The organism is Serratia sp. LTN-2, assembly GCF_059740205.1.
The window spans coordinates 116,813-160,766 of record NZ_JCAXDO010000011.1 but is presented as its reverse complement, the minus strand read 5'-3'; the positions used below and the strand labels follow the sequence as shown (position 1 = coordinate 160,766).

Annotated in this window: 40 protein-coding genes and 1 other RNA gene; 25 read left to right on the top strand and 16 right to left on the bottom strand. The window is 58.5% G+C overall.

Features of this window, described 5'->3' with window-relative positions:
- Window positions 1-223: 223 nt before the first annotated feature.
- Window positions 224-355, bottom strand: coding sequence for a hypothetical protein (locus AC6BYQ_RS19955; protein WP_255427997.1), 132 nt, complete (start codon window positions 353-355; stop codon window positions 224-226).
- A gap of 232 nt (window positions 356-587) precedes the next feature.
- On the opposite strand from AC6BYQ_RS19955, the gene AC6BYQ_RS19950 reads away from it, so the two are divergent.
- The 15 genes from AC6BYQ_RS19950 (at window position 588) to AC6BYQ_RS19880 (ending at window position 15,995) form a co-directional block, all read left to right on the top strand.
- Complete coding sequence (locus tag AC6BYQ_RS19950) at window positions 588-1,004, top strand: DUF2502 domain-containing protein (RefSeq protein ID WP_019456028.1); 417 nt, start codon at window positions 588-590, stop codon at window positions 1,002-1,004.
- Window positions 1,005-1,183: 179 nt separating this feature from the next.
- Window positions 1,184-2,191 carry a vitamin B12 ABC transporter permease BtuC gene (btuC, locus tag AC6BYQ_RS19945; RefSeq protein ID WP_498057411.1) on the top strand — a complete coding sequence of 336 codons (1,008 nt, stop codon included), beginning with the start codon at window positions 1,184-1,186 and terminating at the stop codon, window positions 2,189-2,191.
- Window positions 2,192-2,234: 43 nt separating this feature from the next.
- The gene (locus AC6BYQ_RS19940; protein ID WP_198636460.1) at window positions 2,235-2,786 is read left to right on the top strand and encodes a glutathione peroxidase; all 552 of its coding nucleotides are present in this window, start codon (window positions 2,235-2,237) and stop codon (window positions 2,784-2,786) included.
- A gap of 5 nt (window positions 2,787-2,791) precedes the next feature.
- Entirely contained in the window at window positions 2,792-3,547 is a 756-nt protein-coding gene (gene btuD, locus AC6BYQ_RS19935; protein WP_019456025.1) for a vitamin B12 ABC transporter ATP-binding protein BtuD, read from the top strand.
- A 401-nt stretch (window positions 3,548-3,948) separates the two neighbouring features.
- Complete coding sequence (gene arnB, locus AC6BYQ_RS19930) at window positions 3,949-5,103, top strand: UDP-4-amino-4-deoxy-L-arabinose aminotransferase (protein ID WP_498057410.1); 1,155 nt, start codon at window positions 3,949-3,951, stop codon at window positions 5,101-5,103.
- Window positions 5,090-6,070 carry an undecaprenyl-phosphate 4-deoxy-4-formamido-L-arabinose transferase gene (gene arnC / locus AC6BYQ_RS19925; RefSeq protein ID WP_019456023.1) on the top strand — a complete coding sequence of 327 codons (981 nt, stop codon included), beginning with the start codon at window positions 5,090-5,092 and terminating at the stop codon, window positions 6,068-6,070. Before arnB ends, arnC begins: the two co-directional genes overlap by 14 nt.
- On the top strand, window positions 6,070-8,052 hold the full coding sequence (arnA, locus tag AC6BYQ_RS19920) for a bifunctional UDP-4-amino-4-deoxy-L-arabinose formyltransferase/UDP-glucuronic acid oxidase ArnA (RefSeq protein ID WP_063919614.1): 1,983 nt from the start codon (window positions 6,070-6,072) through the stop codon (window positions 8,050-8,052). Before arnC ends, arnA begins: the two co-directional genes overlap by 1 nt.
- Entirely contained in the window at window positions 8,049-8,954 is a 906-nt protein-coding gene (gene arnD / locus AC6BYQ_RS19915) for a 4-deoxy-4-formamido-L-arabinose-phosphoundecaprenol deformylase (RefSeq protein ID WP_019456021.1), read from the top strand. Before arnA ends, arnD begins: the two co-directional genes overlap by 4 nt.
- Entirely contained in the window at window positions 8,951-10,615 is a 1,665-nt protein-coding gene (gene arnT, locus AC6BYQ_RS19910; protein WP_019456020.1) for a lipid IV(A) 4-amino-4-deoxy-L-arabinosyltransferase, read from the top strand. The genes arnD and arnT overlap by 4 nt, the downstream gene beginning before the upstream one ends.
- On the top strand, window positions 10,612-10,956 hold the full coding sequence (gene arnE, locus AC6BYQ_RS19905) for a 4-amino-4-deoxy-L-arabinose-phosphoundecaprenol flippase subunit ArnE (protein ID WP_154746125.1): 345 nt from the start codon (window positions 10,612-10,614) through the stop codon (window positions 10,954-10,956). The genes arnT and arnE overlap by 4 nt, the downstream gene beginning before the upstream one ends.
- Complete coding sequence (arnF, locus tag AC6BYQ_RS19900; RefSeq protein WP_019456018.1) at window positions 10,953-11,345, top strand: 4-amino-4-deoxy-L-arabinose-phosphoundecaprenol flippase subunit ArnF; 393 nt, start codon at window positions 10,953-10,955, stop codon at window positions 11,343-11,345. The genes arnE and arnF overlap by 4 nt, the downstream gene beginning before the upstream one ends.
- A 173-nt stretch (window positions 11,346-11,518) precedes the next feature.
- Window positions 11,519-11,983 (top strand): NlpC/P60 family protein, encoded by a 465-nt coding sequence (locus tag AC6BYQ_RS19895; protein ID WP_016927954.1) that lies wholly within the window; start codon window positions 11,519-11,521, stop codon window positions 11,981-11,983.
- A gap of 59 nt (window positions 11,984-12,042) precedes the next feature.
- On the top strand, window positions 12,043-13,056 hold the full coding sequence (lplA, locus tag AC6BYQ_RS19890; protein ID WP_498057409.1) for a lipoate--protein ligase: 1,014 nt from the start codon (window positions 12,043-12,045) through the stop codon (window positions 13,054-13,056).
- A gap of 514 nt (window positions 13,057-13,570) precedes the next feature.
- Window positions 13,571-14,302, top strand: coding sequence for an EAL domain-containing protein (locus tag AC6BYQ_RS19885; RefSeq protein WP_063919349.1), 732 nt, complete (start codon window positions 13,571-13,573; stop codon window positions 14,300-14,302).
- Window positions 14,303-14,552: 250 nt separating this feature from the next.
- Window positions 14,553-15,995 (top strand): protein adenylyltransferase SelO, encoded by a 1,443-nt coding sequence (locus AC6BYQ_RS19880; RefSeq protein ID WP_197667547.1) that lies wholly within the window; start codon window positions 14,553-14,555, stop codon window positions 15,993-15,995.
- A gap of 35 nt (window positions 15,996-16,030) precedes the next feature.
- On the opposite strand, the gene AC6BYQ_RS19875 is transcribed toward AC6BYQ_RS19880, so the two are convergent.
- From AC6BYQ_RS19875 to ppsR, 9 genes are all read right to left on the bottom strand, one after another.
- Entirely contained in the window at window positions 16,031-16,816 is a 786-nt protein-coding gene (locus AC6BYQ_RS19875) for a heme ABC transporter ATP-binding protein (protein ID WP_019456014.1), read from the bottom strand.
- Window positions 16,809-17,813 carry a FecCD family ABC transporter permease gene (locus tag AC6BYQ_RS19870; RefSeq protein WP_016927948.1) on the bottom strand — a complete coding sequence of 335 codons (1,005 nt, stop codon included), beginning with the start codon at window positions 17,811-17,813 and terminating at the stop codon, window positions 16,809-16,811. Before AC6BYQ_RS19870 ends, AC6BYQ_RS19875 begins: the two co-directional genes overlap by 8 nt.
- Entirely contained in the window at window positions 17,813-18,643 is an 831-nt protein-coding gene (locus tag AC6BYQ_RS19865) for a heme/hemin ABC transporter substrate-binding protein (RefSeq protein WP_498057408.1), read from the bottom strand. Before AC6BYQ_RS19865 ends, AC6BYQ_RS19870 begins: the two co-directional genes overlap by 1 nt.
- Window positions 18,640-19,677: a hemin-degrading factor gene (locus AC6BYQ_RS19860; protein WP_198636456.1), complete on the bottom strand. Its 1,038-nt coding sequence runs from the start codon at window positions 19,675-19,677 to the stop codon at window positions 18,640-18,642. Before AC6BYQ_RS19860 ends, AC6BYQ_RS19865 begins: the two co-directional genes overlap by 4 nt.
- 65 nt (window positions 19,678-19,742) lie before the next feature.
- A complete protein-coding gene (locus AC6BYQ_RS19855; RefSeq protein ID WP_498057407.1) occupies window positions 19,743-21,785 on the bottom strand; it encodes a TonB-dependent hemoglobin/transferrin/lactoferrin family receptor in 2,043 nt (680 codons plus the stop codon).
- Window positions 21,786-21,879: 94 nt separating this feature from the next.
- Window positions 21,880-22,062: a hemin uptake protein HemP gene (gene hemP, locus AC6BYQ_RS19850; RefSeq protein ID WP_154746131.1), complete on the bottom strand. Its 183-nt coding sequence runs from the start codon at window positions 22,060-22,062 to the stop codon at window positions 21,880-21,882.
- 171 nt (window positions 22,063-22,233) lie between these two features.
- On the bottom strand, window positions 22,234-22,719 hold the full coding sequence (locus AC6BYQ_RS19845; protein ID WP_019456010.1) for a glutathione peroxidase: 486 nt from the start codon (window positions 22,717-22,719) through the stop codon (window positions 22,234-22,236).
- 105 nt (window positions 22,720-22,824) lie between these two features.
- Window positions 22,825-23,871, bottom strand: a complete 1,047-nt coding sequence (locus AC6BYQ_RS19840) for a 3-deoxy-7-phosphoheptulonate synthase (protein ID WP_004931381.1) — start codon at window positions 23,869-23,871, stop codon at window positions 22,825-22,827.
- A gap of 197 nt (window positions 23,872-24,068) precedes the next feature.
- Window positions 24,069-24,929: a posphoenolpyruvate synthetase regulatory kinase/phosphorylase PpsR gene (gene ppsR / locus AC6BYQ_RS19835; protein WP_049239973.1), complete on the bottom strand. Its 861-nt coding sequence runs from the start codon at window positions 24,927-24,929 to the stop codon at window positions 24,069-24,071.
- A 458-nt stretch (window positions 24,930-25,387) separates the two neighbouring features.
- On the opposite strand from ppsR, the gene ppsA reads away from it, so the two are divergent.
- Window positions 25,388-27,766, top strand: a complete 2,379-nt coding sequence (ppsA, locus tag AC6BYQ_RS19830) for a phosphoenolpyruvate synthase (RefSeq protein ID WP_063919355.1) — start codon at window positions 25,388-25,390, stop codon at window positions 27,764-27,766.
- A gap of 109 nt (window positions 27,767-27,875) precedes the next feature.
- On the opposite strand, the gene rprA is transcribed toward ppsA, so the two are convergent.
- The 4 genes from rprA to AC6BYQ_RS19810 form a co-directional block, all read right to left on the bottom strand.
- Window positions 27,876-27,987, bottom strand: an RNA gene (gene rprA / locus AC6BYQ_RS19825) — antisense sRNA RprA.
- Window positions 27,988-28,242: 255 nt separating this feature from the next.
- Complete coding sequence (gene ydiK / locus AC6BYQ_RS19820) at window positions 28,243-29,343, bottom strand: AI-2E family transporter YdiK (protein ID WP_042784360.1); 1,101 nt, start codon at window positions 29,341-29,343, stop codon at window positions 28,243-28,245.
- A gap of 278 nt (window positions 29,344-29,621) precedes the next feature.
- Window positions 29,622-30,410 carry a HEPN domain-containing protein gene (locus AC6BYQ_RS19815; protein ID WP_498057406.1) on the bottom strand — a complete coding sequence of 263 codons (789 nt, stop codon included), beginning with the start codon at window positions 30,408-30,410 and terminating at the stop codon, window positions 29,622-29,624.
- A gap of 16 nt (window positions 30,411-30,426) precedes the next feature.
- On the bottom strand, window positions 30,427-31,629 hold the full coding sequence (locus AC6BYQ_RS19810) for a GmrSD restriction endonuclease domain-containing protein (protein ID WP_498057405.1): 1,203 nt from the start codon (window positions 31,627-31,629) through the stop codon (window positions 30,427-30,429).
- Window positions 31,630-32,174: 545 nt separating this feature from the next.
- Here AC6BYQ_RS19810 and ydiJ point away from each other — a divergent pair.
- Both ydiJ and menI read left to right on the top strand, forming a co-directional pair.
- A complete protein-coding gene (gene ydiJ, locus AC6BYQ_RS19805) occupies window positions 32,175-35,231 on the top strand; it encodes a D-2-hydroxyglutarate dehydrogenase YdiJ (RefSeq protein ID WP_498057404.1) in 3,057 nt (1,018 codons plus the stop codon).
- Window positions 35,228-35,644: a 1,4-dihydroxy-2-naphthoyl-CoA hydrolase gene (menI, locus tag AC6BYQ_RS19800; RefSeq protein ID WP_019456005.1), complete on the top strand. Its 417-nt coding sequence runs from the start codon at window positions 35,228-35,230 to the stop codon at window positions 35,642-35,644. Before ydiJ ends, menI begins: the two co-directional genes overlap by 4 nt.
- A gap of 45 nt (window positions 35,645-35,689) precedes the next feature.
- On the opposite strand, the gene AC6BYQ_RS19795 is transcribed toward menI, so the two are convergent.
- On the bottom strand, window positions 35,690-36,094 hold the full coding sequence (locus tag AC6BYQ_RS19795; RefSeq protein ID WP_019456004.1) for a hypothetical protein: 405 nt from the start codon (window positions 36,092-36,094) through the stop codon (window positions 35,690-35,692).
- Between the two features lie 527 nt (window positions 36,095-36,621).
- Here AC6BYQ_RS19795 and sufA point away from each other — a divergent pair.
- The 7 genes from sufA (at window position 36,622) to AC6BYQ_RS19760 (ending at window position 43,543) form a co-directional block, all read left to right on the top strand.
- Window positions 36,622-36,993, top strand: coding sequence for a Fe-S cluster assembly scaffold SufA (gene sufA, locus AC6BYQ_RS19790; RefSeq protein WP_019456003.1), 372 nt, complete (start codon window positions 36,622-36,624; stop codon window positions 36,991-36,993).
- Between the two features lie 14 nt (window positions 36,994-37,007).
- Window positions 37,008-38,504 (top strand): Fe-S cluster assembly protein SufB, encoded by a 1,497-nt coding sequence (gene sufB / locus AC6BYQ_RS19785; protein WP_025159702.1) that lies wholly within the window; start codon window positions 37,008-37,010, stop codon window positions 38,502-38,504.
- A gap of 43 nt (window positions 38,505-38,547) precedes the next feature.
- The gene (sufC, locus tag AC6BYQ_RS19780; RefSeq protein WP_004931365.1) at window positions 38,548-39,294 is read left to right on the top strand and encodes a Fe-S cluster assembly ATPase SufC; all 747 of its coding nucleotides are present in this window, start codon (window positions 38,548-38,550) and stop codon (window positions 39,292-39,294) included.
- The gene (gene sufD, locus AC6BYQ_RS19775) at window positions 39,269-40,555 is read left to right on the top strand and encodes a Fe-S cluster assembly protein SufD (protein ID WP_019456001.1); all 1,287 of its coding nucleotides are present in this window, start codon (window positions 39,269-39,271) and stop codon (window positions 40,553-40,555) included. The genes sufC and sufD overlap by 26 nt, the downstream gene beginning before the upstream one ends.
- Window positions 40,552-41,778 (top strand): cysteine desulfurase SufS, encoded by a 1,227-nt coding sequence (gene sufS / locus AC6BYQ_RS19770; RefSeq protein ID WP_074054362.1) that lies wholly within the window; start codon window positions 40,552-40,554, stop codon window positions 41,776-41,778. Before sufD ends, sufS begins: the two co-directional genes overlap by 4 nt.
- Window positions 41,779-41,814: 36 nt before the next feature.
- A complete protein-coding gene (sufE, locus tag AC6BYQ_RS19765) occupies window positions 41,815-42,231 on the top strand; it encodes a cysteine desulfuration protein SufE (protein WP_498057402.1) in 417 nt (138 codons plus the stop codon).
- Window positions 42,232-42,529: 298 nt separating this feature from the next.
- Entirely contained in the window at window positions 42,530-43,543 is a 1,014-nt protein-coding gene (locus tag AC6BYQ_RS19760) for a L,D-transpeptidase family protein (RefSeq protein WP_498057401.1), read from the top strand.
- 140 nt (window positions 43,544-43,683) lie between these two features.
- On the opposite strand, the gene AC6BYQ_RS19755 is transcribed toward AC6BYQ_RS19760, so the two are convergent.
- Window positions 43,684-43,920 carry a major outer membrane lipoprotein gene (locus tag AC6BYQ_RS19755; RefSeq protein ID WP_004931354.1) on the bottom strand — a complete coding sequence of 79 codons (237 nt, stop codon included), beginning with the start codon at window positions 43,918-43,920 and terminating at the stop codon, window positions 43,684-43,686.
- Window positions 43,921-43,954 lie beyond the last annotated feature (34 nt).

The following is a 43,954-nucleotide window of genomic DNA, read 5'->3' as shown; positions in this document are numbered from 1 at the left end:
CCTGTTAGGGCGCGGCTGGTAACAGAGCCTTATAGGCGCATATGAAAAACCTCCGGCTATGCCGGAGGATATTTATTTTTGGGGCAAAATTCAGTTTATTCCTAATCGAGCAGGTAGAGATTAAATATATTTATTAAATCACCACGGCGAAAATTTATTTAATCTTAATTGCGGAATATTCTTATATCTTATTTTTTTTGAGTGGTGGTTTTATTTCTCTCGTTCAATAACGACCGTAATAATGGCCAGGGCCATCGCCGCGGTGACCACCGCCCCAGTGAGGGCCCCAGCAGCAGGCGCTGAGGGTTGAGGCCAGGGCCACCACGGCCAGCAGCATACCTATACGTTTAATCATCCTATTATCCTCCGGTGGGAATCCACTTAATTATAATTGTCGCGCGGCTTAAGCGGCGTCAGTTATTTGTTAAGCCTTGTCAGCGACTATGATAATTAAAGGCGGTGGCAAACAGTGTAGGGATTGTGTAAGGCCGTCGAAAACGATCTGAAAATAGGCATCGGTGAGATAGTCGCTAAATAAACGCACTGATATAACCACTGCAGCAAGAAAAATAGAGTGAGAAGGCAAAATGAAAAAGATCCTGTTGCTGGTGTGTTTCCCTCTGTTGCTGCCGCTGGCGGCGCAGGCCGATGTGTCCGTCGATATCAACGTACCGGGCGTTTCCCTGCATCTGGGGGATCAGGACCGCCGCGGTTACTACTGGGATGGCTACGACTGGCGTCCACCGCAATGGTGGCATGCGCATCAGGGGCGTGGCCTCGGCGAGCGCAATGCGCGTGGCTTGTACTGGGACGGTGGGCGTTGGCAACCTTCGCCACCGCGCGGGTATGAGCATCGCGAGCCGGCGCGCAGCGGCAATCCGTTCCACGGCGATCGCGATAATCGCGACCATGACCGGCGTCATGACGATCGCGGCGATCATGGTCGTGGCGATGACGGCCGCGGCCAGCCTTATCCGCAAGGCAACCCTGGCCCGCATCGTTAACCCCTGAGTTTATCGGCGGCTGGTTTTGCCATCATCGTTGCGATGACGGGCAGGGCCAGCCGCTGCTTTCCTGCGCCATCGCCAACGCAAGGCTTCCCCTTGCGGCGTTAACCCCCTAATATTCGACTCAGACGTCAATTATCCGGCCACGATAGCGGCCGGCAGGGAACCGCCGCGCCATGCCAACCAGCCGTACCTTCACCTTACTGTTGCAACACCAACGTTACCACGACAAACGCCAGGTCATGCTGTTGGCGTTGGGCGTGGCGGTGGCGTTGTTGTTCAGCCTGTGCGCCGGGGATCAATGGATATGGCCGTCGGCGTGGTTCAGCGATCGTGCGCAGCTGTTTGTCTGGCAACTGCGTTTGCCGCGCGCGCTGGCGGTGATGCTGGTTGGCGCCGCCCTGGCGGTAGCGGGTGCGGTGATGCAGGCGCTGTTTGAAAACCCACTGGCGGAACCGGGCCTGCTGGGCGTGGCGAACGGCGCCGGCGTAGCGCTGGTGCTGACGGTATTGTTGGGCCACGGTCTGCTGCCGGTGGCGCTGATGAGCGCCGCCGCGATAGCCGGCGCGCTGGCGATGACTTTCTTGCTGCTGTGGTTTGCTCGCCGGCGGCGCCTGACCAATGCGCGGCTGTTGCTGGTTGGCGTAGCGCTGGGCATCGTGTGCAGCGCGCTGATGACCTGGGCGGTCTATTTCAGCACCAGCCTCGATCTGCGGCAGCTGATGTACTGGATGATGGGCGGTTTCGGCGGTGTCGACTGGCGTCAAAAGTGGCTGGTGCTGGCGTTGTTGCCGGTGCTGCTGTGGCTGTGCGGCCAGGGCCGAGCGCTCAATCTGATGGCGCTGGGCGAAGTGCAGGCGCGGCAGCTCGGGCTGTCGCTGCATGTGTGGCGCAATCTGCTGGTGCTGGCGATCGGCTGGCTGGTCGGTGTCAGCGTGGCGCTTGCCGGCGTGATCGGCTTCGTCGGGCTGGTGATCCCGCATATTCTGCGGCTCACCGGCCTGACCGACCAACGCTATCTGCTGCCGGCCTGTGCGCTGGCGGGAGCCGGCGTATTGCTGGTGGCCGATGTGATCGCCCGCGTTGCGCTACTGGCGGCCGAGTTGCCGATCGGCGTGGTGACCGCCACGCTGGGGGCGCCGCTATTTATCTGGTTACTGACCCGGGCAAAAGGCGTAAGGTAGTTTTCTTCATTCACCTGCGATTAAAACTAAAGGATGACAACCGATGAGCAAGCCAATCTACAACCTGCCGTTACAAACCATCGAAAATCAGGCCACCACGTTGGGCGCCTATCAGGGCAAGGTGCTGCTGGTGGTCAACGTGGCCTCTGAGTGCGGCCTGACCAAGCAGTACGAAGGACTGGAAGCGCTGTACGAAACCTATCGCGATCGGGGCCTGGAAGTGCTGGGGTTCCCGTCCAATGAATTCCTGGGCCAGGAGCCGGGCAGCAACGAAGAGATCCTGGCGTTTTGCCGTGGCACCTTCGGCGTGCAATTCCCGATGTTCGCCAAGATTGAGGTGAACGGCGACCACCGCCATCCGCTGTATCAGGCGCTGATTGCCGCGCAGCCGGAGGCCACCGCCCCAGAGGGCAGCGAATTCCTGGCGCGGATGACCAGCAAAGGCCGCGCGCCGAAGCACGCCGGCGATATTCTGTGGAACTTCGAGAAATTCCTCGTCGCGCGCGACGGTACGGTGATCCAGCGCTTCTCGCCTGACACTACGCCGGAAGATCCGGCGCTGGTGGCGGCGGTGAAACAAGCGCTGGCGGGATAAGACGGATGCTGCAGCTCGTTGAGGTTGGCGTGGCGGGGCGCCTGGCGCCTTTTTCGGCACAGATTGACGGCGGGTTGCAGGTCCATCTGATCGGCCCGAACGGCGCGGGGAAGAGCACCCTGTTGGCGCGGGTGGCGGGCATGTTGCCGGGGCTGGGCGAGGTCCGCCTGAACGAACGCGCGCTGTCCGATTATTCGGGGAGCGAACTGGCATGCCGGCGCGGTTACCTCAGCCAGCAACAGCCGCCGGTGTCGCTGATGCCGGTATTTCAGTATTTGGCGTTGCATCGGCCCGCGGCAGCGCCGCAAACTGATGTGGAGCACGCCATCCTCTATCTGTGCCAGCGCCTGAAGCTGGCGGATAAGCTGTCGCGCATGCTGACGCAGCTTTCTGGCGGCGAATGGCAGCGGGTGCGGCTGGCGGCGGTGCTGTTGCAGGTGTGGCCCAGCGTCAATCCGCACAGTCGGCTGTTGCTGTTGGATGAACCGACCAACAGCCTGGACGTGGCACAGAAAGTTGCGCTGGATCGCCTGCTGCGGGAGTTTTGCCAGAGCGGGCGCAGCGCTCTGGTGTGCGCGCACGATCTGAATCATACCTTGCAGCAGGCCGATCGGGTTTGGTTGCTGCACGCCGGGCGGCTGGTGGCGCAGGGCGTGACGCGTGAGGTGATGGCGCCCGCACTGCTGTCGCAGATCTACGAAGTGGATTTCCACCTGCAATGGGTGGGAGAACAGCGTTGGATCATGACCAAAACGGCTTAGATTTCTCCGCCAGCGTTCCACAACATAAACGAAAACTAAACATAGTGAATATAAATAGCGGGGTAAGCATTGACCAATATTGTGCTGCCTCTCATTTTCTCGTCGATTTTCTTGAAAAACGTCGATGACGTGCTACGCTTGATTCGGCAAAAATAAAATAAGTAAATAATTATTTAAAAACATAATAAATTGATTTTAATAATGATTTTAAATTGATGATGGCGACACCCACCAATCAGTTAACCCACTGATGACAAGTCTCGTCTTAAGGTTTAGTTAAGCTTGCGGCCTTACATTGGCAGTTAATCCACGGAAACGATTCTTCTCTGGCGTTTAATATTCGTTAAACGAAAGGGATTTACAGTGTCATCAAAAGCAGTTCGATACGTTTGGGGTTAACTATGGATCAATTTTTGCCTTTCTCTCGCCCGGCCATCGGCGATGAAGAAATCGCCGCGGTAGAGAAAGTGTTGCGTTCAGGTTGGATCACCACCGGGCCGCAAAACCAGCAATTGGAAAGCGACTTCTGTTCCACCTTCGGTTGTAAGCACGCCATCGCCGTCAGTTCCGCCACCGCGGGCATGCACATCACGCTGATGGCGCTCGGCATCGGTCCCGGCGACGAAGTCATCACCCCCTCGCAAACCTGGGTTTCCACCCTCAACATGATCGAGCTGCTGGGCGCCACGCCGGTGATGATCGACGTTGACCGTGATACGCTGATGGTTAGCGCCGCCGATGTCGAGGCCGCCATCACCCCGAAAACCAAAGCGATCGTTCCGGTGCATTACGCTGGGGCTCCCCTGCAGATGGACGCGCTGCGCGCCGTGGCCGAACGCCACCGTCTGCCGTTGATCGAAGACGCCGCTCACGCGGTCGGTACGCGTTACAACGGCGAATGGGTCGGCGCACGCGGCACGGCGATTTTCTCGTTCCACGCGATTAAAAACGTGACCTGCGCCGAAGGCGGCCTGATCGCCACCGACGACGATGCGCTGGCGGATCGCCTGCGTTGCCTGAAATTCCACGGTCTGGCCGTCGATGCCTTCGACCGCCAACAGCTCGGCCGCAAACCGCAGGCCGAAGTGGTGGAGCCGGGTTACAAATACAACCTGTCCGACATTCACGCGGCGATCGCCGTGGTGCAACTGTCGCGCTTCGCTGAGCTGAACGCGCGCCGTAAAGCGCTGGCGCAGCGCTACCTGAAGGCGCTGGAAGGCTCGCCGTTCCAACCGTTGGGCGTGCCGGATTACCCGCATGATCACGCCTGGCACCTGTTTATGGTCCGCGTCGATCCAGAACGTTGCGGCATCGATCGCGACCAGCTGATGGAGCGCCTGAAAGAGGTTGGCGTCGGTACCGGGCTGCATTTCCGCGCCGCCCATACCCAGAAATTCTACCGTGAGCGTTACCCGCAGCTTTCTTTGCCGAACACCGAATGGAACTCGGCGCGGCTGTGCACCTTACCGCTATTCCCTGATATGACCGACGCCGATGTCGATCGCGTGGTCAATGCCTTGTCTTCTGTTGTGGAGTCTTTACGTGTCTCGCGTTGAACCGATTAAAAAAGTGTCGATAGTCATCCCGGTATACAACGAGCAGGAAAGTTTGCCGGCGTTGCTGGAGCGTACTACCGCCGCCTGTAAGCAGTTGTCTCAGCCTTATGAAATCATCCTCGTCGACGATGGCAGCAGCGACAACTCCGCTGACATGCTGACCGCAGCGGCGGAAAAGCCGGACAGCCACGTGATCGCCGTCCTGCTGAACCGCAACTATGGCCAGCACTCGGCCATTATGGCCGGTTTCAACCAGGTGACCGGCGATCTGGTGATTACGCTGGACGCCGATCTGCAGAACCCGCCGGAAGAGATCCCGCGCTTGGTCAGCGTGGCGGAAGAGGGCTATGACGTAGTGGGCACCGTGCGCGCCAACCGTCAGGACTCCTGGTTCCGCAAAAGCGCCTCGCGGGTGATCAACATGATGATTCAACGCGCCACCGGCAAGTCGATGGGGGACTACGGCTGCATGCTGCGCGCCTATCGTCGTCATATCGTGGAGGCGATGCTGCACTGTCATGAACGCAGCACCTTTATCCCTATTCTGGCGAACACCTTCGCCCGTCGCACCACCGAAATCGAAGTGCGCCACGCCGAGCGCGAGTTTGGCGATTCCAAATACAGCCTGATGAAGCTGATCAACCTGATGTACGACCTGATCACCTGCCTGACCACCACACCGCTGCGTTTGCTCAGCGTGGTCGGCAGCATCGTGGCGCTGTCCGGTTTCGTGCTGGCGCTGGTGCTGATTGCGCTGCGTCTGCTGCTGGGTCCTGAATGGGCCGCCGGCGGCGTGTTCACCCTCTTCGCCGTCCTGTTCACCTTTATCGGCGCCCAGTTTGTTGGCATGGGGCTACTGGGTGAATACATCGGCCGCATCTATACCGACGTGCGCGCACGTCCTCGCTATTTTGTTCAGAAAGTGGTCGGCGTACAGCAAGACCACAATACTCAGGAAGAAGAATGATGAAAGCTATTGTATTTGCTTACCATGATATTGGCTGCGCAGGTCTGAAAGCGCTGACTGAGGCGGGTTATGACGTGCAGGCCGTATTCACGCACACTGATGACCCTGGTGAGAACAACTTCTTCTCCTCCGTGGCCCGTTTGGGCGCCGAATTGGATCTGCCGGTCTACGCGCCGGAAGATGTGAACCACCCGCTGTGGGTTGATCGCATTCGCGAACTGCAGCCGGACGTGATCTTCTCGTTCTATTACCGTCACATGCTGAGCGACGAGATCCTGTCGCTGGCGCCGCTGGGCGGTTTCAACCTGCACGGTTCGCTGCTGCCGCGCTACCGTGGCCGTGCGCCGGTGAACTGGGCGTTGGTGAATGGCGAAACCGAAACCGGCGCCACGCTGCACAAGATGGTGAAGCGCCCGGATGCCGGCGACATCGTTGGTCAGCAGAAAGTGACCATCGCCGACAACGACACCGCGTTGACGCTGCACAAAAAAGTGCTGGAAGCCGCGCAGGCCGTATTGAAAGAGCAGCTGCCGAAGCTGAAGAACGGCACCGCCAGCTTCACCAAGCAGGATGAGTCCCAGGCCAGCTACTTCGGTCGCCGCACCGCGGCGGACGGCGAGATCCTGTGGCACAAATCCGCCAAAGAGATCAACAACCTGGTACGCGCCGTCACCGAACCGTACCCGGGGGCCTTCAGCTACCTCGGCCAGCGCAAGCTGATCGTCTGGCGCTCTCGCGTGCTGGATACCCAACACGATAAGCAACCGGGCACCGTGCTGAGCACCGCGCCGCTGGTCATCGCTTGTGGCGAAGGCGCGCTGGAGATCGTCGCCGGTCAGAACGAAAGCGGCCTGTATGTACAGGGCAGCCGCCTGGCGCAGGAAATGGGCATCGTCACCGACGTGCGTCTGGCCGCCAAGCCGAATGCCGTGATGAAGCGCCGCACCCGCGTGCTGATCCTCGGGGTCAACGGTTTCATCGGTAACCACCTGACCGAGCGCCTGCTGCGCGACGATCGTTATGACATCTACGGTCTGGACATCGGCTCTGATGCCATCAGCCGCTTCCTCGACAACCCGCGTTTCCACTTCGTGGAAGGCGACATCAGCATCCATTCCGAGTGGATCGAGTATCACATCAAGAAATGCGACGTGGTGCTGCCGCTGGTGGCGATCGCGACGCCGATCGAATACACCCGTAACCCGCTGCGCGTGTTCGAGCTGGACTTCGAAGAGAACCTGAAGATCGTTCGCGACTGTGTGAAATACAACAAGCGCATCATCTTCCCGTCCACTTCCGAAGTGTACGGCATGTGCGACGACAAAGAGTTCGATGAAGATCATTCGCGTCTGATCGTCGGGCCGATCAACAAACAGCGCTGGATCTACTCGGTTTCCAAACAGCTGCTGGATCGGGTGATCTGGGCCTACGGCGCCAAAGAAGGCCTGAAGTTCACGCTGTTCCGTCCGTTCAACTGGATGGGGCCGCGTCTGGATAACCTGGACGCCGCGCGCATCGGTTCTTCCCGCGCCATCACCCAGCTGATCCTCAACCTGGTGGAAGGTTCGCCGATCAAACTGATGGACGGCGGCGCGCAGAAACGTTGCTTCACCGACATCAACGACGGCATCGAAGCGCTGTTCCGCATCATCGAGAACCGCGACGGCCTGTGCGACGGCCAGATCGTCAACATCGGCAACCCGACCAACGAAGCGAGCATTCGCGAGCTGGCGGAAATGCTGTTGGAAAGCTTCAACAACCACCCGCTGCGCGACCGCTTCCCGCCGTTTGCCGGCTTCAAGGACGTGGAGAGCAGCAGCTACTACGGTAAAGGTTACCAGGACGTCGAGCACCGCACGCCGAGCATCAAGAACGCGCGCCGCCTGCTGGACTGGCAGCCGACCATCGAGATGAAGCAAACCGTCGCCGATACGCTGGACTACTTCCTGCGCACTACCGTTCAGGAAGGGAACGGTGCATGAAGAAAGTCGGTCTGCGGGTTGATGTAGATACCTTCAGCGGCACCCGTGAAGGGGTGCCGCAGTTGCTGGACCTGTTCGAAAAGTACGACATTCAGGCCAGCTTCTTCTTCAGCGTGGGACCGGACAACATGGGGCGCCATCTTTGGCGCCTTTTGCGTCCGAAATTTCTGTGGAAAATGCTGCGTTCGAATGCCGCCTCGCTGTACGGTCTGGACATTCTGCTGGCCGGCACCGCCTGGCCGGGGCGCAATATTTCGCGCGCGTTGGGGCCGTTGATGAAGCGCACCGCCGAAGCCGGTCATGAAGTCGGGCTGCACGCCTGGGATCACCAGGGCTGGCAGGCCAAGGTCGGCAAGTGGAGCGAGGCGCAGTTGACCGAACAGGTGCAATTGGGCGTCGACGCTCTGAGCGCCTGCACCGGTCGGCCGGTGAAATGCTCCGCCGTGGCGGGCTGGCGTGCCGATACGCGCGTGCTGGAGGTCAAGCAGCGCTTCGGCTTCCATTACAACAGCGATTGCCGCGGCACCCATCCGTTCCGCCCGGTGCTGAGCGACGGGCGTCACGGTACGGTGCAGATCCCGGTGACGTTGCCGACTTTCGACGAGGTGATCGGCAGCGAAGTGAGCATGGCCGACTTCAACGACTACATTCTGCGCGCCATCGAGAACGATAGCGGCGTACCGGTGTACACCATTCACACCGAAGTGGAAGGCATGTCGCAAGCGGCGATGTTCGAACAGTTATTGCAACGCGCACGGCAGCAGGGCATCGAATTCTGCCCGCTGAGCGCGCTGTTGCCGCAAGATTTGGCGTCACTGCCGTTGGGCCGCATCAAGCGCGCTCCTTTCCCCGGCCGCGAAGGTTGGCTGGGCTGTCAAACCGATGTGAAGGACGTTACATGAAGGCGCTAAAAGGATCCTGGGCCATTGTGCTGGCCGTTTTTTTTGCTCTGGTTTACCTGATCCCGCTGAACGGTCGCCTGCTGTGGCAGCCGGACGAGACGCGTTATGCCGAGATCAGCCGTGAGATGCTGCAGCGCGGCGATTGGGTGGTGCCGCATCTGCTGGGGCTGCGTTATTTCGAAAAGCCGGTAGCGGGTTACTGGTTCAATAACATCAGCCAATGGCTGTTCGGCGAAAACAACTTTGCGGTGCGCTTCGGCTCGGTGTTCAGCACCGGCATGACCGCATTGCTGGTGTTCGCGCTGGCGATGCTGATGTGGCGCAATGCGCGCCGCGCCAGCCTGGCGACGCTGATGTTCCTGTCGATGGTGCTGGTATTCAGCATTGGCACCTACAGCGTGCTCGATCCGATGATTTCGCTGTGGTTGGCGGCGGCGATGGTCAGCTACTATCTGACGCTGAAAGCCACCTCGGTCAAAGGCAAACTGGGCGCTTACGCGCTGCTGGGTCTGGCCTGCGGCATGGGCTTTATGACCAAGGGCTTCCTGGCGCTGGCGGTGCCGGTGATCGCGGTGATCCCGATCGTCATTCAGCAACGACGCATCAAGGATCTGCTGTTCTACGGCCCGGTGGCGATCGTAACCGCCACGCTGCTCAGCCTGCCGTGGGCACTGGCGATCGCGCAGCGTGAACCCGATTTCTGGAATTACTTCTTCTGGGTCGAGCACATTCAGCGTTTCGCCGAAGATAACGCTCAGCACAAGGCGCCGTTCTGGTATTACCTGCCGATCCTGCTGGCGGCGGTGCTGCCGTGGCTGGCGCTGCTGCCCGGTGCGCTGCTCAAAGGCTGGCGTGAGCGCGTGCAGCGCCCGGAGCTGTTCTTCCTGCTGAGCTGGGCGATGATGCCGTTGATCTTCTTCAGCATCGCCAAAGGCAAGCTGCCGACCTACATTCTGCCGTGCATGGCGCCGCTGGCGCTGCTGATGACCGCCTATGCGGAAGACTACGCCGCTACGCTGCGTACCAAGCTGTTTAAGGCCAACGCCTGGCTGAACGGCCTGTTCGGGCTGATCGGCATCGTGGCGCTGGTGGTGTTGATCTCCGGTTTGCTGCCGAAGGCGCATCTGTTTACCCCGCAGGAGTGGCCAAAAGTGGTTCTCGGCCTGATCGCCTTCGGCGGCTGGCTGCTGTTCGCGCTGGTCTCCGTACGCGATAACGGTCGCCAATGGCGTTGGGCGGCGGCTTGCCCGGTGCTGTTGTGTCTGGTGATCGGTTACGCGATTCCGCAGCAGGTGACCGACTCCAAACTGCCGCAGAACTTCGCGCGCGCCACGATGGCCGAGCTGGGCAACAGCCGTTATGTGCTGACCGACAGCGTCGGGGTGGCGGCCGGCCTGGCCTGGGAACTGAAGCGCAGCGACGTGCTGATGTACAGCCAGAAAGGCGAGGTGGCCTATGGTCTGGAGTATCCGGACGCCAAGGGGCACCTGATCAGCGACGCCGACTTCCCGCAGTGGCTGGCGCAGGCGCGCAAGCAGGGGAACGTGTCGCTGGTGCTGCAGCTGTCCCGCGGCGAAGCGTTGCCGCAGGAACTGCCTGCCGCAGACAAGGTGGATCGCATGAATCGTCTGGTGCTGATGTGGTATAAACAGCAACCATGATGGGTTTTCTGTTGGTGGTAGTGGTCAGTCTGCTCACCTGTGGTGGGCAGCTGTGCCAGAAGCAGGCGGCGCACTGTTGGGAACAGGCCGGCGAGGCGCGGCTGAAGCAGACGCTGCGCTGGCTGGCGCTGGCGGTGTTGTTGCTGGGGCTGGGCATGGCGGTGTGGCTCAATGTGCTGCAACGCCTGCCGCTTAGCCTGGCTTACCCGATGCTGAGCCTGAATTTCGTGATGGTGACGCTGGCGGCGCGTTGGCTGTTTCATGAGCCAACGACCCCGCGCCATTGGTGCGGCGTGGCGTCGATTATGTTGGGGATCCTGCTGATGAGCGTGCATTCATGAGGGGCTATGCCTGGGGCGCTGCCAGCGTGCTGCTGGTGACGCTGGCGCAGTTGCTGATGAAGTGGGGCATGGTGCAAATCCCGCTGATGTCGTTCGCCGACGTCTCGTTGGCGTTGATCGGCGACTACTGGCTGCCGTTGCTGGCGGTGGGCGGCGGCATCTTCGGTTATGCGCTGTCGATGCTGTGTTGGTTCTTTGCGCTGCGCCACCTGCCGTTAAACCGCGCTTATCCTCTGCTGAGCGTCAGCTACGCGCTGGTCTATCTGGCGGCGGTGATCCTGCCGTGGTTTAACGAATCCGCTACGCTGCTGAAAACGTTGGGCACGCTGTTTATTCTGTTCGGCGTCTGGCTAATTAACAGCAAATCCGAGACGAAATCGCCGGAATAGGGTCAAAACCGGCGATCCTGCTATTATCTCCCTCATGGCGCTTGCCTTTTTCCCCGCGCGGGAGATAAATTACGCCAAATAGCGCTCTCCTTACGTGATGCCGGCTTTGCCTCGCAGGCGGTGGTGGTGTGCCGATTGGCATAATGCGGCAGCGTGTTCAATGAAGGGATATTATGCGGATGCGTGTGTGGTTTTTATTAGCCAGTTTGATTCTCGCCGGTTGCAGCAGCCATGCGCCGCCGCCCAGCGGCCGCCTGGCGGATTCGATCGTGGTGGTGGCCCAGCTCAATGAGCAGCTGCGCCAGTGGTACGGCACACCTTACCGCTATGGCGGTCTGGATCGCGGCGGCGTGGATTGTTCCGGCTTCGTTTACCGCACGTTCCGCGATCGTTTCGACATGCAGCTGCCCCGTTCGACCGAAGAGCAAACCTCGCTGGGCACCAAGGTCTCGCGCGATGAGCTGATGCCGGGCGATCTGGTGTTTTTCAAGACCGGTGGTGGCGAGAACGGCCTGCACGTCGGCATCTACGATACCAACGACCAATTTATCCACGCTTCGACCAGCCGCGGGGTGATCCGTTCCTCGCTCGATAACGTCTACTGGAAGCGGGTGTACTGGCAGGCGCGACGCATTTAGCCTTAACCCGTTGATTTGGTGTATCATGGCGGCATCACGTGTTTTGAACGGTGCCTGCCATGAACAGCCTGCGTTTACTGATCTCCGACTCCTACGATCCCTGGTTCAACCTGGCGGTGGAAGAGTGCATCTTCCGCGAAATGACCACGCAAAAAATCCTCTTCCTGTGGCGCAACGCCGAAACGGTGGTGATTGGCCAGTCGCAGAATCCCTGGAAAGAGTGCAACACCCGACGCATGGAGCAGGACGGCATTCGGCTGGCGCGGCGAAGCAGCGGCGGCGGGGCGGTATTTCATGACCTGGGCAACACCTGCTTTACCTTTATGGCCGGCAAGCCGGGTTACGACAAAAGCGTCTCGACCAACATCATTCTGCAAGCGTTGCGGCAGTTGGGGGTTATCGCCGAAGCCTCGGGCCGCAACGACCTGGTAATGGAAACCGCCGACGGGCCGCGTAAAATCTCCGGTTCGGCCTATCGCGAAACGCAGGATCGCGGTTTCCATCACGGCACGCTGCTGCTGAACGCCGATCTGGAGCGGCTGGCGGACTATCTGAATCCGGATCCCAAAAAACTGCAGGCCAAGGGCATCGCCTCGGTGCGTTCGCGCGTCGCCAATCTGGCGGAGTTTTTGCCGGGCATCAGCCATGAGCAGGTGTGCGAGGCGATCGCGCAGGCCTTCTTCGCCCACTATGGCGAAACGGCCAAACCGGAGATCATTTCGCCGGATGCGCTGCCCGATCTGCCCGATTTTGCCGCGCAGTTCGCCAAACAGAGCAGTTGGGAATGGAATTTTGGCAAGGCGCCGGCATTCAGTCACCTGCTGAACGAACGCTTCGTCTGGGGCGGCGTGGACCTGTTCTTCGATGTGGAGAAGGGAGTCATTGTCCGCGCGCAGCTGTTCACCGACAGCTTGAATCCTGCTCCGCTGCAGCGGCTGGCGGAGGCGCTGGTGGGCTGCGCATACCGCAGCGAGCCGGTTTCCGCGTGCTGTGATCGTCTGATGGCGGACTATCCGCAACAGGCGGCCGAATTGAGCGAGCTGCGGCAATGGCTGAGCGAAACAATCCGTTGACTGGCAGGGTGGCGAGGATGAAGGGATGAGCGTGCTCATCCCTTTTTTTATCCCTGAATCCGGCGATGTGCCAGGGCGTAGCGTAGATTTTCTAAAAATCAAGGTGGGCACTTTTTTACGTTTTCAATGCGACGAATAACAGGTGGAATTGATGTGTTATTAAATTTAATCAGTCATCGTTAACGGCAGGAAAAATCGGCGTTACGGGTGAAAGATTATTTTACTTTATTTAAGATTTTTCTTAATTAAAACAAAGGAGATAAGTCAAATTCCTGCCGTTATCCATTCTACTTAAGCCAAATATCTTTTCGTTCAACGCGCGGGCCGAGAAAACAGGCATAAGTCAGGCTGCTTTTCTTTGCGCCATTGACGATTGTCGTATAGCTTTAATCTATCAATTAAATGATATTTCATGGGCATTTGCATTGATATTTCCGATTAATCCCAGAAGGATTGATCGATAAAATATATTGATATACGATGATACGCTAGCCATTCATCCTGTGGCATAAAAATGAACATCCAACTCGAAGCTGACTTTATTAGTAGCTATGTTTTTCAACCTGTTTACTCAATGGAGGGTAGCCTGTTGGCGGTGGAAATGTTGAGCCGTTTCAACAGTCTAGACGGTGATTTAGCCATGCCGGCCGAAATTGGGATTAATTTATTGGCCCCTGAACAAAGGATTGAGTTATTTAATGAGCAATTGAAACTGGCGGAACGGCATGCTGCCTGGTTTACCGGTAACAGCGTGCAATTGACCATCAATATCGAAGAAACCATCGTCGAGCTTATTCTTTCCGATCCGGCGCTGTGCCAATGGATCAGGCAATACCCTTTTATTGCATTTGAAATGAGTGAGAGTTTTCCGAATCTTTCGGCCGGGAAGAACAACCCGAGCGTGCAGCGATTAAGCGAAATGTTTACGCTGTGGCTCGATGATTTTGGTTCCGGCAAAGCAACGTTGACCGCGTTGTACGATGGCTTGTTTGACTACGTTAAGATTGATAAGCGTTTTTATTGGCAGCTGTTTACCCATCAGGGGTATGACGTCGTCATCGACTCGTTGTTAAAGAATATCAATCTGTTGTGTAAGGGCGTGATCGTCGGAGGAATAGAGAAAAAAGAGTACTTTAATAAACTCAGATACGCCGGTGTTTTAGGCCTGCAAGGTTTTTTATGGCCCAGCGTTGGTGTGGATAATCTGCAATCTTTGCTGGCGATGCCCAGCGAATTCAATAATTAAGAAGTGATATAAAAAACTACACACAATGGGTAAATAATGGCGGGATGTTTATCCTGACTCCGTCGCCGTTATTCACCATCGTTTTTTGCTGATAACCGCGTTTGTCAGCCGGCGTTAAACCGCGCTTCCTTCGTTGGGGGAAGCGCACCCCCTCGCATCCGTCCTGGCGACAGGCGGATGCGTTCTCCCTGCATTCCTTCGGTGTTAATCCGCCCGTTCAGGCTCTACACTACGCTGAAACGGAGGGCCTATGCCGCAGTTCGATAACGCTTATTACCAACAGTTACCCGGTTTTTACACCGCCCTGAACCCGACGCCGCTCAAGGATGCGCGCCTGCTGTACCATAGCGAGCCGCTGGCGCGCGAGCTGGGGCTGGATGAAAGCTGGTTTACTCAGGATAAAACCCCGATTTGGGCGGGAGAAACGCTGCTGCCGGGCATGCAGCCGCTGGCGCAGGTGTACAGCGGCCACCAGTTCGGCGTCTGGGCCGGGCAACTGGGCGATGGTCGCGGCATTTTGCTTGGCGAACAGCGCCTGGCGGACGGCAGCCACCGCGACTGGCACCTGAAGGGCGCCGGGCTGACGCCGTATTCGCGCATGGGGGATGGGCGCGCGGTGCTGCGCTCGGTTATCCGCGAGTTTCTGGCCTCCGAGGCGCTGCATCATCTGGGGATCCCCACCACCCGGGCGTTGACGATCGTCACCAGCGGCCAACCGGTGTTCCGCGAGCAGCCGGAACGCGGCGCGATGCTGCTGCGGGTGGCGGAAAGCCATGTGCGCTTCGGCCACTTCGAACACTTTTACTACCGCAAACAGCCGGAGCAGGTGCGGCAGCTGGCGGATTTCGTCATCGCTCGTCACTGGCCGCAGCTGCAGGATCAGGCCGATCGCTATCTGTTGTGGTTTACCGACGTGGTCGAACGCACGGCGCGCCTGATCGCCCATTGGCAAACCGTCGGCTTCGCTCATGGCGTGATGAACACCGACAACATGTCGATTCTTGGCATCACCATCGATTACGGCCCCTACGGCTTCCTCGATGACTACCAGCCCGGCTATATCTGCAACCACTCCGACCATCAGGGGCGCTACGCTTTCGACAATCAACCGGCGGTGGCGCTGTGGAACCTGCATCGCCTGGCGCAAACCCTGTCGGGGTTGATGAGCACCGAACAGCTGCAGCAGGCGCTGGCGGCGTATGAACCGGCGCTGATGCGCGCCTATGGCGAACAGATGCGCGCCAAACTCGGCTTCTTCACGCCGACGGCGCAGGATAACGACGTGCTTACCGGCCTGTTGAGCCTGATGGCGCAGGAAGGACGAGACTATACCCGCACGTTCCGCCTGTTGAGCGACACCGAGCAGCAGCAGGCGCAGTCGCCGCTGCGCGACGAGTTTATCGACCGTGCGGCGTTCGACGCCTGGTATCAGCAGTATCGCCAGCGCCTGCAGCAGGAGCAGGTGAGCGATGCGGAGCGGCAACGGGCGATGAAGGCGGTGAACCCGCGTTTGATTCTGCGCAACTATCTGGCGCAGCAGGCGATTGAGGATGCCGAGAAAGACGACGCGGGCCGTTTGCAGCGCTTGCATCAGGCCTTGCTGCGGCCGTTCGACGAGGCGCCGGAGTATGACGATCTCGCTGCGCTGCCGCCGGATTGGGGCAAGCATCTGGAGATTTCCTGCTCCAGCTGAGATGAAAAAGGGCGCCTAATGGCGCCCTTGAATTTTTATTGCCGCAGATAGACCTGCGGCAGCGGCGCTTCGGGATGATGCACCACGCCGAGATCGGCCTGATACCAGCGGGTGAGAATGTCTGCCTGCAGCACCTCCTGCGGCGTGCCGCTTGCCACCAGGCGGCCCTGATGCAACAGCAGAATGCGATCGGCGTACAGCGCAGCCAGATTGAGATCGTGCAGCACGCAGCAGACGCCCAGCGGCTGTTGGCGCGTCAGCGAGCGCAGCAAGCGTAGGGTGTGCTGCTGGTGGTACAGATCCAGCGCCGAGGTTGGCTCGTCGAGAAACAGCCAGGCGGGGGACGGCTGCGGTTGCCACAGCTGCGCCAACACCCGCGCCAGCTGTACCCGCTGCTGTTCGCCGCCGGAAAGCTGACGGTAGTCGCGCTGCGCCAGCGCCAGGCAGTCGGTTTGTTCCATCACCTGTTGGATCGCCTGATGCTGGTCGCGTTTACCGTGCGGCGCCCGCCCCATGCTGACCACTTCTTCCACGCTGAAGGGAAACGCCAGATCGCTGTACTGGCGCATCACGGCCCGGACTTTGGCCAATTGCTGCGGCGCCCAGTGTTCCAGCGGGCGGTCAAGCAGCCGGCATTCGCCGCAGTCCGGCGTCAGATAGCCGGTCAGCAAGCGCAGCAGCGTCGATTTGCCGGCGCCGTTAGGGCCGATAATCGCCACCATCTCACCGCTGGCGAGGCTCAGCGAAACGTCGTTGATCAAGCGGCGCACGCCGAGGCTGTAGCGCAGCTCCCGGGCCGTCAGGCAGGCGGCGTTATCCACCGGTTCGCTCCCGCTGGCGCATCACCAGCCACAAGAAGTAAGGACCGCCGATCAGGCTGGTCATCAGCCCCACCGGCATTTCGGCCGGCGCCACCAGCGTGCGCGCCAGCGTGTCGCTGACCAACAGCAGGCAGGCGCCGCCCAGTGCGGAGCAGGGCAGCAGCCAGCGGTGATCGCCGCCGAGGCGCATGCGCACCAGATGCGGCACCACCAGACCGACGAAGCCGATCACGCCGCTCATCGCCACCGCCGCGCCGATCAGCAGCGCGCTCAACAGCAGCAGCTGCAGCTTGGCGCGCTGGACGTTCACCCCAAGGTAGTGGGCCTCTTCGTCTCCCAACTGCAGCAGGTTCAACCGACGCGCCTGCAGCAGCGTCAGCAGCGCCGTGGGCAGGATCAGCGAGGCGGAAACGGCCAGCGTCGGCCATTGCGACTGGCTGAGGCTGCCCATCATCCACAGCGAGAATTGGCGCAGCTGTTGATCGCTGCTGACGTAAGAAAGCACGCCGATGGCTGCCATGCACAGGGCGTTGATGGCGATACCCGCCAGCAGCAGGCGCGACAGATTGCCGTGCCCGCTGCGGCTGATGCCGTAGATCAACAACGACACCAGCAGGCTGCCGAGGAACGCCGCCAGCATGTGGCCGTACAGCGCGATCGTCACCGGCAACGCCAGCGGCATCACGATGAACAGCGCGACAAACAGCGCGCCGCCGCTGCTGATGCCCAGCAGGCTCGGATCCGCCAGCGGGTTGCGGAACAGCCCCTGCATCACCGCGCCGGACACCGCCAACGCGCAGCCTATCACCACCGCCAGCAACACGCGCGGCAGGCGGATATTCAGCCAGATGTGCCAGGCGGCATCGCTGAACGGTTCGCGCCACAGAGTGCGAAACGACAGCGTCAGCGCGCCGAGATTGGCGGCGACCAGCGCCAGCAGCGTCAACAGCACCAGCAGACCGATAATGGCCAGCTGCGGCGAGGTGCGACAGCGCATTACTTTTGCTCCGCCGCGTGACGCAGTTTGGCCAACGCCGCCGGCGTTTCAAGGCCGAAGCCCAGCAGCGCCATGTCATCGACGATCAGCACACGCCGCTGTTTGCCCGCCGGCGTCAGCGCCAGGCCCGGCAGCGTCCACAGCTGCTGCTCACCGCCGAGGGTGCGCACGCCGTCGGTAGTGACCAGCAGCAGATCCGGCGCGCTGGCGATCACGCCTTCCTGCGACAGCGGACGGTAGCGGTCAAAGCCCTGCATGGCGTTTTTCAATCCCGCGGCGGCGATCACCGCGTCGGCGGCGGTATGCTGCCCGGCGGCCATTGGCGTGATGCCGCCGTGGCTCATCACGAACAACACCTTCACCGGCAGCGGGGTGGTATCGACCGCCGCCAGCTGTTGTTGATAGCGCTGGCTCAGCCGCTTGCCTTGCTCAACGCGCTGCAGTGCGGCGGCGATCGCGGCGATTTTCTGCGGCACCGCCTGCAGGGTGGTGTCGCCCGGCACGCTGACCACTTTGATGCCGCTGTCCGCCAGCTGTTTGAGCACCAGCGCCGGCTGCGCCAGCTCGGTCGTCAACACCAGCGTCGGCTTCAGCGCCAGAATGCCTTCGGCGTTCAGCTGGCGCATATAGCCGACGTCAGGCAGCTTTTTCACCGCTTCCGGATTCAGGCTGGTGCTGTCGCGGGCGATCACTTCGTCGCCGGCGCCGAGCGCGAAGGCGATTTCCGTCACGTCGCCGCCGATCGAGACGATGCGCTGCGCCGCTGCCGCAGTGAGCGGCAGCGTCAGCGTCATCATCAGCGCCAGGCGGCGGATCAAGGATGATTTCATGCGGCGATGTCCTTGGGAGCAAGCGCGGCGACCTGCTCGCGCCACTGGGTTTGTTCCGGCTGGCCTTCGGTGCGTTGGCCGTACAGCTGCGCAATCTGCGTGCCGTCTGCGGCGAACAGCTCCAGGCTGGTGACGATGCCGTCCTTGGTGGGTTTGCGAGTGATCCAGCTTTCGGCGATGGCGTCTTCGATTAGGTGCAGCGTGAAGCGGCGGTTGAACACGTTGATCCAGCCTTCCTGCGGCATCAGACGTTCGATCTGGCCGGTGAAGATCTGTACGCAGCCGCGGTTGCCGACGAAGATCATGATCTCATTTTGCAGTTGCTGCGCCGCTTCCAGCAGCTGCGACAGCGCGCTGTTGTCCACCTGATAGGCCAGATCGTCGCCGACGGCGCGGAATGCCTGCTGGCGCGTCAGCTTGTTGCGGCTGAGCAGCTGGAAAAACTGGTGAACGTCGGTCATTGCGCGCCATTCACCGTCGATTTTGGCATGATCCTGCGTCGTTTCATCTGCGGTGCTCGTCTCGGCGGGCTGCAGCGCCAGCGCCGGGTTTTCATCGCTCAGGTGGCGTTCCACCAGTGCCATCCAGGCCGGCAGATCGGTTTCCTCGGTGGTGTAGACCTTGTGTAGCGCATCGCCCTGTTGATCGAAGAACTGGATGCTGTGGCGCACGCCGCGCTTGTTGGTTTCGCTCATGGCGAAGACGCTGGTCCAGTGGTTGAGGAACAGACGCAGATCCAGCTCGCGCGGGTTGAGGATCAGCCCGGCGTGGCCGTTGAGGTGCTGATTGCGGTAGCGGCCCATCTGCTCATGCACCGCATAGCTGTTGCGAGTGATGGACTTGGTGACGCCCACCTGCTCGAGTTCGGTGAGCAGGGTGCGAGCGTCGGCCTGCAGGCGGCGGGCGTCGTGGCCGACGCGAGCGTGCGTCAGCTCCGCTTCGCTGACGCCGAGCAGCGCCGCCAGATCGCGAGCGTATTTGCCGGGATGGTCGATTTTAGCCTGTTGGTAGCGTTCGTACAGGGTGTTGCTCATGCGGGATTCTCCTGCGCTGTGATGCGAACGGCGGACACGTCGGTGTCCGCCAGATAGTCAAATGATCACCACTGGTAGCTGACCAGCAGTTTGGCGTTGCGGCCATCCTGCGGGACGCCCTGCGGCGAGTAATATTCTTTGTCGAAGGCGTTGCCCAGCACCACGGTGGTGGTGACGCCCTGCAGGCGGTCGCGGCCCTTGTAGCTCAGATAGAAGTCGTTGACGCCGTAACCGCCTTGTTCTGGAGACCCGGCTGGTACGCGGGTGGCGCGTTCGGCGAAGGTGGCGACCCAACCGGCGGACAGGCCGGTTTCGCCCAGCGGCATGTCCAGCGAGCTGGTGACGGTGTCCGGGCTGATGTCGGCCAGCCAATCACCGCTTTTCGCGTTCAGCTCGCCATTGCGTGACTTGTCCTTACCGCGCGTACGGTTGTAGGCCAGATCCCAGTTAAACCACTGGGTCTGGTAGTTAAGCGAGGTGTCCCAACCCCAGATCTTGGCGCGGGAGATATTGGTTGAAGCGGTTTGCGTGCGGGTGACGTACAGGCTGATGTAGTCCTTGGCGTCGGTGTCGAAATAGCTGGCCTTGAATTGCAGGCTGTCATCCGCCATCAGCAGATTGTCGAAGCGCAGGCCGAAACCGGCTTCGGTGGTGCTGGTGGTTTCCGGCCGCAGATTCGGGTTAGGCACCCAATAGTTGCCGGGGAAGTGGCGCGAATCGTTGTACATCTCGCCCATGGTTGGGGCGCGGAAGGCCTGGGAATAGGAGCCGAACAGCATCAGCCAGTCAGTCGGCGAGTAGCTCAGCGCGCCACGGGAAGACCATTTGTCGGCCTTGACGTCATCATGGCCCTGGCTGCTGCCCTTATAATCGTCATAGCGAGTGCCGGCCAGCACGGTGACCGGAATGTCGCGCAGCGTAATTTCATCCTGCAGCCAACCGGAGGCGAAGTTGATCTTGGCCTGCGGGAAGCTGGTGGTGGCGCCGCCCGGCTGCTGTTTCTGTTGATAAACCTCGGAGCCGTAGGTCAACAGGTGCGACGCGAAACTGTCGGCGAACAGGCGCGTGCGGTTTTCCAGCTTGCCGCCGTTGGTGGTCTGCTTGCGAAATTCGTCGGTCGCGCCGGCGTTGTGCGCGTTGATTTTGACTTCCGAGGTGTACAGTCTGGCGGTGGCGTCCAGCCAATCCTGGCCGACCGGCTTGAGCTTATAGCTCAGAGCGGCGTCGCGCTGGATGGTGGAACGGTTAGTCATCGGGTTGCCGCTAGAGCTGCCCGGCGTTTGCGGGTTTTTCGGCTCTTGGGCGTCGTTGTTGTAATAACGCAGATCACCGCTCAGCGACTGGTTGTCGTCGATCTTCCAGGTGCCTTTGGCCAGCACGTTACTGATAGTTTCATCGTTAGGGGCGTCAAAACCGTTACCCTGGCGCAGATTGCCGACGTCGCGGGTGCCGAACGACAGCAGGCCGTCGAGGTTATCGGTCTTGCCGTAGGCGCTGGCGCCCATGCCCAGACTGTGATCGCCGGTGCCGGCGGTGCCGTAGACGCGGAACCCGGTATCGTGGCCCGGCAGCAGCAGATCGGCGGCATCGACGGTCTCGTAGGCGATGACGCCACCCAGTGCGCCGCTGCCGTACAGCAGCGCAGAGGGGCCGCGCACGATTTCAATGCGCTTCACCAGCGCCGGATCGAGGAAGGTGCCGCCGATGTGGCCGGTATCTGTCCCCTGGCGAATGCCGTCGACCAGCGTCAGCACGCCGTTCTTGCCATAGCCGCGCATCGTCACATCCTGGCCGTTGCTGCGCCCGGTGCCGTTGACGGTGATGCCCGGCACGCGCCGCAGCATATCGGCGGCGGAGGTGGCGGTCTGGCTTTCCGGCGAATTGCCTTCGATCACCGTGACCATCATCGGCGCTTCAAAGCTGCTGCGTTGGTTGCCGGTGGCGACCACGGTCATGGTCTCGTCGGCGGCTTTGGCTTTTTTCGCCGGCGCCGCGTTGGAAGAGGATGTTGTGCTGGTGTTTTGTGCCAAGGCCACCGTAGGCAGAGCGCAGGCAATCGCCAGACTCAAAGCGGAAAAACGCAGCCGGGTGGAAAATGTCAGAGGCATGGTGCAACTCTCCGTATGTAATAAAACATATCAATAGATTTGCTGGCTGCCTGGATCAAAAGATCGGGGTGGCTGGCGTTTGAGGATTCTGTGGTTATTTGGTCAGGATCAATTTCCCGGCTTTGGTCTGCCGCAGTTGATAGCGCTGGCCCTGATGGGTAATGAACGCGATGCCGTCGGCGCCGAGCAGCTGTGCGCTGTCGTAGCTGGGCGGCGCGTTTGCGCTGTGCTCGTTCGGGGCCGCGGCGGCGGGGGAAGGCGTGTTGGCTGTATCCATCATCATTGTGCTTATAAAACAGACCATTAAATGGTAATTAATATCAAACTGAGAATCATTATCATGTGAAGGAAAGGTTACATCAAGGAAAATTTTCTTACCGATGGAACCTTTTTGCCGTATGGGCATCTGGCGGCGGGCCGAGCGCGTTCGGCCCGCAAAAAAAGAGGATTATTTCAGCAGGGTTTCGATACGGTCGAATAGACGCTCGGGTTTGGTGATCGGCGCAAAACGCGTGACGCGCTGGCCGTCGGCGGTCAGCAGGAATTTGGTGAAGTTCCACTTGATGCGGCGACTGCCGAGAATGCCGGGCGCCAGGCGTTTCAGCTCATTGAACAGCGGGTGCGCGCCGGGGCCGTTGACCTCTATCTTGCTGAACAGCGGAAAGCTGACGCCGTAGTTGAGGCTGCAAAAGTTGGCGATCTCCAGCGGGCTGCCGGGTTCCTGAGAACCAAACTGGTTGCAGGGGAAGCCGAGCACCATCAACCCGCGCTCGCGATAGTATTGCCACAGATTTTCCAGCCCGCGGTATTGCGGGGTGAAGCCGCACTTGCTGGCGGTGTTGACCACCAGGTAAGCGCGCGCCGGGAAATCGCCCAGCGTTTTTTGCTCGCCCTGCAGCGTGACGCAGGGAATGGATAACAGAGAGTGAATCATGCCGGGGCTCCCAGTGCATTTCGGCGGGTGCTAAAGCGTTGCAATCAGTATAGATGAGCAGGTCGGGATGAATAAAGCCGGGGCAAGGCCCCGGCCTGTGCGGCGTTAGAAACGGCTATCGACCGCATCCGCCAGCATCGCCAACAGCTGTTCGCTGTCGGACCAGCTCAGGCAAGGATCGGTGATCGACTGGCCATAGGTCAACGGCTGGCCGGCGACGATTTTCTGCGTGCCTTCCACCAGGAAGCTTTCGGCCATCACGCCGGTGATGGCGGCGGAGCCGGCGCGGATCTGCTGGCAGACGTTGTCGGCCACTTCCAACTGGCGGCGATGCATTTTCTGACAGTTGCCGTGGCTGAAGTCGATCACCAGGTGCTCCGGCAGATCGAACTCGCGCAGGCTGTCGCAGGCAGCGGCGATATCGCTGGCGTGGTAGTTCGGCGTCTTGCCGCCGCGCATGATGATATGGCCGTACGGGTTGCCGCTGGTCTGGTAGATGGTCATCTGACCATGTTTGTCCGGCGACAGGAACATGTGCCCGGCGCGCGCCGCGCGAATGGCGTCGATGGCGATGCGGGTGTTGCCGTCGGTGCCGTTTTTGAAGCCGACCGGGCAGGAGAGCGCCGAGGCCATTTCACGGTGGATCTGGCTTTCGGTGGTGCGCGCGCCGATGGCGCCCCAGCTGATCAGGTCGGCGATATATTGGCCGACCACCATGTCCAGGAATTCGGTGGCGGTCGGCAGGCCGAGCTGGTTCACTTCCAGCAGCAGGCGGCGCGCCATTTCGATGCCGCGGTTCACCTGAAAAGTACCGTCCAGCGCCGGATCGGAGATCAGGCCTTTCCAGCCAACGACGGTGCGCGGTTTTTCGAAATAGGTGCGCATCACGATCTCCAGGCGGTCCTGGTAACGTTCGCGCAGGGCGTTCAGCCGGCCGGCGTAATCGACGGCGGCGTCGAGATCGTGAATGGAGCAGGGGCCGATCACCACCAGCAGGCGGCGATCTTCGCCGGTGAGGATTTTTTCAATGCGTTTGCGTGACGCTGTCACGTTATCGGCGACGGCCGCCGAGATCGGCAGCTTGTCTGCCAACGCTTGCGGCGTGACGAGGCTGTCGATGCGCGCGGTCCGCAGTTCATCTGTTTTGTGCATGTTGTTCCCTGGAAACTGTTCTTCTCTGCGGCAGGAGTGCCGGGAAGTGATGGCGATCACAATAACGCAAAAAGCGCTGAATTCAACCGTAGAGATTGCGTTCTGTTGATCAAAGCCGCGAAAAAAAGCACAAAAAAATCAGCTGCTGCTGAAATAAACGGCAGGTGGCGGGGCGCGACGGCCCCGCAAGGGAAAGATCAGAACATGCGGCGGCTCATGCCGAGGATATCGAGGATTTTGGTGGAGATCTCTTCGACCGAATAGTTGGTGGTATTGAGGTAGCGGATCTGGTTTTTGCGGAACAGCGCCTCGACCTCGGCGATCTCCATGCGGCACTGGCGCAATGAAGCGTAGCGGCTGTTTTCACGCCGTTCTTCGCGGATCGCCGCCAGGCGCTCCGGATCGATGGTCAGGCCGAATAATTTATGCTGAAACGGTTTCAGCGAGGCCGGCAGGTGCAAATTGTCCATATCGTCGGCGATAAACGGATAGTTGGCGGCGCGGATGCCGAACTGCATCGCCAGATAGAGGCTGGTGGGGGTTTTGCCGCAGCGCGACACGCCCAGCAGGATCACCTGCGCCTGATCGAGGTTGCGCAGCGAAATGCCGTCGTCATGTGCCAGGGTATAGTCGATGGCGGCAATGCGCGCGTCGTACTTACCGAGGTTGCTGGCGGTCAGGCCGTGGGTGCGGTTCGGCACCGGCGTCGGCTCCACCTCCAGCTCACCCTGCAGCGGGCCGACCAGCGCCTGCACGATATCCTGGCAGAAGCCCTGGCTCTGAACGATCACGTCGCGCACTTCCGGCGAGATGATGGAGTAAAACACCAGCGGACGCACGCCAGTTTCATTATAGATATCATCGATTTGCTGGCGAACTGCGCGAGCGCGCGCCTCGGTTTCGACAAACGGCAGGGTGTACGTGGTCGCCGTGACCGGAAACTGCGACAGCACCGCGTGCCCCAGCACTTCGGCGGTGATCGCCGTACCATCAGAAATATAAAAAACGCTTCTTTCCACCCGAGGCTCCTTACCTGAAAACGGTGTTCCTGCTGTCATCACTGCCAATATCATGGGCCGCAGAGGATCCGTCGGTAAAGGGGCGAGGGAAAAAATTGTGACGGCAGGGCGGTAAACCGCCTTTCGGCGGCAGGTGAAAAAAAGCGCGCCCTGGCGGCGGTAAAAATCGCGGTGCAACGACGCTTTGCATCTGAAACGCAAATTTGCCGCTATTTTCAACAAAAACGGTAGCGTTTGCGCGGTCATTAAAACAGAAGTTTAAAAAGAGCGTAATTTGTTGAGAACTAAGCTTTTCGTGCGATTGGGAACGGTTCCCAGCCAAATCAGCCGGTTAGGACATTCTCTTAAAAACCACTTTCTTCAGTGGGTTGATCGATTCACCTTTCCATTTTCCCCAGATCAGTGTGCTAGTCTGATTCGGCTCCGTGTTAGCGGCGCCGTAAAGCAAGCGAATTAAATCCGTCTTTACCCTACTGATAGCAATAAGGATTGTCTCGATGTCCAACAATGGCCCAGACTTGCGTAATGTGCTTTGGTACAACCAGCTTGGCATGCACGACGTTGACCGTGTCGGCGGCAAAAACGCCTCCCTCGGTGAAATGATCACCAATCTTTCCGATTTGGGCGTGGCCGTGCCAAACGGTTTTGCCACCACCGCGCAGGCGTTTAACGATTTTCTCGAACAAAGCGGTGTTAACCAGCGCATCTATCAGTTACTGGATCAGACTGACGTTGACGACGTTGCACAGCTGGCCAAGGCCGGCGCCCAGATCCGCCAATGGGTGATCGACACGCCGTTCCACGCCGAGTTCGAGCGTGAAATTCATCAGGCTTACCAACAGCTCGCCGACGGCGAGCCTGAAGCCTCTTTTGCCGTGCGCTCCTCCGCCACGGCGGAAGATATGCCGGACGCGTCCTTTGCCGGCCAGCAGGAAACCTTCCTCAACGTGCAGGGCATCGACGCCGTGATGGTGGCGATCAAGCACGTGTTCGCGTCGCTGTTCAACGACCGCGCCATCTCTTATCGCGTACACCAGGGCTATGACCACCGCGGCGTGGCGCTGTCGGCAGGTGTGCAGCGCATGGTGCGTTCCGATCTGGCCTCCTCGGGCGTGATGTTCACCATCGACACCGAGTCCGGCTTTGATCAGGTGGTGTTCATCACCTCCGCTTTCGGTCTCGGTGAGATGGTGGTGCAGGGCGCGGTGAACCCGGATGAGTTCTACGTGCACAAACCGACGCTGCAGAACGGCAAGCCGGCGATCGTGCGCCGCAACCTGGGCTCGAAAAAGATCCGCATGGTGTACGCGCCGTCGCAGGATCACGGTAAGCAGGTGCGCATCGAAGACGTGCCGGAAGCGCAGCGCAGCCGTTTCTCGCTGACGGATGACGAGGTGCAGGCGCTGGCGCAGCAGGCGATCCTGATCGAAAAACATTACGGCCGCCCGATGGATATCGAGTGGGCGAAAGACGGCCATACCGGCAAGCTGCTGATCGTGCAGGCGCGCCCGGAAACCGTACGCTCCAACGAGCAGACCATGGAACGTTACCAGCTGAACGGCTCCAGCCCGGTGCTGGTGGAAGGCCGCGCCATCGGCCACCGTATCGGCGCCGGCCCGGTGAAAGTGATCCACGACATCAGCGAAATGGATCGTATCCAGCCGGGCGATGTGCTGGTGACCGACATGACCGACCCGGATTGGGAACCGATCATGAAGAAGGCCGCCGCGATCGTCACCAACCGCGGCGGGCGCACCTGTCACGCGGCTATCATCGCGCGCGAGCTGGGCATTCCGGCGGTGGTGGGCTGCGGCCACGCCACCGACGTGCTGAAAGACGGCCAGAAAGTTACCGTTTCCTGCGCGGAAGGCGACACCGGCTTCGTTTACAGCGATATGCTGGACTTCAGCGTGCAGAGCTCCGAAGTGACCGAACTGCCTGAGCTGCCGCTGAAGATCATGATGAACGTCGGCAACCCGGATCGTGCCTTCGACTTCGCGCGCCTGCCGAACGAAGGCGTGGGCCTGGCGCGGCTGGAATTTATCATCAACCGCATGATCGGCGTGCACCCGCGCGCGCTGCTGGAGTTCGATCAGCAAACGCCGGCGCTGCAAAACGAGATCCGCGCGTTGATGCAGGGTTACGATCATCCGGTCGAGTTCTACGTCGGCCGTCTGACTGAAGGCATCGCGACACTGGGCGCCGCTTTCTGGCCGAAGCGCGTGATCGTGCGCCTGTCCGACTTTAAATCCAACGAGTACGCCAACCTGGTGGGCGGCGACAAGTATGAACCGCACGAAGAGAACCCGATGCTGGGCTTCCGCGGCGCCGGCCGCTACGTGGCCGACAGCTTCCGCGATTGTTTCGCGCTGGAGTGCGAGGCGGTGAAACGCGTGCGTAACGAAATGGGGCTGACCAACGTCGAAATCATGGTGCCGTTCGTGCGTACCGTGGCGCAGGCGGAAGCGGTGGTGGCCGAACTGGCGCGTCAGGGGCTGAAGCGCGGCGAAAACGGGCTGAAAGTGATCATGATGTGCGAGATCCCGTCCAATGCGCTGTTGGCGGATCAGTTCCTGGAGCACTTCGACGGCTTCTCCATCGGTTCCAACGACATGACACAGCTGGCGTTGGGGCTGGATCGCGACTCGGGCGTGGTGTCGGAGCTGTTCGACGAACGCAACGAGGCGGTGAAAGCGCTGCTGTCGATGGCGATTCAGGCGGCCAAGCGCCACGGCAAATACGTCGGCATCTGCGGCCAGGGGCCTTCCGACCACGAAGACTTCGCCGAGTGGCTGATGGAGCAGGGCATCGACAGCCTGTCGCTCAATCCGGACACCGTGGTGCAGACCTGGATCAATTTGTCGAAAAAGAAATAATGCCTCGGCACCGCTAAGGCATAAACGCCAGGCCGCAGTTTACGCTGCGGCCTTTTTATTTCTGAATGTAAATAACGGCGCGTAAAATAATCAACTTGGCGAAAAAAGAATAAAAAAAAGCCCACCGTAGGAGATGGGCAAAGACTACACACAGCAATTCACATGTATGGCATTACATTGTTCAGAAAGGTTGCTTAAAAATCAGTGATTTGAAGCAATAGATGGCCATAATACTAAATTTTTGAACGCCACTAGTCATTAAGAATCATCCTAATCAATAGCGGCATCACATTTTATTTGCGGGCGTTCTCTCTTTTTACGGCGTGCAACAAAACAGGGATTTACATTGCACCTTTTATTCGTTGCATCTTAATCAATATATAACGGCTTTATATTCAACAGGGATATTACCCGAATGAGGTAGGAATAATGCGTGGGCGAAAAATTCCGCCCGACGATGCGGGCGGAAGGAGGAATTAGCGTTTTTCCAACTCTTCGATCACTTGCTCCGGCGCGGTAGTCGGCTCCGGCGCTTCATCCATCCAGGCGGTCAGCAGGCGATAAGACACCGCCAAGACCACCGGGCCGATGAACAGGCCAATCATGCCGAAGGCCAGCAAGCCGCCGATAACGCCTGACAGGATCAGCAGCAGCGGCAGATCGGCACCCATGCGGATCAACACCGGGCGCAGCACGTTATCCAGCGTGGCCACTACGCAGCTCCAGACCAACAGCACGGTGCCCCAGGTGGTGTCGCCGTGCCAGTACAGCCAAATGATGGCCGGCACCAGCACTAACAGCGGCCCCAATTGCGCCACGCAGCAGATGAAGATCAGCATCGTCAGCAGGGTAGCGGCCGGAATGCCGCTCACCGCCAGACCGATGCCGCCCAGCACCGACTGCACCAGCGCCGTCACCACCACGCCCAGCGCCACCGCGCGGATCGCCTGGCCGCCCAGCAGCACCGCCGCATCGCCGCGCGCAGAGCCCAGGCGCACCGCAAAGTGGCGGATGCCCAACGCTACCTGCTCGCCGCGCGCATAAAGCAAGGCGCTGAACAGCAGCATCAGCGCGCAGTGCAGCAGCAGACGGCCGATATGCGCCGCCTGCGCCACGAACCAGGTGGCGGTCTGGCCGAAGTAAGGTTGTACCTTCGCCAGCAGCGCGGCGCCGCCGGCGTTAACCAGCGTGTGGTAGCTGGTATAAAGCTTGTCGCCGATCATCGGCACGGATTGCAGCCAGGCGAGATCGGGAATATGCAGTTTGCCCGGCGAACTGGCCCAGGCGATCAGCGGCGCACTGTTATCCACCACGCTGCTGATCAGCAGGGAGATGGGCAGAATGAACAGCAAGATCAGCAGCAGGGTCATGACCAGCACCGCCAGCGAGCGGCGGCCCCACAGCAGCTTTTGCAGTTTGAGCAGCAGCGGCCAGGTGGCGATCACCACCATGCCCGCCCAGGCGAAGCCGAGAATAAACGGTTGAATCACCCAGAAACAGGCGACGATCATGATGGCGATAAACAGCACGCCGAAAATAATTCGCGGTAAGTCGTAACGCGATTGCGGGAGTGGCATCAGTGGCTTCTCATCCTGGTCAATTTAATCCCTGGCACCGGGGTGCCTGTTGGTGACTCATACTTACTAGTAACTATAACACAGTATAATTGGCGACCAATGGAGTGATATGTTAGTTCATTTTTTGAAGCGAATTAAAATCAGTTGATAATAAATAACTATTTGATATTTAACATTTTAATAATTATAGCTCTGGGTTTCTATTGATTGTAAATTATGTAATGAGGCCAATTTTATGTTAGATGCCCCCATGGAGTTACTAGGGGCGTGGTATATAGTCAATTGTCCAAGCCAGCTAATCTGCTTTGCATATCATTAATTCTAGCTAACATAGCAGTTCCCTGCGATGCTAAGCGATTCTTAATATTTATATCAAGGAGCATTGTTCCTTCGATTACATCTATAATTGTTTTTTTCTCATCAGATGGATTTAGAAGTTGCTGAACATTTTTCGATGAGTGGGCTACACTTCCTCTAATTTGTCCAAACGTATTTAATGATAGAAGCCATGTTTCATTATAGTCCCTATCAGTTATTCCCAACGGAATAAACATGTTTCTAAAGTTATTTTCTTTTATGCCATGATTTGTATTTAGGATATGGTTATATGCACCATATGCTTTCTCAGTTGCCGCGAGAGTAACACCGCCACCACTTTTTTTTATTTGCTGATCTGTTAATGGCTTGTATTCTTTTATTGTGCAATCCAATTTATCCCAACCTGAGTAATGTGTTGCTATCAAATTTATCACAATATCACTCGGTGTCCCATTATTCTTCCAATTAATGTACTCAGCAGTGCAGACTTTTCGCGCAAGTGATTCAAAATAGTCCTCGGTTTCAGCATGGGTTAGCAATATGAAGGCTCTGATAATATCTTGATCGAATATCTGTGTAGGATCGCCGCTATAATCGGGAGATGATATCTCTTCGTGTATTTTGATTTCAGGTATGAATTTCACTTCGAGATCTTTAACTCGAGACAAAAATGCCTTGAACTCATCTGATGATTCATCAAATTTATCAGTAGATGATATATCATTATAAATTCGAGAGTGGTTGTCCATTTTTAACTTCCTAAAATCATTTGATTGGGGCGCCGAGCTTTCTGAGTTCCTCTCCCCAAATTGAAATTCTATAATTTGTTGCTTCAGGAGTTTTGGTTGTTGACTCAATACTGTTAATATACTCTGGGTTCGTTTCACAAAGATTGATAAAAGCAGCTTTAATGTCATCTTCTTTACCTACTAAAGAGTTACGAACATCTTTATCAATGAAGTGATAGATCATAGAGTCAAGAATTGCTCTGTTAAATCTATTGGTGAACTTTCCGTTTGTATATTTTCTATAGGAGTTTTCTTTAAATATTTCTCTAACAAACCAGTGAGCGTCTTCGAATTTCTTGCAAAATGCATTTACTTCGAACTCAGCGTTGTCCCAGCAGGAGTTAAAAGTCATGCATACATCATCTAAAAACCCTTTAAGATCACCATTATAGCTTTCCAAGAAGAAATGATAAGAAATAGCACGCAAAAGAAGTTCTACATCCCTCATCCTAAAGTCTGGCGTTCTTTTGTTAAGAATATCCATTAACGCTGAACTGTTTGCTGCATAATCATCGATAAACATTGTAAAGCTACCAGGATGAAGAGCTTGGCGTAGTTCTTGCGGACTTAATGGCTTGCTCCCGGTATTTAAACGTAGGAAGACTTCGTATAAGAATGATTCGTGTGGGAAGTTTTTAATCACAACAGTTCTGATTGGCTGGTTTTCAAATGAAGAAACCTCACCTGACCAAGACGGATGAGAAACTAGGTCTTTATATCTTAAACCGTTAAGATCATCCCTTATTTTTAATTTAGATAATACAAGCTCCTTATTGGAGGTAATGCCCCCTGCAAACTGAAATAAAGATAATAATCGTTGTTTTCCATCTAATACAATATACTTCCCCGGTGATGTTGAATTATTGGCAAGTACAATTTGAGGTATTGGTAATCCAATGATTAACGACTCAATAAATCTACTTTTCTCTGGTGAGGTCCACGCATCTCGTCTTTGAAAACTTGGGTTTAGTTCAATGTTACCTTTCTTTATTTGGTTGATTATTGTTTCTGTCGTCCAGTCAGTAGAGAAGACAACTGCATTCCCTACTGTTTTTTTATCTTCGTCAGTCCATCTATTATCCTCACCATTTTCTTGCAGGCCGAGCTCTTCGATAAATTCATCATTATTATTTTGCTGATCTATTTGGTCATTTTGGATGTTTAATTTAAATTTGCTCATTTTACCCTCGCGCTTGAAGTTTAATGCATATGGTATACATTTATCTAGAAAACTTCAATAGATTATTTCATCATTTTAGATATGTTTGCTGGTGTTTTAACATGGACGAAAAGCAAAGTTTATTATATTCCACTTGACATCATTTCTCTAATCTAAATATTTTTTCCATCAATTCAATAGTTAATTATTAACGCTAAAAATTAGTTTGGCTCTCTGTTAGGAAAAATGCTGAGCTTATAACTAAGGTATAGTATAACTTCATGATAATTTTGATTAATTAGTTGTTGCCATGTTTAGTGATTATGTTATTTTCACTAGAGTAATGGGGGGCTGTTTTTTTACTCTATATGAGTTATCTGCCCACTGTGTTGGGTCCTGTTTGTGAAGGGGAACGGTGTCACTGCATGTGATACCTGCAATGCACTCTTCTTATCTTAAGTTTCCAGCGCACGGCGACTGCTTATTCTAGTCACCAAGTTTAAATGACAGCCCGATTCAGCGTACATCAGCGCATAAAAAATAGACGGACAGGGTCAAAAAAGCGAATGATCCCACAGATTTCTCAGGCGCCCGGCCTCGTTCAACGGGTGCTCGACTTTTTGGAAGCACTGAAGCAAAACGGATTCAACGGCGATACCGCCACCAGCTACGCCGACCGGCTGACGATGGCCACCGACAACAGCATCTATCAGCTGTTGCCCGAAGCGGTGGTGTTTCCCCGTTCCACCGCCGATGTGGCGCTGATCGCCCGCCTGGCGGGTGAAGAACGCTTCAAAACGCTGACCTTCAGCCCGCGCGGCGGCGGCACCGGCACCAACGGCCAGTCGCTCAATACCGGCATCGTGGTCGATATGTCGCGCCATATGAACCGCATTCTGGAGATCAACGTCGAACAGGGGTGGGTAAAAGTCGAAGCCGGGGTGATTAAGGACCAACTGAATCAATATCTGCGGCCGTTCGGCTACTTCTTCTCGCCGGAACTCTCCACCAGCAACCGCGCTACCCTGGGCGGCATGATCAATACCGACGCCTCCGGCCAGGGCTCGCTGGTGTACGGCAAAACCTCCGATCACGTATTGGGCCTGCGGGCGGTGCTGCTGGGTGGCGAGATGATCGATACCCGCGCCATGCCGACGACGCTGGCGGAAACGATTGCTCTGGAAGAGACCGCCGAAGGGCGCATCTATCGCACGGTGCTGAACCGCTGCCGCGAGCAGCGCGCGCTGATCCTGGAAAAATTCCCCAAGCTCAACCGTTTCCTCACCGGCTACGACCTGCGCCATGTGCTGAGCGACGATCTGCAAACCTTCGATCTGACGCGCATCCTGACCGGCGCCGAAGGCACGCTGGCGTTTATCACCGAAGCGCGGCTGGACATCACGCCGCTGCCGCAGGTGCGTCGCCTGGTCAACGTAAAGTACGACTCCTTCGACTCGGCGCTGCGCAATGCGCCCTTTATGGTCGAAGCCAAGGCGCTGTCGGTGGAAACCATCGACTCCAAGGTACTGAACCTGGCGCGTGAAGATATCGTTTGGCACTCGGTGAACGAGCTGATCGCCGACGTGCCGGACAAAGAGATGCTCGGGCTGAACATCGTCGAGTTCGCCGGTGACGATCGGGCGCTGATCGACGGCCAGATGGAGGCCCTGTGCCAACGGCTGGACGAATTGATCGCACAGCGGCAGGGCGGCGTGATCGGATACCAGATCTGCGGCGATCTGGCGGGCATCGAGCGCATTTACAACATGCGCAAGAAAGCGGTCGGGTTGCTGGGCAACGCCAAAGGGCGCGCCAAGCCGATTCCGTTCGCCGAGGACACCTGCGTGCCGCCGCAGCACCTGGCTGACTATATCGTCGAGTTCCGTCAACTGCTCGACGAGCACAACCTGAGCTATGGCATGTTCGGCCACGTCGACGCCGGGGTGCTGCACGTGCGCCCGGCGCTCGACATGTGCGACCCGCAGCAGGAAGTGCTGATGAAACAGATCTCCGATCGGGTGGTGGCGCTGACCGCCAAATACGGCGGCCTGCTGTGGGGCGAGCACGGCAAAGGCTTCCGTGCGGAATACAGCCCTGAATTCTTCGGGGAAACGCTGTTTGAGGAGCTGCGCCGCATCAAGGCGGCGTTCGATCCGGATAACCGCCTGAACCCGGGCAAGATCTGCGCGCCGCTGGCGGTGGATGCGCCGATGATGCAGGTGGATGCGGTCAAACGCGGCACTTTCGATCGCCAGATCCCGGTCGAGGTGCGCACCTCGTTCCGCGGCGCGCTGGAGTGTAACGGCAACGGCCTGTGTTTCAACTTCGACGTGCGCAGCCCGATGTGCCCGTCGATGAAGATCAGCGGCAACCGCATTCATTCGCCGAAAGGGCGGGCGACGCTGGTGCGCGAGTGGTTGCGTCTGTTGGCCGAGCAGGGCGTGGATCCGCTGGCGCTGGAGAAACAGCTGCCGCAGCAGCGCCTCAGCTTGCGCGGCGTGATCGAAAAGACCCGCAACAGCTGGCACGCCGGCAAAGGCGAGTATGACTTCTCGCACGAAGTGAAAGAGGCGATGTCCGGCTGCCTGGCCTGCAAGGCCTGCTCCACCCAGTGCCCGATCAAGATTGACGTGCCGGGGTTCCGTTCGCGCTTCCTGCAGCTCTACCACACCCGCTATCTGCGCCCGGTGAGCGACTACATGGTCGCCGGCGTGGAGAGCTACACCCCGCTGATGGCCCGCGCGCCGAAGGTGTTCAACTTCTTCTTCCGCCAGCCGTGGCTGCGGGAGATGAGCCGCAACGCCATCGGCATGGTCGATCTGCCGCTGTTGTCCAGCCCGACGCTGCGCCAGCAGCTGTCCGGCCACCGCGCGACCACGTTGACGCTGGAGCAGTTGGAAGGGTTGAGCGCCGAGCAACGCGCAGAGCACGTGCTGATCGTTCAGGATCCGTTCACCAGCTATTACGACGCCAAAGTGGTGGCGGATTTCGTGCGGCTGGTGGAGAAGCTCGGCTATAAACCGGTGCTGCTGCCGTTCTCGCCGAACGGCAAGGCGCAGCATGTGAAAGGTTTCCTGACGCGCTTTGCCCGCACCGCACGCAAAACCGCCGATTTCCTCAACCGCGTGGCGCAGCTCGGCATGCCTATGGTGGGCGTCGATCCTGCGCTGGTGCTGTGCTACCGCGACGAATACCGCGAGATCCTCGGCGCCGAGCGCGGCGATTTCCAGGTGCAGCTGGTGCATGAATGGTTGCAACAGCGGATCGCGGATCGCGCCGAACAGCCGGCGACCGGCGAGCCCTGGTATCTGTTCGGCCACTGCACCGAAACCACCGCGCTGCCGGCCAGCGGCCAGCAGTGGGCGGCGATCTTCGCCCGCTTCGGCGCCAAACTGGAGAACGTCAGCGTCGGCTGCTGCGGCATGGCGGGCACTTACGGCCACGAAGCCAAGAACCTGCAAAACTCGCTCGGCATTTATGAGCTATCATGGCATCCGACGCTGCAGCGTTTGCCGCGGCAGCGCTGCCTGGCGACCGGCTATTCGTGCCGCAGCCAGGTGAAACGCATCGAGGGCAATGGCGTGCGCCACCCATTACAGGCACTTCTGGAGATGATTGAGTGAAATTGTGGAAACGTGAAACATCGCTGGAGCAGCTGAACCGCGCCGGTGACGGCTGCATGGTCAGCCATGTGGGCATCGAGTTTACCCAGATGGGCGAGGATTTCCTCGAGGCCACCATGCCGGTCGATGGCCGTACCCGGCAGCCGTTCGGGCTGTTGCACGGCGGAGCGTCGGTGGTGCTGGCGGAATCGATGGGATCGATGGCCGGCTACCTGTGCAGCGAAGGCGAGCAGAAAGTGGTGGGGCTGGAGATCAACGCCAACCACCTGCGCGCGGTGTTCGATGGGCAGGTGCGCGGGGTGTGCCGTGCGCTGCACGTGGGCCGCCGCCATCAGGTGTGGCAGATAGAGATCTTCGACGCGCGCGACCGGCTGTGCTGCACCTCGCGTCTGACCACGGCGGTCATCGACTGATCCCCGTCGGCTTCCGCAGGCCAGCGGCCTGCGGAACGCATCGCTTTACAGTTGAAACGGCACGCGTTTGACGAAGTCCTTCTGAAACGCGTTCGCCTTCTCCCAGGTGCCTTCCATCGCATATTTTTGGCAGATCAGCGTCAGCGTGTGGCGTGCGAAGTGGTAGCTTTGCACCCGAAACAGCTGGCAGCGCTGCGGATTGTTGATCTCGACGATCAGCCGGTTGTGCAGCTTGCTGAGCGCGTGCAGGTAGCTGTCGTCGTCGCCGTTCTCCAGGCACAGATTGGCCATGGTCAGGCTGACGCTGTTGTATCGCTTCAGATGATCAATATTGCATTCCGGGCGTCGCAGCGCCGCTTCGGCCATATAAAAGTCCACCGTGGCGTCGCGCACGCTGAATTTGTATTCGTCAATCTTGCCCAGCAACCATGCGTTGATCGTAAGAGTCATTGGCTTCGCGCTCAAATTCAAATTGAATGATAATCATTATCATATAAACTGCCGCGTTGCCGATCAATCCCCGATACGGCGTTTTTTTGTTGTGCAGGGTGGCAATTGGCCCTCGGCGGCCCAACTTGATCCAGAGCGACTAAACTTTAATCAGCAGCCCCTCAGTCCGCACAGGGCGAGAAATGCCGATAAACGCACATTTACGACAGACAGAATGCAGAAATAGGTATTTTCTATGAATGTTTAGAACGGCAACGCACCGTGGCGCTGTAACGCTGACGGGCCACCGGGGAGTGCGGTGCGGTGATGCAGGATAGATAACAAATTCATAGGGATAGCATGCACACCTTGCCGCCTGACGCCGCAAGCCGCCACGGATGTCCCGTTGGCTTGCCGCGCGCCGCAGCGAAAAACCGCGCTCGCGGCGGATACCCCCGCAAAACAAACGGTTGAAGTGATAATCGTTATCACTAACATATAAGCAACCCAGATTGGCTGTGGCCAAACACGAGTGTGAGGTAGACCCTATGCAAACGGAAAATGTCGGCACTTTTTCTCTGGATGAAAATGTCTGGCAAGGCATTTCGCTCAGCGACAGCGCCGTACGACAAATAACGAAACTGATGCAGCAGGATCCGCAGGTGAAAGGGCTGCAGCTAGGGGTGAAACAATCCGGCTGCGCCGGCTTTGCCTATGTGCTGGATCTGACCCGCGACCCCGCCGATGACGATCTGCTGTTTGAGCGCGACGGCGCCAAACTGTATGTGCCGCTGAAGGCGATGCCGTTTATCGATGGCACCACGGTCGATTATGTCCGTGAAGGGCTGAACCAGATCTTCAAATTCAACAACCCTAAAGCTCAGCATGCCTGCGGGTGCGGCGAGAGTTTTGGCGTTTGAGCGATGCAATCAACATGACACGAAGCAATGTAGAAATGCCTAATGAAGTGCAGGCTTGGGTCAGCGAAGGTCGCTACAAAGAAGGCTTCTTCACCCAGCTGGCAACCGATGAGTTGGCCAAGGGCATCAACGAAGAGGTGGTGCGCGCCATCTCGGCCAAGCGCAACGAACCCGAGTGGATGCTGGAATTCCGCCTCGAGGCCTATCGCGCCTGGCTGCAGATGGAAGAACCGCACTGGCTGAAGGCCAATTACGATCGCCTGAACTACCAGGACTACAGTTACTATTCGGCGCCGTCCTGCGGCAGCTGCGACGACGCCTGCGGTTCGCAACCCGGCGCCGAGCAGCAAACGGGCGCGGCGACGGAAAAAGATTACCTGACCAGCGAAGTGGAGCTGGCGTTCAACCAACTCGGCGTGCCGGTACGCGAGGGCAGCGAGGTGGCGGTGGACGCCATCTTCGACTCGGTCTCGGTCGCCACCACCTACCGTGAAAAACTGGCGGAGAGCGGGGTGATCTTCTGCTCGTTCGGCGAAGCGATCCAGGAGTACCCGGATCTGGTGCGCCAATACCTGGGGCGGGTGGTGCCGTCCAACGATAACTTCTTCGCCGCGCTGAACGCCGCGGTGGCTTCCGACGGCACCTTCGTCTACGTGCCGAAGGGCGTGCGTTGCCCGATGGAGCTGTCGACCTATTTCCGTATCAACGCCGCCAAAACCGGCCAGTTTGAGCGCACCATCCTGATCGCCGACGAAGGCAGTTACGTCAGCTACATCGAGGGCTGTTCTGCCCCGGTGCGCGATAGCTACCAGCTGCACGCGGCGGTGGTGGAAGTGATCTTGCATAAAGACGCCGAAGTGAAATACTCGACGGTGCAGAACTGGTTCTCCGGCGGCGAGAGCAAGGGCGGCATCCTCAACTTCGTCACCAAGCGCGCGCTGTGTGAAGGCGCCGGTTCGAAAATGTCCTGGACCCAGTCGGAAACCGGCTCGGCCATCACCTGGAAATACCCGAGCGTGATCCTGCAGGGCGACAACTCGATCGGCGAATTCTTCTCGGTGGCGCTGACCAGCGGCCATCAGCAGGCGGATACCGGCACCAAGATGATCCACATCGGCAAAAACACCAAGTCGACCATCATCGCCAAAGGCATCTCCGCCGGCCACAGCGAGAACACCTATCGCGGCCTGGTGAAAATCCTGCCGGGGGCGGAAAACGCCCGTAACTTTACCCAGTGCGACTCGATGCTGATCGGGCCGGACAGCGGCGCCCACACGTTCCCGTACGTCGAAGCGCGCAACAACAGCGCTCAGCTGGAGCACGAAGCCACCACCTCGAAGATCGGCGACGACCAGCTGTTCTACTGCCTGCAGCGCGGCATCAGCGAGGATGACGCCATTTCGATGATCGTCAACGGTTTCTGCAAGGACGTTTTCTCCGAGCTGCCGCTGGAGTTCGCCGTCGAGGCGCAGAAACTTTTGGCCATCAGCCTGGAACACAGCGTGGGCTAATCGCCGCATTTTTAGCGCCGTCGGCGCTATCTGAGGACACAGCATGTTAAGCATCAAGAATTTGAAAGTCAGCGTGGAAGGCAACGAGATCCTCAAGGGATTGGATCTGGAGATTAAACCGGGCGAAGTGCACGCCATCATGGGCCCGAACGGCTCGGGCAAGAGTACGCTGTCCGCCACGCTGGCCGGGCGTGAAGAGTACGAAGTGACCGAAGGGGAAGTCACCTTCAAGGGCAAGGACCTGCTGGAGCTGGATCCGGAAGATCGCGCCGGCGAAGGCGTGTTTCTGGCCTTCCAGTACCCGGTGGAGATCCCCGGCGTCAGCAACCACTTTTTCCTGCAAACGTCGGTCAACGCGGTGCGCAAATACCGCGAACAGGAGCCTCTGGATCGCTTTGACTTCGCCGATTTCATCGAAGAGAAGATCGCGCTGCTGGATATGCCGGCCGATCTGCTGACCCGTTCGGTCAACGTCGGTTTCTCGGGCGGCGAGAAAAAGCGCAACGATATTCTGCAGATGGCGGCGCTGGAGCCGGATCTGTGCATTCTCGATGAAACCGACTCCGGTCTGGACATCGACGCGCTGAAGATCGTCGCCAACGGCGTCAATTCGCTGCGTGACGGCAAGCGCGCCTTTATCATCGTCACCCACTACCAGCGTATTCTGGACTACATCAAACCGGATTACGTGCACGTGCTGTCGCAGGGGCGCATCGTCAAATCCGGCGATTTCTCGCTGGTGAAACAGTTGGAGGAGCAGGGCTATGGCTGGCTTACCGACCAACAGTAATTCAAACGCGCTGCAGCAGCTGTATCGCCTGTTCGAAGGGCGCGGCGGCGAGCGTTCACCGCATGCGCTGGCGCACTGGCAGCAGGCGCTGCGGCTCGGCTGGCCGACGCGCAAGCATGAGAACTGGAAATACACGCCGCTGGAAGGCCTGCTGGAGCAGCAATTCCTCGAGCCGCAGCCCGCGCCGGTAACCGCCGAGCAGGCCGATGCGTTGGCGCTTGGCATCGACGCCTGTCGGCTGGTGTTCATCGACGGCCGCTACAGTGCCGCGCTCAGCGATGGCGACCTGGGCGACTACCAGTTTGAGCTGACCGCCTACGGCACGCCGCAGGCGCTGCCGGAGCCGATCCAACCGGAGGTCTTCCTGCACCTGACCGAAAGCCTGGCGCAGGAAACCAGCCTGATCCGCCTGCCCGCCGGCAAAGCCCCCGCGCGGCCGCTGTACCTGCTGCATATCAGCAGCGGACGTGGCGGTGCCGGGGAAGTGAACACCGTGCATCATCGCCATCATCTGGAGATCGGGCGCGGGGCCGAGGCGGAAGTGATCGAACACTATGTCAGCCTGGGCGAAGCCGCGCACTTTACCGGCGCGCGCCTGACCGCCAACGTGGCGGACAACGCCGGGCTGTTGCACTGCAAGTTGGCGTTTGAGAGCCAGCCAAGCTACCACTTCGCCCATAACGATCTGGTCATCGGCCGCGACGCGCGAGTGAAAAGCGACAGCTTCCTGCTGGGCGCCGGCCTGACGCGCCACAACACCAGCGCGCAGCTGAACGGCGAGGGCGCCAATCTGGTGATCAATAGCCTGGTGCTGCCGGTGGGCAAAGAGATCTGCGATACCCGCACCTATCTGGAACACAACAAGGGCTATTGCGAAAGCCGTCAACTGCATAAAACCGTGGTCAGCGATCGCGGCAAGGCGGTGTTCAACGGCATGATCAAAGTGGCCAAGCACGCGATCAAAACCGACGGCCAGATGACCAACCATAACCTGCTGCTGGGTAAGGTGGCGGAAGTGGATACCAAACCGCAGTTGGAGATCTACGCCGACGACGTCAAGTGCAGTCACGGTGCCACCGTGGGGCGCATCGATGAAGAGCAGCTGTTCTATCTGCAGTCGCGCGGCATCGACAAGCATGCGGCGCAGCAGATGATCATCTTCGCCTTCGCCGCCGAGTTGACCGAAGGCATTGCCAACGACATCATCCGGGAACGTGTGCTGGCGCGCATCGCCCAGCGCCTGCCGGGGGAGGCCGCATGAGTTATCCGATTGAACGCGTGCGCGGCGATTTCCCGCTGCTGGCGCGTGAGGTGAACGGCCAACCGCTGGCCTATCTCGACAGCGCCGCCAGCGCGCAGAAACCGCAGGCGGTGATCGACCGCGAGCTGGATTTCTATCGCCACGGCTATGCGGCGGTGCATCGCGGCATCCATACTCTGAGCGCCGAGGCGACTCAGCAGATGGAAGCGGTGCGGGAACAGGCGGCGCGCTTTATCAACGCCGCGTCGGCGGAAGAGATGGTGTTCGTCAAAGGCACCACCGAAGGCATCAACCTGGTGGCCAACAGCTTCGGCCGCCACCTGCTGCAGCCGGGCGACGCCATCCTTATCACCGAGATGGAGCACCACGCCAACATCGTGCCGTGGCAGATGCTGGCGCAGGAACGCGGGCTGCAGCTGCGGGTTTGGCCGCTGCAGCCGGACGGCACGCTGGATCTGGCGCGGTTGCCGGAACTGGTCGACGCGTCCTGTAAACTGCTGGCGCTGACCGAGGTGTCCAACGTGCTGGGCACCGTCAACCCGGTGCGCGAGATCATCGCTCGCGCCAGAGCCCTGGCGCCGGATCTGACGGTATTGGTGGACGGCGCGCAGGCGGTGATGCACCAACGCGTCGATGTTCAGGCGCTGGACTGCGATTTCTACGTGTTTTCCGGCCACAAGCTGTATGGCCCTTCCGGCATCGGCATGCTGTATGGGCGCCAGGCGTTGTTGCAGCAGATGCCGCCGTGGGAAGGGGGCGGTTCGATGATCCGTCAGGTCAGCCTGACGGCAGGCACCACCTTCGCCGATCCGCCGTGGCGCTTCGAGGCCGGTTCGCCGAACACCGCCGGCATCATGGGGCTGGGGGCGGCGTTCGATTACGTCGAGGCCTTGGGGCTGAATGCGATCCACGATTATGAACAGTCGCTGATGCACTACGCGCTTGAGGCGCTCAAGCAGGTGCCGACGCTGAAAATCTATGGCCCGGCTCATCGCGCCGGGGTGATCGCCTTCAATCTGGGAGAGCATCACGCCTATGATGTCGGCAGCTTCCTCGACCAGTACGGCATCGCCATCCGCACCGGCCACCATTGCGCCATGCCGCTGATGGCGTTTTATCAGGTGCCGAGCATGTGCCGCGCTTCGCTGGCATTATATAATACCCGGGAAGAGGTGGACCGGCTGGTGGCCGGGCTGCAACGCATTCATCAGCTATTAGGCTAGGCCGGGGCGTGTCCCCGGCGGTACAAAAGGATCCCCATGGCGAATTTGCCGGACAAAGATAAATTGGTGCGTAATTTCTCCCGCTGCTTGAATTGGGAGGAGAAATACCTGTACGTGATTGAACTCGGCGCCAAATTGCCGCCGCTGGACGAGGCCGAGCGTCAGGCCGGCAACCTGATCTCCGGCTGTCAAAGTCAGGTATGGATCGTGATGCGCCGCGATGAGCAGGGGCAGGTCGAGTTTCACGGCGACAGCGACGCCGCGATCGTCAAAGGGCTGCTGGCGGTGGTGTTTATTCTCTATCGTCAATTGACGCCACAGCAGATAGCCTTTCTCGATGTGCGGCCGTTTTTCGCCGAGCTGGCGCTCAGCCAACATCTGACGCCTTCGCGCTCCCAGGGATTGGAAGCGATGATTCGTGCCATTCGCAGTAAAGCCGCGCAGCTGGCCTGAGCCTCAACCCCCCTCGACCTGGCAGACTCATTGATACCTTCGCTTTGTCAATGAGTCTTTACAATCCGCCGTTTCCCCCTAGACAGCACTCCCAATTCAGTGATATTTCAGCAGCTTATCCGTTGACGTTTCGTTGACAATCAGCGGTGGCGATTACGTTATAACGTGTTGATTTTTAGAGAACTTATTGCCTTTGATGCCAGCATTGCTAGTATTAATCAGGTATTGTCTGATTTACCCGCCGCCGGGCGCTCGTTAGCCTTGGGGACGAACCGTCATAAAAAATATAGGGATGATAATGAAACGTGCGTTGAGTTTAATGGGCATGGTCTTCGCCACCGTACTGGCCGGCACGCAGGCCGCCAGTGCGACCGAGTACCCGCTGCCGCCGCCGGACAGCCGTCTGATCGGCGAAAACACCACTTATACCGTGCCAAACGACGGCCGTCCGCTGGAGGCGATCGCCGCCGACTACAAGATTGGCCTGCTGGGCATGCTGGAAGCCAACCCCGGCACCGACCCGTTCCTGCCTAAGCCAGGCACGGTGCTGACCATTCCGACCCAAATGCTGCTGCCCGACACCAAGCGTGAAGGGATCATCGTCAACCTGGCCGAGCTGCGTCTTTACTACTTCCCGAAAGGCGAGAATAAAGTAATCGTCTATCCGATCGGCATCGGCCAGACCGGGATGCATACGCCGCTGGAGGTGACCTCCATCAGCCAGAAGATCCCTAACCCGACCTGGACGCCAACCGCCAACATCCGCAAGCGCTATCAGTCCCAGGGCGTGACGCTGCCGGCGGTGGTGCCGGCCGGCCCTGAGAACCCGATGGGGCTGTTCGCCCTGCGTCTGGCGATGGGCCGCGGTGAATACCTGATCCACGGCACCAACGCCAACTTCGGCATCGGCATGCGCGTCAGCTCCGGCTGTATTCGTCTGCGCCCGACCGATATCGAGGCGCTGTTCAATATGGTGCCGCGCGGCACGCGGGTGCAGGTGATCAACGATCCGGTGAAGGTTTCGGTCGAACCGGACGGCAAACGCTATGTTGAAGTGCACCAGCCGCTGTCGCGGGTAGAAAGCGACGATCCGCAGACCATGCCGATCACGCTGTCGAAAGCCGAGAAAGCCTTCGTTGCGGATGGGCAAACCGATCGCGCCATGTTCGATAGCGCGGTTGTACGCCGCTCTGGCATGCCGGTGTTGGTTAACGTGGGGGAGAGCCCGTCTGAGGTGAGTTTAACGCCTGCAGCGGCTCCTGCGACGAATAAGAGCCCATTCAAGGGCGCGCCTATCAGTTCGGTGAACTAAGTTTGCGGGATTGAGCGGTCGAAGAGGGGTTCAGCGTGCTGAACCTCTTTTTTTGCCTGCGGCGGGGGAAGGTTCAGGCCTGCGAGCAGGCAAAAAAAAACGGCGCACAATGTGCGCCGTTTTCAATAACCAAAGCTATCTTACTTTTTGTAAGCGTGAGCTTGGTTGTCCAGACGCTGGTTAGCGCGTGCTGCGTCGTCTTTAGCAGCTTGAACGTCAGAACGCATTGCGTTCACGTCGTTGCTCAGCTGATCAACTTTAGCGTTCAGAGTCTGAACGTCAGAAGACAGTTGATCGATTTTAGCGTTGCTAGAGCAGCCAGCCAGCAGAGTGGAACCCAGGATTACCGCGCCCAGTACCAGTTTAGTACGATTCATTATAACACCCTCTAGATTGAGTTAATCTCCATGT

Coding starts and splice junctions, on each gene's coding strand:
- arnE (WP_154746125.1), top strand. CDS start 10,612: ATGATGGGTTTTCTGTTGGTGGTAGTGGTCAGTCTGCTCACCTGTGGT.
- ppsR (WP_049239973.1), bottom strand. CDS start 24,929: ATGACAGCAGGAACACCGTTTTCAGGTAAGGAGCCTCGGGTGGAAAGA.
- ydiK (WP_042784360.1), bottom strand. CDS start 29,343: ATGCCACTCCCGCAATCGCGTTACGACTTACCGCGAATTATTTTCGGC.
- ydiJ (WP_498057404.1), top strand. CDS start 32,175: ATGATCCCACAGATTTCTCAGGCGCCCGGCCTCGTTCAACGGGTGCTC.
- arnB (WP_498057410.1), top strand. CDS start 3,949: ATGGATCAATTTTTGCCTTTCTCTCGCCCGGCCATCGGCGATGAAGAA.
- AC6BYQ_RS19810 (WP_498057405.1), bottom strand. CDS start 31,629: ATGAGCAAATTTAAATTAAACATCCAAAATGACCAAATAGATCAGCAA.
- AC6BYQ_RS19880 (WP_197667547.1), top strand. CDS start 14,553: ATGCCGCAGTTCGATAACGCTTATTACCAACAGTTACCCGGTTTTTAC.
- AC6BYQ_RS19845 (WP_019456010.1), bottom strand. CDS start 22,719: ATGATTCACTCTCTGTTATCCATTCCCTGCGTCACGCTGCAGGGCGAG.
- AC6BYQ_RS19855 (WP_498057407.1), bottom strand. CDS start 21,785: ATGCCTCTGACATTTTCCACCCGGCTGCGTTTTTCCGCTTTGAGTCTG.
- AC6BYQ_RS19870 (WP_016927948.1), bottom strand. CDS start 17,813: ATGCGCTGTCGCACCTCGCCGCAGCTGGCCATTATCGGTCTGCTGGTG.
- arnD (WP_019456021.1), top strand. CDS start 8,049: ATGAAGAAAGTCGGTCTGCGGGTTGATGTAGATACCTTCAGCGGCACC.
- ppsA (WP_063919355.1), top strand. CDS start 25,388: ATGTCCAACAATGGCCCAGACTTGCGTAATGTGCTTTGGTACAACCAG.
- AC6BYQ_RS19760 (WP_498057401.1), top strand. CDS start 42,530: ATGAAACGTGCGTTGAGTTTAATGGGCATGGTCTTCGCCACCGTACTG.
- AC6BYQ_RS19860 (WP_198636456.1), bottom strand. CDS start 19,677: ATGAGCAACACCCTGTACGAACGCTACCAACAGGCTAAAATCGACCAT.
- AC6BYQ_RS19795 (WP_019456004.1), bottom strand. CDS start 36,094: ATGACTCTTACGATCAACGCATGGTTGCTGGGCAAGATTGACGAATAC.
- AC6BYQ_RS19955 (WP_255427997.1), bottom strand. CDS start 355: ATGATTAAACGTATAGGTATGCTGCTGGCCGTGGTGGCCCTGGCCTCA.
- AC6BYQ_RS19755 (WP_004931354.1), bottom strand. CDS start 43,920: ATGAATCGTACTAAACTGGTACTGGGCGCGGTAATCCTGGGTTCCACT.
- sufS (WP_074054362.1), top strand. CDS start 40,552: ATGAGTTATCCGATTGAACGCGTGCGCGGCGATTTCCCGCTGCTGGCG.
- sufD (WP_019456001.1), top strand. CDS start 39,269: ATGGCTGGCTTACCGACCAACAGTAATTCAAACGCGCTGCAGCAGCTG.
- sufC (WP_004931365.1), top strand. CDS start 38,548: ATGTTAAGCATCAAGAATTTGAAAGTCAGCGTGGAAGGCAACGAGATC.
- AC6BYQ_RS19940 (WP_198636460.1), top strand. CDS start 2,235: ATGAGCAAGCCAATCTACAACCTGCCGTTACAAACCATCGAAAATCAG.
- AC6BYQ_RS19840 (WP_004931381.1), bottom strand. CDS start 23,871: ATGCACAAAACAGATGAACTGCGGACCGCGCGCATCGACAGCCTCGTC.
- lplA (WP_498057409.1), top strand. CDS start 12,043: ATGAACAGCCTGCGTTTACTGATCTCCGACTCCTACGATCCCTGGTTC.
- arnT (WP_019456020.1), top strand. CDS start 8,951: ATGAAGGCGCTAAAAGGATCCTGGGCCATTGTGCTGGCCGTTTTTTTT.
- AC6BYQ_RS19885 (WP_063919349.1), top strand. CDS start 13,571: ATGAACATCCAACTCGAAGCTGACTTTATTAGTAGCTATGTTTTTCAA.
- sufE (WP_498057402.1), top strand. CDS start 41,815: ATGGCGAATTTGCCGGACAAAGATAAATTGGTGCGTAATTTCTCCCGC.
- hemP (WP_154746131.1), bottom strand. CDS start 22,062: ATGGATACAGCCAACACGCCTTCCCCCGCCGCCGCGGCCCCGAACGAG.
- arnF (WP_019456018.1), top strand. CDS start 10,953: ATGAGGGGCTATGCCTGGGGCGCTGCCAGCGTGCTGCTGGTGACGCTG.
- btuC (WP_498057411.1), top strand. CDS start 1,184: ATGCCAACCAGCCGTACCTTCACCTTACTGTTGCAACACCAACGTTAC.
- AC6BYQ_RS19865 (WP_498057408.1), bottom strand. CDS start 18,643: ATGAAATCATCCTTGATCCGCCGCCTGGCGCTGATGATGACGCTGACG.
- AC6BYQ_RS19895 (WP_016927954.1), top strand. CDS start 11,519: ATGCGGATGCGTGTGTGGTTTTTATTAGCCAGTTTGATTCTCGCCGGT.
- AC6BYQ_RS19950 (WP_019456028.1), top strand. CDS start 588: ATGAAAAAGATCCTGTTGCTGGTGTGTTTCCCTCTGTTGCTGCCGCTG.
- sufB (WP_025159702.1), top strand. CDS start 37,008: ATGACACGAAGCAATGTAGAAATGCCTAATGAAGTGCAGGCTTGGGTC.
- arnA (WP_063919614.1), top strand. CDS start 6,070: ATGAAAGCTATTGTATTTGCTTACCATGATATTGGCTGCGCAGGTCTG.
- sufA (WP_019456003.1), top strand. CDS start 36,622: ATGCAAACGGAAAATGTCGGCACTTTTTCTCTGGATGAAAATGTCTGG.
- btuD (WP_019456025.1), top strand. CDS start 2,792: ATGCTGCAGCTCGTTGAGGTTGGCGTGGCGGGGCGCCTGGCGCCTTTT.
- AC6BYQ_RS19815 (WP_498057406.1), bottom strand. CDS start 30,410: ATGGACAACCACTCTCGAATTTATAATGATATATCATCTACTGATAAA.